The organism is Kitasatospora sp. NPDC001132 (genome assembly GCF_053598415.1).
Window position 1 is genome coordinate 112,314 of the sequence record NZ_JBSFKF010000006.1, and the last position, 46,907, is coordinate 159,220.

Genomic DNA, 46,907 nt, shown 5'->3' on the forward strand with positions numbered 1-46,907 from the left:
CGAAGTCGGCGGCGCCCTGCGGAGTCGCGAAGCCGGCCGCGGCGATCAGCGAGCCGAACATGAACAGCCAGTACGACAGCATGTTCAGTCGCGGGAAGGCGACGTCCGGGGCGCCGATCTGGAGCGGCATGATCCAGTTGGCGAAGCCGGTGAACAGCGGCATGGCGAACAGCAGCAGCATCACCGAGCCGTGCATGGTGAACGCCTGGTTGAACTGCTCGTTGGAGAGGATCTGCGTTCCGGGCCGTGCGAGTTCGGCGCGCATGACCAGGGCGAGGATGCCGCCGATCAGGAAGAACGCGAACGATGACACCAGGTACATGGTGCCGATCGTCTTGTGGTCGGTGGTGGTCAGCAGCCTGACCAGGGCCGAACCGGGCCTCCTGGCCCTGACCGTCCCCGCGGGGATGGCCGTTGGCGGTGAGGTGGGGTCGCCCTGTGCCTGGGTGGCGCTCAAGGACGCACTCCTTCGGAACGTCGTGCGAATGGGTGGCGATCCATGATCCGAACTCGCCGCCTCCGCACCCCAGGGCCCTTCGGCCTGCCCGCCCGGGGCCGCTGGGCCCGAGTTCCCGGGCGCCGACCGGGACCTCCCGACCGCACGGCCGGGACCTCCTGACCGTCCGTCGGGCGCTGCTACGGCGTCAGCCGGGCGATCTGCCCACGCTCCAGGGCCGCGTACACCGTGCCGTCCGGGGCGACGGCGATGCCGTGCGGCTCGGCGCGCTCGCCCGGGATCGGGTACCCGTCCGGTCGGCCGTCCGGTGTGAGCACCCCGATCCGCCCGGCACCCCACTCGGTGAACCAGAGCCGGCCGTCCGGCCCGGCCGCGATCGCGTGCGGCCTGGCCGAGCGGTCGGCCAGCGGATACTCCGCCACCTCCCCGTCGACGGCGATCCGCCCGACCAGCCCGCCGCCGATCCCGACGTACCAGAGCGCCCCGTCCGCCCCGGCGGCGATCCCGACCGGCGCGGTGCCCCCGGTGGGCAGCCGGTGGACGGTCACCTCGCCGTCCGTGGCGACCCTCGCCACCGCGTCCGCCTGGTGGAGCGTGCACCACAGGGCGCCGTCCGGCCCGGCCGTGACCAGCGAGGGGAAGGCCCCGTCGACCGGCAGCGGGTACTCCGTCACCTCGCCGTCGACGGTGATCCGCCCGACCCGGTTCGCGTTCGACTCGGTGAACCAGAGCGCCCCGTCGGGCCCCGCGGCGATCCCGTACGGCCCGGCGTCCGCCGTCGGCAGCGCGAAGGACGCCGTCGCCCCGCCCGCCTCGATCCGCCCGATCCGGTGGTCCCGCAACCGGCTGAACCACATCGCCCCGTCCGGCCCCGCCGCGATCACCGCCGGCCCGCACCCGGTCGCCCCGAGCCCGAACCGCTCCACCGCCCCGTCGGGAGCCAGCCGTCCGATCTCCCCGCCGTGCACCAGGGTGAACCAGACACCCCCGTCGGCCCCCATCGCCACCCCGTACGGCCCGGCACCCGTCCCGGCAACCTCGATCAGCTCCATGAACGCCCCCCTCAGACACTATTGCGACTCATTTCGCATTAGTGATGATCACACGGCGACTCACGGCCCGGCAAGCGACTTCCCCGTCCGGGCCCGGTCGCCCCGCAGCACGGTGACGACACCCATGCCGGCGGCGCAGACCGGGACGGCGAGCAGGGCGCCGATGATGCCGGCGATGCCGGCGCCGGCCACCACGGCGACCATGATGGTGGCCGGGTGCAGCTCGACCGTGCGGCTCTGGATGACGGGCTGGAGGATGTTGCCCTCGATCAACTGCACCGCGAGCACCACGCCGAGCGCCCACAGGGCCGTGCCGAGGCCGCCGTTGGCGAGGGCCACGAGCACCGCCGCCGTGCCGGACAGGAACGCTCCGACGAAGGGGATGTAGGCACCCATGAAGACCAGCGCGCCGAGCCCCGGCGCGCCCGGCACGCCGAGGGCGACCAGGCCCACGGTGATGAAACTCGCGTCGATCAGGGCGATCAGGGTGGTGCCGCGCATGAACCCGGCCATCGCCTCGAAGGCCCGCTCCGCGCAGGCGATCACGGTGGTGGCACTGCGTTCCGGCAGGTACGAGCGGATGACGTCGCCGGTGCGGTGCCCGTCCCGGAGGAAGAAGAACACCAGGGCGAGCGCCAGCACCCCGCCGGTGATCACCTGGGTGAGCAGGCCGAGCCCGGAGAGCACCCCGTTGGTGAGGGCGGAGATCAGCGAGTTGGTCTCGCCCCTGGCGTTGCTCAGCGCGTGCTCGATCTTCACCCCGAAGGGTCCGAGCCAGCCGGACAGCCGCCGCCCGGCCGCCGGGAGCGAGGCGGCGATCTGCGGGGCGCTGTGCACCAGGGAGTTGACCAGCAGCGCGATCACCCCGCCGACCGCGGCCACCAGTACCGCGCAGGTCAGCCCGGCGGCCAGGCTCCGTCCGACGCCCCGGCGCACCAGCCAGGGCACCACCGGGTAGAGCAGCGAGGCCCCGAGCAGGGCCAGGATGAACGGCACGGTGGCCGCCCGCAGTTCGACCAGCGCGAAGACCACCAGCGAGGCGACGGCGATCAGCAGGATCACCGCCAGCGACCAGGCCGCCGCCCGGCGCAGCGCGGGCGGCAGCATCAGGTACGGCCTGCGGTGGTCCGGCCGCGGCTCCTCGCCGGGCGCACGCTCCACGGACACGGCCACCTCCGCCGGGGGGGTCGTCGACGTTTCCGAACCGCCCCAGCTCAGCAGAGGTTCCGACGGCCCGCGCGGCGGATCCGCCGGGAGCACCCGAACGGGCTACCCGGATTCCCCGAACCGCACGGACCCGCCGCCGCCCGCCCCCGCGAAGGCCGGCACCCGCTCCGCCTCGGCCTCCGCCGCCCGCCGATCGGCCCGGCGCGGCGGCGCGAACGGGAGGACGGAGGGCGGTCGGGGTACGGCTTGGGCCCGGAGGCCACCGAGGTGGTGGACCAGCGCGGCGGGCGCCGGGTCGGTGCGGGCGAGCAGGTGCCGGCGGGCCGGCAGGCCCCGGCCGAGCGCCCGCCGCCCGAGGACCGGTTCGGTCACCGGCGGCCGTCCAGCACCGAGCGCAGCACGCCGATCCGGTTGGAGGTGATGGAGGCGACGCCGGTGTCGCGCAGTCGGCGCATGGTGCGGCGCAGGTCGGCGGTCCACGTGGCCACGGCGAGCCCCTCGTCCGCCGCGGCGGCGGTGAAGTCGGGGGTGACCAGGCCGAACGGCGGGTTGAGGTAGCGCGGGCGCAGGTCGTCCAGCAGGGCGCGCACGGGCATCCGGAGCTGCTTCCAGGTGAGCGCGATCTCGGCGTCGGGGCTGAGTTCGCGCACCGCGAGCATGGCGGTGGTGGGGCCGCAGAAGGCGACGGCCCGTTCGGCGCCGAGGCCGGTGACCACCTCCCAGGTGGCCGCGGCCGGCCGGGCGTCGTCCAGGTCGATCAGCAGCCGGCGGCCCTCGACGGCGGCCACCGCCTTGACCGCCTCGGCGAGGGTGGGGACGGCGAGCGGGCCTTGGCGCAGCTCTTCCAGCTGTTCGGCGGTGACCCGGTCGATCGGCCGCGGGTCGCCCCAGAGCCGGTCCAGGGTGCGGTCGTGCAGCAGCACGGGCACCCGGTCGCGGGTGAGCTGGACGTCCACCTCGACGGCGTCGGCCCCGGCGGCGAACGCGGACTCGACGGAGGGCAGGGTGTTCTCGCGGAAGCGGAACGGGTCGCCGCGGTGGGCGACGGCGAGCGGCTTGGCGGCGGCGTTCATCGGATCCTTCCGGCGAGCCACGGGGTGAGGTCGCGGACGCCGACGTCCTCGCGGTGGCTCGGCTCCCCGGGGACGGTGACGATCAGCGTGGTGGACGGCGGGAAGGTGCGCGCCTTGACGTGCGCCAGGTCGGACCAGACGGCGTTCAGGAAGCCGGGGACGCGGTCGCGGTCGACGTCGAAGGCTATGCCCTCGACGGTGACGGTGACCTCGTCGTGGGTGAACAGCCGGACGGTGACGGCGGGGCTGCCGTCGAACTCCAGCAGCGCCTCGTGCGGGATGGTGCCGCAGGCCCCGTCGAGTTCGTCGCCCGGGCCGTCCGGGCCGACCAGCCCGGCGAAGGTCCGGTCGCGGCCGATGTCGTGCTGGGCGCGGACGGTGCGGCCGTGCCTGGCGGCCACGGCCTCGATCGCGAGCACGGCGCTCTGGGTGGTCGGCAGGTGCTGGGGTGGCATCCGGGGCCTCTCGTTCGGTTCCAGGACTCGTGACGGGGGTCCTGCGGCGAGTCCTGCGGGGACTCGTGCGGGACTCCTGCGGCGACTCGGTGCGACGGCTCCTGCGGGGAGCGTCAGCGCCGTTCGATCATCACATTGGTGGACTTGATGACCGCCGTGGCGGGCGCGCCGGGCACCAGGTTCAGCTCCTCCGCCGACTCCCGGCTGATCAGCGACACCACCCGGAACGGCCCGGCCTGGATCTCCACCTGCGCGGCCACGTCACCGAGCACCACGTCGGTGACGATCCCAGGGAAGCGGTTGCGGGCCGAGGACGGCCGGCCCTCCGTCTCGGCGTTCTCCGGCCGCGCCAGCTCCCGGGCGAAGGCGGCGAGCTCGGCCCCCGGGATGATCCGGTGCCCGTTCTCGTCCCGCGCGGCGGCGACCCGCCCGGCGTCCACCCAGCGCCGCATGGTGTCGGCGCTGACGCCGAGCAGCGCCGCGGCCTCGCCGATGCGGTACGGGTTGGCCGGCGCCTCGGGCTGGCCCATGTGCGTCTCCTGACGGTGGTTCGGGATCGGGAGGCGTGCGCCCCCGCGCCATCCTGCCGTACCGACGGCACGGACGGTCACGCGAGGGCCGTCACGGCTCGCCGAAGAGATCGCGCCGCACCGCGTCGCCGGCGGTGAGCACCGCGCCCGCGAGCACCGCGCCGCCGCCCGCCGTACCGGCCCGCACCTCGGTGCTCAGCGGGGAGAGCAGGGCCAGCCGCCGTTCGACCCGGCCGGCCAGCTCCGGCCCGCCGGCCCGGCCGACCTCGCCGCCGAGCACCACGCAGCCGGGGTCCAGCACCACGCAGACGCTCGCCGCGCCGAGTGCGATCCGCTCGGCCAGCGCGTCCAGGAAGCCCTCGCCTTCCGGGCCGGCCACCAGGGCGGCCCGTACGGCGGCCTCGGCGGCGGAGGCGTCCCCGGCCCGGTCGGCGGGCAGTCCGTGGGCACGGGCCAGCGCGCAGATCGCGGCGCTGCCGACCAGGCCGTGGAAGCCGCCCTCGCAGCTGTCGGCGCTGGGCAGGCCGACGGTGCCGGGGACGGGCAGGAAGCAGATCTCGCCAGTGCCGCCGGAGAAGCCCCGGCGCAGCCGGCCGTCCAGGATCACGGCGGCGCCGACGCTGTGGCCGAGCCACATCAGCACGAAGGTGTCGCGATCGCGCGCGGCGCCGACCCGGTACTCGGCGCGCCCGGCCAGGTTGACCTCGTTCTCCAGGATCACCTCGGTGCCGGGCAGCTCCTGCAGCGCGGCGAGGAGCTCGGCGTGCCAGCCGGGGAGCTTGCCGGTGCTCTGCAGCCGCCCGGTGGCCGGGTCGACCAGTCCGGGGGCGCCGACCGCGACGGTGTGCAGCCGCTCGACGCCGACGCCGCGGGCGGTCTCCAACAGGGTGGCGACGATCGCCCCGGTGGTGTCCGGCCCGCCGTCCCCGTCGACCGGGACCTCCGCGGTGGCCAGGCTGCGCCCGGCCAGGTCGGCGACGACCAGGCTGACGCCGCCGGAGCGGACGTCGACGGCGGCGAGGTGCGCCCGGGAGGCGACCAGCGCGTAGAGCCGGGCGTTGGGGCCGCGCCGCTGTTCTCCGCGCTCACCGACGACGGCCACCAGGCCGGTGCGCTGGAGGCGTTCGAGCAGGTCGGCGACGGTCGGCCGGGACAGGCCGGTGAGGTCGCGCAGCTCGGTCGCGGTGAGGGGCCCCTGTTCGAGCAGGAGGTTGAGCGCCAGCCGGTCGTTGATCGCCCGGGCGGTGCTCGGCGTGGCCGTACGCGCGGTGGTCATGGCAGATCATCCTTCCAGAGCCTTTCTATCAGGATCCCTCCCTGATAATTTATCGACCGTCAAGGGCACTGTCGCGCCCGCGCCGCGCGACCGGGAGGGACACCGCATGACCGGGACCACCACACCACCACCGGAGCCGCTGACCGCACCGCGCCGGGCCCGGGCGAGCATCGCCCTGGTCTTCTGCGTGCACGGGGCCGTCACCGGCAGCTTCGTCACTCGCATCCCCTGGATCCAGAACCACCTCCACCTCTCGGCCGGCCAGCTCGGACTGGCCCTGGTCATGCCCGCCATCGGCTCCTCCCTCGCCATGCCGCTGGCCGGCCGCTTCGTCCACCGCTACGGCGGCCGGGCCGCGGTGCGCGGACTGCTCTCGCTCTGGTGCCTCGCCCTCGCCCTGCCCGCGCTCGCCCCCTCGCTGCCGGCGCTGTGCGTGGCGCTGCTGGCGTACGGCGCCACCTCGGGGATGGCGGACGTGGCGATGAACGCCCAGGGCGTGGAGATCGAGGAGCGACTCGGCCGCTCGATCATGTCCGGGCTGCACGGGATGTGGAGCGCGGGCGGCCTGCTGGCCTCCCCCTTCGGCATCCTCGCCGCCCACCTGGACCTCGACGCCCGGCTCCAACTGGCCGTCACCGCGGCGGTCCTGCTCGTCCTCGCCCAGGCCGTCTGCCGCGGCCTGCCGGACATCCGGGCGCACGAGGGCGCGGAGGAGCCGCCGCGGTTCGCCCTGCCACCGCGCAGCTCGCTGGTGATCGGGCTGGTCGGCTTCTGCGCGGTCTTCGCCGAGGGAGCCTCGATGGACTGGAGCGGCGTCTACCTGCGGGACGTCACCGGCGCCTCGGCCACCGTCGCCGCCGCCTCGTACACCGCCTTCTCGCTCACCATGGCGGTCAGCCGGCTCGCCGGGGACGCGGTGATCCGCCGCCTCGGCGCCGTCCGCACCACCCGCGTCGGCGGCGCCGTCGCCACCGCCGGCGGCCTGCTGGTGGTCGCCGCCGACAGCCCGGCCCTGGCCATCCCCGGCTTCGGCCTGATCGGCATCGGCATCGCGGTGATCGTCCCGCTCGCCTTCGCCGCGGCCGGCCGGATCGGCACCAATCCCAGCCAGGCCATCGCCGGCGTCGCCACCGTCACCTACACCTCCGGCCTGATCGCCCCCGCGGTCATCGGCGCCCTCGCCCAGGCCACCTCGCTGACCGTCTCCTTCGGGCTGGTCACCGCGCTCGCCTGCGCCCTGCTGCTGAGCGCCGGGGCGCTGCGGCTGGCCGAGCGGAATCCCGACCGCGAAAGCACCGCCGGAAAAACGCCTCCGGCAAAAGCGGGACCGGTGAAAACGTGACCACACCGTCACCGGAAAGGACTTCCGGAAAAGATCTCCCCGCGATACGATGGTGAATTCTCGAGGGAATTCCCGACTAAGGTCTCGAACCGCCGGGCGCAACCGCGCCCGGCGGTTCTTCGTGTTCCACGAGAGGGATTCCCCGTGTGCTACGACCCGGACGCCGCCCCGCCCGCCTTCACCCCCGCCCCGTGGCCGCTGGCCGAGGCCGCTCCACTGGTCCTCACCTCGGCCGACGGCACCCGCTTCGGCGCCTTCCTGGCCCGCCCTGAGATCGCCACCGGGCCGGGCGTGCTCGTCCTGCCGGACAACAAGGGCCTTTCCGCGTTCTACCGGCAGACCGCCGCCCGCCTCGCCGAACAGGGCCACCCGGCGCTCGTCCTCGACTACTACGGCCGCACCGCCGGCGCATTCCCGGAAAAGCGCCCGGCGGAATTCGGCGAACTGCCGAACCTGCTCCCCCACCTGCTCGCGCTCACCCCCGACGGATTGGACGCCGACATCACCGCCGCCCTGGCCCGGCTGCGCGCCGTCGGGCCCGCCGAGGTGGTCGCGCTCGGCTTCTGCTTCGGCGGTCGGCAGGCCTTCCGCACCGCCGCACCGCGCTTCGGCCTGGCCGGCGCCGTCGGCTACTACGGCTACCCGGACGCCATCAACGGCGCCCCGGGGCCCACCCAGCTGGCCGGGGAGCTGACCGCCCCGATCCTCGCCTTCTGGGGCGGCGCCGACGAGCACATCCCGGCGGACACGGTCGCGGCCTTCGACGCGGCCCTCACCACCGCCGGCTGCCCGCACGACTTCGTCAAATATCCTCGCGCCCCGCACAACTTCTTCGAACTCTCCGCTGTCGAACACGCCGACGCGGCCCGGGACTCCTGGCAACGACTGCTGGGATTCCTCGCCCGGCCGCGCCAGGTGCACTGACCACGGAGGTCGAACAGATGCCCCTCAGAGCCCGTCTCTCCGCCGCCGCCGCCGTCCTCGCCACCGCGGCGGTGGCCCTCACCGCCCCGCCCGCCACCGCCACCACCACCTCCCCCACCGCCGACTTCGGACCCGCCGAGATCCGCACCGGGATGTACGCCGGGACGAACGACCTCTGCCTGGAGGTCGCCGACTGGCGCACCGACAACGGCGCCCCGGTCCGGATCTGGACCTGCACCGGCGGCGACAACCAGAAGTGGACCCAGACCGCCCAGGGCTGGATCAACCTGCACAGCGGCAAGTGCCTGGAGATCGCCGCCTTCAGCACCGCCCCGGGCGTCCAGGCCAGCCAGTGGAGCTGCAACGGCGGCCGCAACCAGCAGTGGAGCGACCCGCCGGCCAGCCACCCCGGCACCCCGCGCCGGATCGTGAACGCCAACAGCGACCTGGTCCTCGACGTCTCCGGCGGCGTCATCGACAACGGCACCCCGGTGATCCAGTGGAAGTACCTCGCGGGCGCCTACAACCAGTACTGGCACTACAACCCGGAGAAGAGCCCGTACAGCTGAGCCGGGACCCGGCGCGGGCGGAGCCCGAGCACCGGTTAGGCTCGGGCGGTGTTCGAGCCCGATGCCGTTCCCGCGCCGCCCGTCGTGGCCCTGCCCGCGCCGCCGGTCGCGCCGCCGGTGCCCGCCGCCGTCCCGTCGCGTTCGCCCTGGTGGCGGTTCGCCCTGCTGGTGGTGGTGCTCGCGGCGGCCGCCGGGTCGCTGCTGCTGTGGAGCCCGACGGAGCTGCTGTCCGGCGGGCTGGCGGAGCGGATGCCGGGGTACTGGTTCGGCCCCCTGTTCGCCCTGGTCTACGCGGTGGGGACACTCGCCTTCGTGCCCCGGCCGGCGCTCAACGCGGCGGCCGGGCTGCTGCTCGGCATCCAGCTGGGCGTGCTGCTGGCGGTGCTCGGCACCACGGTGGGCGCCGCCCTGGCCTTCGTGCTCGGGCGGGGCCTCGGCCGCGAGGCGCTGCGCCCGTACCTGCGCGGCAAGGTGCTCGGGACACTGGACCGGCGGTTCACCGAGCAGGGCTTCCGCAGCGTGCTGGTGCTGCGGCTGCTGCCGGGCATGCCGTTCCAGGCCGCCAACTACGGCGCGGCCTTCTCCGGCGTCCGTTTCCTGCCCTTCGTGCTGGCCACCGCGATCGGCGTGGTGCCGACCACCGCGGTGTACGTCACGGCGGCGGCCAGCGCGGGCCGGCCGGGCTCGGCGGCCTTCCTGCTGTCGGCGGGGGTGATCGCGCTGCTGGTGTTGGGCAGCGTGGTCGGCCTGTGGCGGACGGCCCGCGCCCGCCGCCGGGCGACGGCGGGCTGAACCCGGCGCGAGCAGGCCATCACGGCGCGGCGACTCGCGGCTCCGCGGCTCCGCGGCTCCGCGGCGAAAATCGTTCGCCCCGGGCGCGGCCGGACGCCAGGATGGCACGCATGATCGAACCGGACCCGCGGGTGGACCCGCCGACGACGGCCGACGAGGCCGCCACCCTGACCGCCTTCCTCGACTACCACCGCGACACCCTCGCGCTGAAGTGCGAGGGCCTGACCGACGACCAGCTGCGGCTGCGCTCCGTCCCGCCGTCCAACCTCTCGCTGCTGGGCCTGGTCCGGCACATGGCCGAGGTGGAGCAGTACTGGTTCCAGTCCGTCCTGCTCGGCCGGGAGACCACCAACGGCCACTTCTGGACGAAGGAGAACGAGGACGGCGACTTCGACGACGTCGACACCGCCGACGTCGCGGCCGACTTCGCCACCTGGCGCGCCGAGGTCGAGGCCGCCCGCGGCGCCGCCGCCGGCCTGCCGCTGGACACCGTCGGCAAGAAGCCGCGCCGGGGCGAGCCGGTGACGCTCCGCTGGATCCTCACCCACATGATCGAGGAGTACGCGCGACACAACGGCCACGCGGATCTTCTGCGCGAATTGATCGACGGTGCGACCGGCGAGTGACGCCGCGGGTGAAATCGTTTCCGCATTGTTGACAGAAGGTCAAATACGCCGTGACGGTGACCGATAAGGTCAACGCGCGCAACCGTACGACGCTGCGCCGCGTCAGTGGGAGTGCCCGGGTTCGCCCGGGTTTCCGGCGCGGCACGACTCGTACGGGGGTTGCGAGCGGGCACGGGACCGGTGAACAGTGCGATACTCGGACAGTTCCGACGAGTGGATGACGTGTCAAGAACGGCACGCGCCCCCGGGGGACCAGGACGGGACGAGGCAGGGAGGCGCGGCATGGGAGCACTTCGCGACGAGCACCACAACGGGTGGCTGATGCCCTCGGGGAACTACCCGGCCGCGGTGTACGACGACGAGTGGATCGATCAGGAGACGGCTCCGGCCGTCCCCGCGCCCGCGAAGATCGTCTCTCTGCGGCCGACGGGCTTCGAGGCGGCCCGGACGGTCGGTGAGCACATCCGGGCGAGCACCCCGGTGGTCATGGACCTCACCGAAATGGAGGAGGCCGAGGCCAAGCGCATGGTCGACTTCGCCTCCGGGCTGATCTTCGGCACCAGGGGCGGCATCGAGCGGATCGCCAAGCGGGTGTTCCTGCTCACCCCGGCCGACGTCGAGGTCATGGTGATCGACCGCCCGATGGACGACACCGGCTTCTACAACCAGAGCTGAGCCGCCGCGACAGGGCCGAGCAGAGCCGCGACCGCGACACCCCGGAACCGGGGACGGTACACCCGCCGTCCCCGGTTTTTTGCTGCCCGGACTCTGATCTCCCACGCCTCATCTGAGAGCCGGAAATCAATAATGAGACATCCATGTCTCACATGAACTAGACTCGACTCATGGCCACCGATCGCGACACCGTCCTGGAAGCCGCCGTCGGCGTGCTCTCCCGCCGCCCGACCGCCCACCTGGACGAGATCGCGCGCGCCGCCGGGATCAGCCGCGCCACGCTGCACCGGCTCTTCCCGGGGCGCGACGCGCTGATCCGCGAGATCGGCCTGCTCGGACTGCGCCGGTTCGCCACCGCGCTGGACACCGCCGAGGTCGAGCAGGGTGACGCCGAGGCCGCGCTGCGCCGCCTGGTGGACGCCTCCGTCCCGGACGCCGCGCTCTGCGCCTTCCTGGCCGGCGAGAACCAGCTCTACGAGCACGACGACATCAACGACCTCTGGGAGGTCCAGATCGCCCGGCTGCACGCGCTCTTCCTGCGCGGCCAGCAGCACGGCGTGTTCCGCATCGAGCTGAGCGCCGCCTGGCTGAGCGAGGCCTTCTTCGACCTGGTGGCCGGCGTCGGCTGGGCCATCCAGGACGGCCGGCTCGCCCCGCGCGACGCCGCCTTCTCGCTCGCCGAGCTGTTCCTCGGCGGCGCGCTGCGCAGACCGGACGCCCGCACCGCTCCCGTCGCCGACAGCACCCCCACCCCACCCACAGCACCGCCGACCACAGGCCGGACACCGATAAACCATGAGTGAGCGAAGCGAGCGAACCATCACGAGGCGCGCAGCGTGCGAAGCGCCTGCCGAGCGAAGCGGGGTGGGAGCGTGAGCACCCTGACCGCCCGCCAGCGCTGGACCGGCCTCGCCGTCCTCGTCCTGGCCGTGACCGTGGTCGCCCTGGACGCGACCGTCCTCTCCCTCGCCATCCCGTCGATCAGCGAGACCCTGCGCCCCAGCGGCACCCAGCTGCTCTGGATCGGCGACTCCTACTCCTTCGTCCTGGCCGGCCTGCTGGTCAGCATGGGCGCCCTGAGCGACCGGATCGGCCGCAAGAAGCTGCTGCTGGCCGGGTCCGCCGCGTTCGGCGCCGCCTCGCTGCTGGCCGCGTACGCGCCGAGCGCCGGTTGGCTGATCCTGGCCCGCGCGCTGCTCGGCGTGGCCGGGGCGACGATCATGCCCTCCACCCTCTCGCTGATCCGCGGGCTCTTCCCGGACGACCGGGAGCGGGCCACCGCGATCGGCATCTGGGGTGCGGCGGCCACCGCCGGCGCCGCCCTCGGGCCGGTGGTCGGCGGGGTGCTGCTGGAGCACTTCTGGTGGGGCTCGGTGTTCCTGATGAACATCCCGGTGCTGATCCTGCTGCTGGTGTCCGGCGCCTGGCTGCTGCCGGAGTCCAAGGACCCGAAGCCGGGCCGCTGGGACGTGCTGAGCGTGTTCCTGTCGATGGCCGGTGTGATCGGCGTGGTGTACGCGGTCAAGGAGGCCGCCGCGCACGGCGTGGACCGCTGGGACGTGCCGGTCGCGTTCGTGCTGGGCGCCGCCGCGCTGTTCGCCTTCGTCCGCCGCCAGCTGCGGCTGGAGACCCCGCTGCTCGACGTCCGGCTGTTCCGCGACCGGCGGTTCACCGCGGCCGTCTCGGCCTCGCTGATCTCCCTGGTCGGACTCTCCGGCGTGATCTTCGTGGTCTCGCAGTACCTCCAGCTGGTCCGCGGCTACCAGCCGCTCCAGGCGGGCCTGGCCGAGCTGCCGGCCTTCGCCGGATCGGTGGCCGGCGGACTGCTGACCGCCGCGATCGCCCGGCGCTTCGGCGCCCGCAAGGCGCTGACGGCCTGTCTGCTGGCGATGGGTCTGGGCGTGGGCGCGCTCGGCTGGCTGTCGCAGGACACCGCCTATCTGCTGCTGGCCGCCTCCTTCCTGCTGGTCGGGACGGCCGAGGGCGTGGTCTACACGCTCGGCGCCGACCTGGTGCTGAGCGCCGCGCCCGCCGACAAGGCCGGCGCCGCCTCGGCGGTCTCGGAGACGGCGTACGAGCTGGGCACCGCGCTCGGCATCGCGGTGGTGGGCTCGGTGGTCGGCTCGATGTACGCGAGCGGTCTGGCCGTCCCGGCCGGGACGGACCCGACGACCGCCGCCCGGGCCGGCGAGTCGCTGGGCTCGGCCGTCGAGACGGCCCGGGGCCTGTCGCCGGAGCTCGCCCAGCCGCTGCTGGCGAGCGCCCGGGAGTCCTTCGTCCACGGCATGAACAGCGCCGGACTACTGGCCGCCGCGCTGCTGGTCGGTGCGGCCGTGATGGCCTGGCGGATGCTGCGCGGGCTCTCCGGGCGGAGCGCCGGGGCGCAGACCGGCGCGGGGGGCACGGTCGACGCACCGGCCGTCCAGCCGAAGGTCGACGCGTAGGGGCCCGCAAGGGCGCCCGAGAACGGATGAGAACGGCCGTTTCCCCCTGGGGAACGGCCGTTCCCGTCCGCGGAACGGTCGTTCCTACGAGGTTCCCAAGGGCAGTTCCAGCTCCGCCCAGACCACCTTGCCGTCCCGGGTGAGCCGACTGCCCCAGCGCTGGGCCAGCTCGCTGACCAGGAACATCCCGCGCCCGCCCTCGTCCTGCTCGGCGAACGGGCGCAGCTGCGGGGTCTGGCCGCCGGCATCGGAGACCTCCACGGTGAGCACCCGGTCGCGGAACAGTCTCAGCCGGCGTGGGGCGTCCGCGTGCAGCAGGGCGTTCGTGACCAGCTCGCTGACCAGCAGTTCGGCGTAGTCGGTGAGCGCGGACAGGCCCCAGGCCGCGAGGGTGGCGCGGGTGAAGCGGCGGGCTCTGCCGGGCAGCCGGCCGCCGCCGGACAGCGGCAGGCTGGCGATCCGGTCGGCGGGCAGCGGCAGCACCCGGGCCATGATCATCGCGATGTCGTCCTCGGTGCCGTCGGTGACCAGCGCGGCGAGGACGGCGTCGCAGCTCTCCTCCAGGGTCCGGCCGGGGCCGGCCAGGGTGCGGGCGAGCTGGTCGATCCCGGCGTCCAGGTCCTGGCCGCGCCGCTCGACCAGGCCGTCGGTGTAGAGCGTGACCATGCCGCCCTCGGGGATGGTGAACTCGATCGACTCGAAGGCCACCCCGCCGACGCCCAGCGGCACCCCGGGCGGCACGTCCACCCGGGTGGCGGTGCCGTCGGGGGCGACCCGGACCGGCGGCAGGTGTCCGGCCGAGGCGACCTGGACGGTGCGCTCCAGCGGGTCGTACACCGCGCAGATGCAGGTGGCGAACTGGCCCTCGCCGATTCCCGAGGCGGTCTCGTCCAGTCGGGTGAGGACCTGCTCGGGCGGCATGTCGAGGGTGGCGAGGGTCCGGGCGACGGTGCGCAGCTGGCCCATGGTGGCGGCGGCCCGGATGCCGTGGCCCATCACGTCGCCGACCACCAGGGCGACCCGCCCGCAGGACAGCGGCACCACGTCGAACCAGTCGCCGCCGACCTCGCTGACCACGCTGCTGGGCAGGTAGCGGTAGGCGATCTCCAGGCCGAGGGTGCGGTGCACCTCCTGCGGCAGCAGGCTGCGCTGGAGGGTCAGGGCGGTCTCCCGCTCGCGGCGGTAGAGCCGGGCGTTGTCGAGCGCCAGCGCGGTGCGGGCGACCAGTTCCTCGGCGAGGGCGACGTCGGCGGCGGTGAACGGCTGGGGGTTGCGCATCCGGATGAACTCGGAGCCGCCGAGCACCATGCCCCGGGCGGTGATCGGCACCATCAGGTACGAGTGGATGCCGGCCGCCATGCCGGGGGCCACCCGGTCCTCGCTGGCCACCAGTCCGCGCAGCGCCTCCTCGTCCACCTGGGCGCGCAGCAGCGGCTTCCCGCTGCGCAGGCACTGGACGTAGCTGCGGTCGGGGGCGTACTCGGAGGTCTCGCCTATCACGTCCACGGCGTGCGCGAGGCCGGTCTCGTAGGACTCCCCGACGGCGACGGCGCGCAGCGTGATGTTGCGGTCGGAGGGGATCGCGGTGGGCTCGGCGCCGCGCAGCACCGGCTCCAGCAGGTCGACGGTGGCGAAGTCGGCGAACCGGGGGACGACGGCCTCGATCAGCTCCTCGGCGGTGCGCTGGAGGTCGAGGGTGGTGCCGATCCGGGCGGTCGCCTCGGCGATGGTGGAGAGCCGTTCCTGGGCGCGGGCGGCGCGGGCCTCGGCCTGGAAGCGCTCCGTGACGTCGATGATCGAGGAGCAGACGCCGAAGATGCGGCCGGTGGAGTCCTCCAGCCGGAAGTAGGAGGCGGACCAGGCGCGGTCCCGCTGGGGGTCGCCGGGGACCCTGCCGTGCGAGCGGGCATCCACCACGGGCTTGCCGGTCTTGAGCACCTGGCGCATGATCTGCTCGATCTCGGCGCTGTTGATGCCGGGCAGCACGACGGGTATCCGGCGGCCGAGGTGGGCGGCGACCGGCACCCCGTTCATCCGGGCGAGTGCCTCGTTGATCCGGACGTAGCGCAGCTCGGTGTCGTAGACGGCCATGCCGATCGGCGAGCGGTCGAAGATGCCGTCGAGCACCGCGAGGTCGGCCTCGACGGCGTGCAGGGCGCGGGTGTCGGAGGCGGTGGCGAGCAGCAGCAGGGTGCCGACCGGGCCGGCGATCGGGTAGGTGCGGAACTCCAGGTCGACCTTGTGGCCGTCGCGGTGGCGGACCGGGAAGACACCGGACCAGCCGGTGCCGCTCATGATCCGCTGGAAGAGGTCGAGCACCTCGGTGCGGTCGGACTCGTCGGTGAGCAGTTGGGCGGCGTAGCTGCCGACGGCCTCCTCGGCGGTGTAGCCGAGGAGGGCCTCGGCGTCCTCGTTCCAGTGCAGGATCAGTCCGTCGCCCTGGAGCAGCGCCGTCGCGAACGGGACGAGCCGGTGGCCTTCGGGGCGCGCGCCCTCGGGGCGGCCCGGGGTACCGCCCGGTGCCGGGTCGGCGGCGTCGGTAGCGTCCCACTCGTGTCCGTGCATGATCAGGCAGCACCCCGGTTCGGCTCGTGCCCGGCCGGTTGGGCCACGCGGTCCGTGCCGGCCGGGTTCTTCTCCAGACTGCACGGACATCGGCCGCCCGGCGACCCCTTGGTCAGGGCCTCCGGCCGCTCCGGGTGTACGGGCGTCATGGGCGTACCGGCCGCAGCGTACTCTCCAGAACGCCCGCCCACTGCCGGATCACTCCGGAACGTCGGTGGCTGTCGTCGGTGAGCAGGTTGGCGAGGCCCAGTCCGCGGGCGAGGTCCAGCGTGGCCTGCACCGATTCGCGGACGCCGGGGCGGCTCTCGTCGGCGTCCAGGAACTCCACGGCGGCCCGGTGGGCCTCGCGGCCGACGTGTCCCTCCAGGGCGATGATCCGCTCACGCAGCGACTCCTCGGTGGCGGCGGCGGTCCACAGGTGCAGGGCGGCGCGGAACTGCGGGCCGGTGTAGAGGCGCACGATCATGTCGACGACGGCGCGGGTGCGGTCCGGTCCGGCGGCCGGCAGCTCGTCCGCGTGGGCGCGGACGGCGGCCAGCCGCTCGGCGGTGACGTGCTCGACGGCCGCGGTGACGAGGTCCTCGCGGGTCGGGAAGTGGTGCTGGGCCGCGCCCCGGGAGACCCCGGCCCGCTCGGCGACGACGGCGACGGTGGAGCCGTGCCAGCCGAGCTCGGCCAGGCAGTCCACGGCCGCCGCCAGCAGCCGGGCCCTGGTCGCTCGGCTGCGGTCCTGCTGCGGGGTGCGGGCGGCGGGGTGGCTGGTCATGGCGGCGGGCGGTTCCTGTTCCGGTCGGGGCGCGGCGGCTCCCGGTCGGGGCGCGGCAGGAAGATCCTCACAGACGGGTGCGGGTCCGCGGCCGCCGGGGCGCCTGGGGCCGGTCAGCGGACGGCGGTGCGGGCGGCCTCGCGGGCGCGCAGTTCGCGCCGGAGGATCTTGCCGGCCGCGGATTTGGGAACGGTGTCCACGAACTCCACGACGCGGACCTTCTTGTACGGGGCGACCTGCCCGGCGACGTACCCGGTGACCTCGTCCTCGGTGAGGGTGCTGCCGGGGGCGCGGACCACGAAGGCCTTGGGGCACTCGGTGCCCTCGGCGTCCCGGACGCCGATCACGGCGGCGTCGGTGATCTGCGGGTGGCCGAGCAGGACGGCCTCCAGCTCGGCGGGGGCGACCTGGTAGCCCTTGTACTTGATCAGTTCCTTGACCCGGTCGACGATGTGCAGGTAGCCGCGTCCGTCCACGAAGCCGACGTCGCCGGTGTGCAGCCAGCCCTCGGCGTCGACCACGGCGGCGGTCTCGGAGGGGCGGCCGAGGTAGCCCTTCATCACCTGTGGGCCGCGGATCAGCAGCTCGCCGCGCTCGTCGGGTCCGAGGTCGCCGTCGGAGCCGTCCAGGGCGGCGATCCGCAGCTCGGTGGAGGGGAGCATCCGGCCCACGGAGCCGGGCGAGGGGTCGCCCTCGCGCGGGGAGACGACGTGGCTGACCGGGGAGAGTTCGGTCATGCCGTAGCCCTGGAGCAGGTGCGGCAGGCCCAGGCGCCGGGCGCAGGCGTCGGCGAGTTCGCGGTCGAGCGGGGCGGCGGCGCACAGCAGGTACTCGACCGAGGAGAGGTCGTACTGGTCGACGATCGGGTGCCGGGCGAGCGCGATGGCGATCGGCGGGGCCACCACCAGGGCCTGCACCCGCTGCTCCTGGACGGTGCGGCAGAACTGCTCCAGCTCGAAGCGGGGCAGCACGACGACGGTGGCGCCGCAGCGCAGCGGCTGGTTGAGCAGCGCGGCCTGGCCGTAGATGTGGAAGAACGGCAGGACGGCGAGCACCCGTTCGCCCTCGGCGGGGCGGTAGAGGGCGTCGCACTGGGCGAGGTTGGTGGCGATCGAGCGGTGGGTGAGCATGACGCCCTTGGGCAGGCCGGTGGTGCCGCTGGAGTACGGCAGCACGGCGATGTCCTCGGCCGGGTCGACGGCGACCTCGGGGACGGGGGCGGTGGTGGTCACCAGGTCGGTGAGCGAGCGGTGGCCCTCGGCGCCGTCCAGGACGAAGATCTCGGCCAGCGGGCGGCCCTGCTCGGCGAGGAGTTCGGCGGCCGCACGGGCGGTCGGCAGGAAGGCGGAGACGGTGACCAGCCAGCGGGCGCCGCTGTCGCTCAGCTGGCCGGCCAGGTCGGTGGGCGTGGCGAAGGAGGAGACCGTGGTGATGGTGGCGCCGGCCCTGCTCGCGCCGTAGTAGGCGATCGGGTAGGCGGTCGAGTTGGGGCTGAAGAGGGCGACGACGTCACCGCTGCGGACGCCTGTGTCGGCCAGGCCGGCGGCCATCCGCTCGACGGTGACGGCGAGTTGGGCGTACGTGACGATGTCGCCGGTGACGCCGTCGATCAGGGCCGGGCGGTCGCCGTGCCTCGCCGCGGCGCCGAGCACCGCTTCGTGGATCGGCAGGTCGACCACCGGAACGTCGGGGAACTCGCTGCGGAACACCAAGGTGAGCCTCCAGTAAGGAAGTTGACGTAGCAACAAAACCGGCGAACAGTTCCGTGCGGGGCGCGTTCAGGAGCATACGGACAGTCGGGGGCCTGGCTCGGCCATTGTGGGGAACCCGTGCGGGACCTCGTGTGGCGCGGGTTGCTCCCGGGGGGCGCCCGACGCGGCGGTGCGCACCGTACCCGCGCGCCCCTGGGCCTCCCCCCGACCGCGGACCGTCGCACCGGCCACCGGGACCGGTGCGAGGGTGTCCGCACGTCCGTTCGCGACGTCGAGACTCAGTACGACTTGGGCAACCCGAGGGTGTGCTGGGCCACGTAGTTGAGCACCATCTCCCGGCTGACCGGGGCGACCCTGCCGACCCTGGTGGCGGCCAGCAGCGCGCCCAGCCCGTACTCCTGCGTCAGGCCGTTGCCGCCGAGGGTCTGCACGGCCTGGTCGACGGTCCGGGCGGCGGCCTCGCCGGCGGCGTACTTGGCCATGTTGGCGGCCTCCCCGGCGGCGAGGTCCTCGCCGGCGTCGTAGAGCAGTCCGGCCTTCTGGGTCATCAGCCGGGCCAGCTCGATCTCCACCGCGCACTGGGCCAGCGGGTGGGCCAGGCCCTGGTGGGCGCCGATCGGGGTGGACCAGACGGTGCGGGTCTTCGCGTACTCGACCGCCTTGCCGAGGGCCTGGCGGGCGAGGCCGAGCGAGAACGCGGCGGTGAGGACGCGCTCGGGGTTGAGGCCGGCGAACAGCTGGAGCAGGCCCGCGTTCTCGTCGCCGACCAGGGCGTCGGCGGGCAGTCGCACGTCGTCCAGGAAGACCTGGAACTGCTTCTCCGGGGCGACGAGCTCCATCGGGATCGCCCGGTACTCGAAGCCGGGGGTCTCGCGCGGGACGACGAACAGGCAGGGCTTCAGCTTGCCCGTCCGCGCGTCCTCGGTGCGGGCCACGAACAGCACCGCGTCGCAGTGGTCGATGCCGGAGACGAAGACCTTGCGGCCGGTCAGTACCCAGTCCTCGCCGTCCCGGCGGGCGACGGTGGAGATCCGGTGCGCGTTGGAGCCGGCGTCGGGTTCGGTGATGCCGAACGCCATCCGGCGGCTGCCGTCGGACAGGCCGGGCAGCCAGCGGCGCTTCTGCTCCTCGGTGCCGTAGCGGGCGATCACGGTGCCGCAGATCGCCGGGGAGACGATGAGCAGCAGCAGCGGGCAGCCCGCGGTGCCGAGCTCCTCCAGGACGATGGCGAGGTCGGTGATGCCGCCGCCCCCGCCGCCGTACTCGGCGGGCAGGTTGACGCCGAGGTAGCCGGCCTTGCCGGCCTCCGCCCACAGTTCGTCGGCGGGCTCGCCGGCCCGGGCCTTGGCGAGGTAGTAGGCGGAGCCGTAGCGGCGGCCGAGGTCGCCGACGGCCCGGCGCAGGGCCTGGCGTTCGGGGGTCTCCAGGAGCTGACTGCCGATGGTGGACATGCGGGGTCCTTCCTCAGGCTTCGGTGGGCTGGACGACGGCCAGCAGGGTGCCGGTTTCGACCTGGCGGCCGGGGGCGGCGCGCAGTTCGACGAGGGTGCCGTCGGTCGGGGCGGCGATGCGGTGCTCCATCTTCATCGCCTCCAGCACCAGCAGCGGCTGGCCGGCGGTGACGGTGTCCCCGACGGCGGCGACGACCCGGGCGACGGTGCCGGGCATCGGGGCGAGCAGGGCGCCGGGATCGGTGCGGACGGTGGGGTCGGGGAAGCGCGGCAGGGCGGTGAGCGCGGCGGAGCCGGCCGGGGTGTCGACCTGCACCCGGTCGCCGTACCGGGTGACGTGGTAGGTGCGGCGGAGCCCGTCCTCGGACAGCACGACCCGGTCCGGCGCGGCCTCGACCAGCTCGACGCCCGGGTGGTCCTCGGCCAGCAGGCCGGCCCGGGTGAGCCGGTAGCGGACGGCCGACTCGGTGCCGTCCTCGGCCCGGTAGCGCTTGAGCTGCGGCTGGGAGGGCAGGTTGCGCCAGCCGGAGGGCAGGGCGCCGCGGCGGCCGGCCGCGTCGGCGAGGGCGGCGGCCAGGGCGGCGCGGTCGGCGCCCTTGGTGTCCGGGGCGGTGAGCTCGGCGGAGTGCTCGGTCAGGAAGCCGGTGTGCAGGTCCGCGGCCAGGAACGCCGGGTGGCGCAGGGCGCGGACCAGCAGTTCCCGGTTGGTGGCCGGGCCGTGGAGGCGGGCGCGGGCGAGCGCGTCGGCGAGCCGGCGGGCGGCGGCGGCGCGGGTGGGCGCCCAGGCGATCACCTTGGCGAGCATCGCGTCGTAGTGCGGGGTGATCTCGCTGCCGGCGGCCACGCCGGAGTCCAGCCGCAGTCCGGTGCCCGCTCCGGCTCCGGCTCCGGCTTCTGCTCCGGCTCCGGCTCCGGCTCCGACACTGGCACTGGCACTGGCACTGGCACTGGCACCGGTACTGGTGAACTCCTGGTACGGGAGCGTCAGTTCGAGCCGGTGCAGGGTGCCGGTGGCGGGCTGCCAGTCCCTGGCCGGGTCCTCGGCGTAGAGCCGGGCCTCGATCGCGTGCCCGCGGGAGGCCGGGGGCTCGGGCGGCAGCGCGGCGCCCTCGGCGACGGCGAGCTGCAGCGCCACCAGGTCCAGTCCGGTGACGGCCTCGGTGACCGGGTGTTCGACCTGGAGCCGGGTGTTCATCTCCAGGAAGAAGAACCGGCCGTCCTCGGCGAGCAGGAACTCGGCGGTGCCGGCGCCGGTGTAGTCGATCGCCCGGGCCGCGCTGCGGGCCGCCGCGTGCAGGTCGGCGCGGACCTCGGCCGGCAGGCCGGGGGCCGGGGCCTCCTCGATCACCTTCTGGTGGCGCCGCTGGAGCGAGCAGTCACGGTCGCCCACCGCCCAGACGGTTCCGTGGGCGTCGGCCAGCAACTGGACCTCGACGTGGCGTCCGGCGGGCAGGTAGCGCTCACAGAAGACCTCGTCCGAGCCGAAGGCCCTGGCCGCCTCGGCCCTGGCGGCCGCCAGCGCGCCGGGGAGTTCGGCCAGGCTCCGCACCACGCGCATGCCGCGCCCGCCGCCGCCCGCCGCGGCCTTGACCAGCAGCGGCAGGTCGGCCTCGGTGGGCTCGGTGAGCGCGCCCAGCACCGGCACCCCGGCCTCGGCCATCAGCCGCTTGGCGGCGGTCTTGGAGCCCATCGCGGCGATCGCGGCCGGCGGCGGGCCGACCCAGACCAGGCCGGCGTCGAGCACCGCCCGGGCGAACTCGGCGCTCTCGGAGAGGAATCCGTACCCGGGGTGGACGGCGTCGGCCCCGGCGGCGAGCGCGGCCCCGACGATCAGGTCGGCGCGCAGGTAGGTGTCGGCGGGCGCGGCGCCGGGCAGCCGGACGGCGGCGTCGGCCTCCCGCACGTGCGGGGCCCCGGCGTCCGGGTCGGAGTGGACGGCGGTGGTCGCGATGCCGAGCTCCCGGCAGGTGCGGAAGACCCGGCGGGCGATCTCACCCCGGTTGGCGACCAGCAGGTTGGTGATCATTGTCTCGGGGGTCCTTTACAGGCGGAAGACGCCGTAGCCGTTCGCGCCCTCGACCGGCGCGTTGTGGATCGCGGACAGGCACAGGCCGAGCACCGTACGGGTGTCTCGCGGGTCGATCACGCCGTCGTCGTAGAGCCGGCCGGAGAGGAACACCGGCAGCGACTCGGCCTCGATCTGCTGCTCGACCATCGCCCGGATCGCCGCGTCCGCGTCCTCGTCGTACGGCTGCCCCTTCGCCGCGGCGGACTGCCGGGCGACGATCGACAGCACTCCGGCGAGCTGCTGCGGGCCCATCACCGCGGACTTGGCGCTCGGCCAGGCGAACAGGAAGCGCGGCTCGAAGGCGCGGCCGCACATGCCGTAGTGGCCGGCCCCGTAGGAGGCGCCCATCAGCACGGACAGGTGCGGGACCTTGGAGTTGGCGACGGCGTTGATCATCATCGCGCCGTGCTTGATGATGCCGCCCTGCTCGTAGTCCTTGCCGACCATGTAGCCGGTGGTGTTGTGCAGGAACAGCAGCGGGGTGTTCCGCTGGTTGGCCAGCTGGATGAACTGGGCGGCCTTCTGGGACTCCTGGCTGAACAGCACGCCCTGGGCGTTGGCCAGGACGCCGACCGGGTAGCCGTGGAGGCGGGCCCAGCCGGTGGCGAGGCTGCCGCCGTAGAGCGGCTTGAACTCGTCGAAGTCGGAGCCGTCGACGATCCGGGCGATCACCTCGCGCGGGTCGAAGGGCACCTTGAGGTCGCCCGGGACGATGCCGAGCAGCTCCTCCTCGGCGTACTTCGGCGGCTCGGCGGACGGATCCGGGGCGGGGCCGGGCTTGCGGTGGTCCAACCGGGCGACGATCCGGCGGGCGATCCGCAGGGCGTCCGCCTCGTCCACCGCGAAGTGGTCGGCCAGGCCGGAGACCCGGGCGTGCATCTCGGCACCGCCGAGCGACTCGTCGTCGGCCTCCTCGCCGGTGGCCATCTTCACCAGCGGCGGGCCGCCGAGGAACACCTTGGCGCGCTCCTTGACCAGCACGGTGTGGTCGGACATGCCGGGCACGTAGGCGCCGCCGGCCGTCGAGTTGCCGAACACCACGGCCACGGTGGGGATCCCGGCGGCGGACAGCCGGGTGAGGTCGCGGAAGAGGGCACCGCCGGGGATGAAGATCTCCTTCTGGCTGGGCAGGTCGGCGCCGCCGGACTCGACCAGGTTGACCAGCGGGAGGCGGTTGTTCAGCGCGATCTCGTTGGCCCGCAGGGCCTTGCGCAGGGTCCACGGGTTGCTGGCGCCGCCGCGCACCGTCGGATCGTTGGCCGTGACCACGCACTCGACGCCCTCGATCACGCCGATGCCGGTGACCAGCGCCGCGCCCACCGGGTGGTCACTCCCCCAGGCGGCCAGCGGGGACAGCTCCAGGAAGGGCGAGTCCGGGTCGAGCAGCAGCTCGATCCGCTCACGGGCCAGCAGCTTGCCTCGCTTGCGGTGGCGTTCCACGTACTTGGGGCCGCCGCCGGCCAGCGCCTTGGCGTGCTCGGCGTCGAGCTCGGCGAGCCGGCCGAGCATCGTGGCGCGGTGCTCGGCGTACTCGGGCCCGGCCGGGTCGACGCGGGTGGTCAGGACGGTCACAGCGGGGCCTCCGGGCTGTCCAGGAGCGTGGTCGGGATGTCGAGGTGACGGGAGCGCAGCCACTCCCCCAGGGCCTTGGCCTGCGGATCGAAGCGGTGCCGGGCGGCGACGCCCTCGCCGAGCAGTCCCGTGAGGGTGAAGTTGACCGCGCGCAGGTTCGGCAGCACGTGCCGGGTGACGGTCGACTCCGCCGTCTCGGGGAGGAGTTCGCGCAGCTTCTCGACGGTGAGGGCGTGCGCCAGCCAGCGCCAGCCGTCCGCGGAACGGGCCCAGACGCCGAGGTTGGCGTCCCCGCCCTTGTCGCCGCTGCGGGCGCCGGCCACCAGGCCGAGCGGGGCCCGCCGGGTCGGGCCGACCGGCAGCGGCTCGGGCAGCTCGCCCTCCACCGGGCGGGCCTGCCCGGTGACGGGCGGCGGCGGTACGGCGATCCGGCGGCCGTCCGGCAGGACGGCGGTGTGCTCGACGGCCTTGGCGTCGACGTACGCGGCGCTGAACACCCCGTACGGCGAACCCGGCCCCGGCGGGGCGGTGAGGTGGAAGCCCGGATAGCCGGACAGCCCCAACTCCACGGCCGCCTTGCCGAGTTCACGCCCCACCTTGGCCTGGTCCGGGTCCCGGGCGGCCAGCCGGAGCAGCGCGGAGGCGGCCTCCTCGGTCGGGGCGTCCGGGTGGTCGGTGCGGGCCAGGGTCCAGCGCAGTTCGGCGGGGCGGGCACCGGCCGGCAGGGCGTCGTCGAACTGCCGCCGGACGAGTGCGGCCTTGGCCTCGATGTCCAGGCCGGTGAGGACGAACACCACCTCGTTGAGGTGGCCTCCGAGCCGGTTGAGGCCCACCTTCAGGGTCGGCGGCGGGGCCTCGCCGCGCACGCCGTCGATCCGGACCCGGTCCGGGCCCTGCCCGGTGAGCCGCACGGTGTCCAGCCGGGCCGTGACGTCGGGGCCGAGGTAGTGCGGTCCGCCGGTCTCGTACAGGAGTTGGGCGGTGACGGTGCCGGTGGTGACGGCGCCGCCGGTGCCCGGATGCTTGGTGATCACGCTGGAGCCGTCGGCGTGCAGCTCGGCGATCGGGAAGCCGGGGCGGGTGACGTCGTGCTCGTGGAAGAAGGCGTAGTTGCCGCCGGTCGCCTGGGCGCCGCACTCCAGGACGTGCCCGGCCACCACGGCGCCCGCCAGGGCGTCCAGGTCCTGCGGGGTCCAGCCGAAGTGGGCGATCCCGGGGCCGACGACCAGCGCCGCGTCCGTCACCCGGCCGGTCACCACCACGTCGGCACCGCCGGCCAGACAGGCCGCGACGCCGAACCCGCCGAGGTAGGCGTTGGCGGCCAACAGGCCTTCGGGCAGGCCCAGTTCGGCGCGGCGCGGAAGCAGGTCGTCGCCCTCGACATGGGCGACGGCCGCCTCGACGCCGAGCCGCCGGGCCAGCGCGCGCAACTCCTCGGCCAGCCGGGCCGGGTTGAGGCCGCCCGCGTTGACCACGATCCTCACGCCGCGATCCCGGGCCAGGCCGAGGCACTCCTCCATCTGGCGCAGGAAGGTCCTGGCGTAGCCGAGCGACGGGTCCTTCAAGCGGTCCCGGGCGAGGATGAGCATGGTCAGCTCGGCCAGGTAGTCCCCGGTGAGCACGTCCAGCGGCCCGCCGGTGAGCATCTCCCGCACCGCCGCGAAGCGGTCCCCGTAGAACCCGGAGGCGTTGCCGATCCGCAGTACCGTGCCGTCGCGCGCCAATGCGCCTCCCCTGCCGGTGAGTTGGGCGCACCCTCGGGCGGGCGGCGCCGACCAGCAGCGTGGCACCGCCCCGAGAAAAAAGCAATCATGCTTGCTTGTTTTTCCGACATCAGTTCGCCCCGCTCGACGGGCGCGCTGGGACCGTCAGCGATAGATGGCGATGGTGAGCGATAGTTGGCGGCTACCCGGTCTCGTTACGTTCAGTGATTGAAACTGACGGTGCCGTGCCGCGCGTCGAGCGCACCGCCCATGCCCGCCGACCTGCTGGACCCGCAGTGGCCCGAGCGGCTGGTCGCGGCCGGGTTCGACCCCGCGCGGCGCTCGGTCTGGCTGGCCGAGGGCCTGTTGGTCTACCTCACCCCGAGGAGGCGGCCGGACTGCTGACGGCAGTGACCGGGCTGGCCGCCGCGGGCAGTCGGCTGCTGGAGCAGGGCCGCGACGTGAGCCTCACCGCGTACGACCCGGCGCTCGCCGAGATGGTCGCGCTCTGGCGCGGCGGACTCGGCCCGGGCACCGACGAATGGCTCGACGGGAACGGCTGGGCGTCGGAGGTCACCACCCTCGTCCGGCTCGGTGAGGTCCACAGACGCCCGTTCCCGAACCCCTCCGCCACGACGGCCTTCATCGAGGCGGAACGGTTTGACTCGACCGGGGGGACTTCTCAGTCCTGGTCGGCATTGTGATCGAAGACTGGCTCCGGCTGGGTTTCGGCGGGAGGGGGCAGCGGGTGGGCCGGGGGGCGCGGAGGCGGACCGGGGATGGCCAGTCCGGGTGTCGTCCGGCTGGTGTCCGGGCCGCCGCGGTCGAGACCGAAGACGTCTTGCCCATCGTCCTGCCAGTCCAATCTTTCATCCATGAGCTTGTTCTGAGCGATCGTCACCATGATGGCGAGGTCGCGGTCGAAGCTCTCCTGGTTCACATTGGTCCGGAACATGTGTTCTGCGTCGGTTCGGCGTGGCCAGTTGCGGCGAAAGACGCCGTGAACGCCTGCCCAGAGCGCGTCGTGCTCGGGCCCGTCGGCTGGGTCGTCGCTGCAGGTTGGGACGATGACGCCGGTGACAGGGTGGTTGTGCTCGTCGAAGGCGCGCAGCGCGGATTGGTAGCGGGCGTGCCCGACCACCCACGGGTCCACCAGCAGGATGCTGACCTGGCTGTCCTCGCGGGCCTGGTCGAGCTTCTCGTTGAGGTTGTCGTCGATCTCCTCCAGTGTGGTGGTGTGCCCGGCCGCGGTGATCACCTGTTGGGCGCGGGCGGCCAGGGAGGGCTGGGTGGGTGGATGGTAGGGGGCCCAGTGCCAGGGCTTGGTGCCGTACCATCCGCCGCGTCCGGAAGATGCCTCCGAAGCACGCCCGGCCGCGATGAACAGCCGCACCCTGCCCTCGGAGGGATGGGCGGACACGAGTGCTGCCGATGCAGGGAAGTAGCCCCGCACGGCGCCGAGGTCGAACTCGGGCAGCTCGCCGAGCCGGCGCGCGGCCGCGTCCCGGACCCGCTTCGCGACCACCCGGACGACCTGCTCGTACGCCCCGGACTGCGCGGTGCGCATCAGGGCCCGCAGGCCATGCCGGGCGTAGGCCTCGCCCATGTCGGGCTGGGCCCACTGGACCTTGGTCACCTCACCCGGCAGGTCGCCCGGCGAGATGGGCTCCCAGAGCACCGGAATCAGCGCCGGAACCTGTTCCCCGGTGTCCTCGTGGTGGCGCCGTACCCGGCCGCGGAAGGCGGTCCACTCCTTGCCGCAGTAGAGGCTGGCGAAGTAGGCCGGGGAGTAGAGCGCGATCATGGTCCGGCTGCGGCCCAGCACTCTCGCCAGTGTCTCGTCCCAGTCGTCGGTCAAGCGCAGCTGCTCGGTGTCACGGTAGGCCAGGTCCTCCACGTTCCCGCCGGCTCCGACCAGCCAGCCTAGTTCGTTCCGCAGATCGTTGAAGAACTGGTCGACGAAGGCGTCTTCGGCCTCGAAGTCCCGACGCGCGTAGCTGAAGAAGAAGTACGGGCGAAGTGCCTCCCCGAAGGCGCGGTCTCGTTCAGGGGAGATGGGCCTGCCACGCAGGGGGGAGCTCCTGCTCCTGTTCGGCGGGGGTATCGCGGTGGACGGCTGCGACGACGTGTCCGGGCTCGGGTGTCCGCCGCGCAACAGGGCGAGAGCGGCCGGGCTGACCAGGGCGAACGCGGGACCGTCCGGGGCTGGTCGAGAGCCGGAGCCGGAGCCCGGGCTCAAGGCGGGGAACGTCTCCCGGGCCGAAGCGGTGTGCTCCTCGATGTACCCGCCCACGCGGTGCAGCAGTTCGACGGTCTGCCAGGCCGCCGACCGTGTCAGTGTCCGCAGCAGGACATCCCGCACCCCCGACCGGAAAGCGTAGTGGCCGCCGGCTCCGGGCAACGCGGTGAGCATCCCGCTGAGGACGATCTCGGCGAGCTGCTGCGGGTGAGGGCGCGGCTCGACGACGGCCTGGACCAGCCGCATGACCGGCAGGCTCGGGACGCCGACCGCCAGATGCCCCGCGAGCCGGAAAGCCTCCGGCGAGGCCACCGCCCGGAACCGTAGGACGAGGTCCTGCGCGGACAGGCCGTCGCGGTCCTCGCTCGCAGACGCCGCTGTGCCAGTCGGCGGGAGGCGGGCGGCCGCACCGGGCACCCGGCCGGTGCGGCCGGCCACCAGCTCTGCCCAGTGCGCCAGCCAGCCGGTGGTGAGTTCCAGGACCGGAATCGGCGTTCCCTGCCCCCCTCCGTCGTCCCGGTAGGGCGTGAACGCCAGGCTCGCGCTGGGGGCGGCCTCTCCGGGTGTGGAGAACAGTCCGGCAGAGGCGGGCAGGGCCGTCCGTCGCCACATCCGTTCGGGCAGTGGCTGGACGACGGCCGTGGCCATGGTGGCGGCCCGGTCGCGCAACGCCCGTTGCCAGGGACCGGCCGTGCCCGCGGGAGCCCACCACTGCGGCCCGGCGCAGTCACTGACGACCAGCAGGGCGGTCCGGTCCGGGCGGGCGGTGGGGATCCGTAGGCGCGGGACGGTTCCGGCGAGTGACACGCGCAAGAGTCGGACTGTCCGAAAGAAGCCGCTCTGGGCGGCGAGGTGACGCAGTTCCCGCGCCAGTGGCCGCCATACGGTCATGGTCGGGCCGTCGTCGAAGGCGATCACCAGGTCGAGCCAGGGTTCGGTGGTGCGGCGCAGCACCGGGAGCCAGAACCTCGGCTCGGCGTCGTGCGCTGCGATCCGGTGCGCGGTGCGGATCTCGTCGAGCTCCCAGCCGCGGGCGGTCGGCACCCGGCGAGCCAGTGGTCTCAGGGCACGTTGGAGGGGGAGGGGGCGGCTGAGCAGGGGCGGGGCCGGCGTGCGGAGCGACAGATGTGGAGCGGCTTCGGTGGCGGACCCTGGGCCTGTGGCCGCCGGCCCGGGAGTGTGCAGTGGCGAGTGGCCGCGGCCGTCGCCGGGGGCCGGAGGACGGTCGGTCTCGCCGTCCGCGCGTTGCCCGGGCGCCGGTTCGGGAGGCCGCCGGCCGGCGCCGAGCGAGCTGTGCTCTGCCAGCCAGAGCAGTTCGGCCAGTTCGGTCGGAGTGGGGTGGTGCCCCGACGCCCGGGTGAGGAGCGCCGCCAACCTCGCCAGTCCGCCCGGGCCGCGGGGACCGGGTTGTTCGCTCGGCTCGTCCGCTCCGGCCTCAGAGGAAGTCATCGCCGACGCTCTCCGGTTCGATGTAGGCCATCAGGTGCTCGGCGAGTTCGTCGCGTGAGTCGGCGTCCAGCCCGCAGGCGCCGGTGAGGTAGATGGCGTTGAGGAGCTGGTCGGTAGCCAGTTCCCCGGCCTCGGCGCGGATGAGGAAACGGTCGACCAGCCGGCGGGCGTTGTCGTCGAGTGCGCCGAGGTGGGCGCGGACGATTTCCTCCAATTCCTGCGGCCCCGGTCGGGCAAACCTGAGGGTGATGCAGCGCCGCAGGAAAGCCGGCGGGAACTCCCGCTCTCCGTTGCTGGTCAGTACGACGAAGGGAAAGGCACGGCAGCGGACTTGGCCGCGATTGATGGACACCCTCTGGTCGGTGCCGTCGATCATCACCTCGGCCTCGGGCGTGCCGCGCGCGGCACGCACCAGCTCGGGGATCTCGTACTGGCCGCCCTCCAGGACGTTCAGCAGGTCGTTGGGCAAGTTGAGGTCGCACTTGTCGATCTCGTCGATCAGCAGCACCCGTGGTTGTTCGTACGGTAGGAGCGCGGTGCCGAGCGGGCCCAGCCGCAGGTGGTCCTCGATCGCCTCGCCCGCAGCGCGATCTCGCGGCCCCCCACCAACCGGCCCGCCGTCGGCCGCCCGGCTGGCCGCGTAGAGCCGTGACAGCGGGTCGTAGCTGTACAGTCCGTCCTCCAGGGTGGTGCGGCTGGTGATGTTCCAGCGCAGCACCGGGCCGAGCGACAGCTCGCGCGCGACGGCGTACGGCAGGCTGGACTTGCCGCTGCCGGGCGGGCCGGTGACCAGCAGCGGGCGGCGCAGGTACAGAGCGGCGTTGACCAGCTGGACGGCCTCCCCGGTGGGCCGATAGGTACGCGCCCGGTGACGCTGCTCGGGGGAGGACTCCTCCATTCGTGGCGGCTCGAGGACCGGCCCGCCGTTGAAGGCGCGCCAGGGCGGCGGGGCGGGCAGGTGGCGGATGGCGTCATGCGGTTCCGAGACGCCGGTGAAGACGGGCCAGGGGGTCATACGGGTCCTCTCCAGTGTTCCTGGTCCACTGGCGAGTGCCGGGAGCCTCCGGGCTCGGGAAACCAGCGGGGATCCTCCCACAGCAGGGTCAGCCCCCTGGCCCAGTGGGCCGTTTCGCCGTCGTGGACGAAGGCGGTGCGGCGCAGCGCGTGCACGTGCTCGGGCAACTCGGCCGGAGCCACAGTGGCCAGTTGCTCGACGAGCAGGTCGAGGAAACGTCGCCCGGTGCAGCTGTCGGCCGCGTCGGGCGCGTGCGTGCCGCCGCACCCGGTGCGCGACCAGACCACGATGGGAACGGCGGCGTTCAGGCTGGCGGCGAGTAGCCGCTTTGCGTCGGCCAGTTTGGGTGGGCGGCCGAACCCCACCGGATCGTGGGTCGAACCGAGCCGGACGGCCAGGCGCTCCGCGGTGTGGGTGGTTCCGCAGTCGATCCGCTGGACGACGGAGGTCTTGAGCCGGTCCAGGCTCTCCCACTTCTGGTGCAGTTTGAACTGCAGCGCGCCGCTGCGCCGTCGGTCTATGTCCATCAGGACGACGGGGGAGAAGCAGCCCAGGGGCGTGGTGTCGTCCTTGGCCCGGTGCCATTCGTCGAGCGGCTGGTTGAGCCATTCACGCGGGACGGCGAAGGCGATAAGGGCGCTGCCCCGGGGGTCGAGTTCGTGGAACGCGGCGTCGATGTGCTCCAGTACGAAGGAGCGGATCCGGGCCTTCGGTAGCGTCCGGGTGCCGACCACGTGGCGGTGCCCGGCGCGGAACGCGGAGACCTCGACCACGAAGGAACCGGGCCCCGAGCCGCTGCGGTCGACCTCGACCAGTATCGGGGACCACCGAGGTCGGGGCGGGGGGTCGGGTGGTACCGCGTCGGACTGTCGCCGGTAGCGGTGCAGCCAGTGGCGCAGCGCGCGCTGCGCCACGATGTCCTCGGTCCGCGCGGCGAGCGCCTCGACCAGGGAGGTGACCGGGCACTCACCGGGCGCGGCCACGACCTCGGACAGCAGGTACCAGGCGAGGTCCCAGTAGGATTCGAACTTTCGGGCGGGATGTGCCGGTCCGAGCGGGCCGACCGCGTCGGCGTACAGGGTGTCGAGCTCTCCCGGCCGGGCCGGTTTGCCCAGGCCGACCAGGGCGGTGCGCAGCAGGCGTTTGGCGTCCGAGGTGAAGTCGCGGGTGGGGACGAGGTCGGCGGCGGGCCGCCAGTGACGGGCGATGACGTGGGCGGGAATCATTCGACCGCTCCGGACGTCGGAGGACCTGGCGGCAGCGGAGATCATGCCGACGACCCGCCCGGTGCCCTGGACGACGGCCGCGGCGCCGCTGAATCCGCGGGCCAGTGGCTGACCGTTCGGTGTCCAGGCCTCCAGCTGGATCCACTCGCCCGCGATCAGCTGGTCGGCCGTCACGCGGAACTCGGCGAGCGTTCCGCTCTCGTAGCCGCGCGGGAAGCCGTAGCCGATCAGCTTCGGTGCTGGGTGGGCGTAGGCCTCGTCGAGCGCGGCGAACCGGGCCGGTTCGACCGGGACCACGGTGTCCAGAATCAGGACCGCGACATCGCCCGGGTCCTCGAGCTTCCCGCTCCAGCCGCCGCGTTCCACCACGGTGGCGCCGATCGGCTCGAGGTCCGGCCGTCCGACGAACACCACCTGCGCCCGGCGGTCGCGGCCGACCACATGGGCGCAGGTCAGTACCTCGCGCTCGCCGACGAGGAACCCTGACCCGGTCTCGCCGCCGCAAGTGATCCTCACCTGCCAGGCTGCGGTGGGCACCTCGGGTCAGCTGTTCTCGTCACCGGTCCCGTGGTCGTCCGGTTCCGAACGCTGCTCGACCTGCCGGTGCCGCTCAGGTTGCCAGGAGAGCCTCACCACCAGGTGTCCCTCCAGGCTGCTCTTGGCGATCACCGCACCGGCCTCGGTGGTGAGCTTGACCCCGAACTCGATCTCGACCGAGTCGGGCTTCAGCCGCCCGTCACGGAAGACGCTCAGAGCTGACTCGGCCGCACTGTGGATGCCCTGCAACGCGTGCTCGAAGGTGTGGCCCGCCTGGACGACGGCGCCGTCCCCGCGGGCGACCAGTTCGAGACCGGGCCCCTCGTCGTCGACCTCGATGACCACGTTCGCGCCGCCGTCGGTCCGAAATTCGACCAGCGAATCCACCGGATCCCCCCTGTTCAGACCTGAACCCCGCACGTATGTCGGACAGTATGCCCTTTACAGGTGCCTACGGGCAGCCGATTGAAATCATGAATGCATTTTCGTGTCCGCGGACTTGACGGGCAATCACACTCGCTCGGCCGGCCGCGGCGGCCAGGTGTTCGGGGCCAGGACGCCGGTGGCGTAGGCCCGGGCGACCAGGGCGGTGCGGTTGGGGACGCGCCAGCGGCGGGAGAGCCGCGCCAGGTGGTAGTTGACCCCGCCCGGGGTGATGCCGATCTCCCGGGCGATCTGCGCGGTGGTGTCGCCCCGGGCCGCCGCGGCCAGGATCCGGGCTTCGACCGGGCTGGTCTCGGCCTTGGGGGCCCGGGGGCGGGGCGCGCCCGTGCACTCCGCCGTCCGCAGTGGCAGCAGCAGGCTCGGGGTCTGAAGACCGCCAACTATCGGTTCCAGTCACAGCGCCGACGGCGAACCGGCGGACAGCCGGACTCCGGACCGGCGACCCCTGGCCGGGCGGGAGGCCCCACAGCCCCCGACAGCCCTCCCGGCAACTTGCCGCACAGTTGCCGCCGGCGGGGCCCGCGAGCCGTAAACCGGCAGGTCGGACGGCCACACGGGGTGTGTGGGCCACAACCATTGACCCGGAGTCAGCGATTCCGGAAGGATGCGCCACCATGACTACGCGCGTAAACCTTCTGTCAAGACGGCTGATCGCCCCGCTCCGGCTGGCGGCCCTGCTGTCGCTGCTGGTGTCGGTCGGGGTGTTCTTCGCCGGCGCCGGCGAGGCCCAGGCGGCGCCCTCCTGCGCGGTGCTCTCCACCGGCGCGGCCTCGCAGGCCGACGCCGCCGTCCGCTCCGCCTGCGGCCTGATAGGCACCCCGTACTCGTGGGGTGGCGGCCACGGCTCCCAGCCCGGCCCGACGTACGGCCTCTGCGACTCGGCCAACGGCGCGCCCAACGACTGCAACGTGCGCGGCCTGGACTGCTCCGGCATGGTCCGCTACGCGTACTACCTGGCCGTCGGCACGGACGTCATCAACGGCACCACGCGGACCCAGTGGCCGACCTCGCGGGCCGTCGCCCGCTACTACAAGTCGGACGGGACCGCACCGCTGCTCCCCGGCGACCTGGTGTACTTCGGCAACACCGCCTCCACCATCCACCACGTCGCGATGTACCTCGGACAGGGCTGGATCGTCGAGGCCCCGTACTCCGGCGGCTACGTCCGGGTGGTGGCGCTCTCCTCGCACAGCGACTACTACGGCGCCATCCGCCTGTACGGCCCCGGCAACTCCACCCCGACCACCCCGCCCACCACGCCGCCCCCGTCGAACAGCGGCCAGTACTGGGTGGACACCAACGCCAACGCGCCGGTGTACGGCTCCCCGACCTCCACCACCAGCACGGGCACCCTCTACCAGGGCACCAACTACGTCTACTGCAAGGCCTGGGGCCGCGAGGTCTCCAACGGCAGCGCCTACAACCACTGGTGGCTGAAGACCGACCCGGACGTGGGCCCCGGCGGCCAGTGGGTGTCCGCGTACTACCTCTCCCGGTGGGGCAACGACGTCGCCAAGGACAACAACGGCACCACCATCCCCACCTGCGCCGGTGGCGGCGCCCCGCCCGCCACCGGGAAGTACTGGGTGGACACCTTCACCAGCGCGAGCGTCTACGCCTCGCCGACCTCCACCAACGCCACCGGGACGCTGAACCAGGGGACGAACTACGTCTACTGCAAGGCCTGGGGCCGCGAGGTGTCGAACGGCAGCAGCTACAACCACTGGTGGCTGAAGACGGACTCGGACGGCGGCCCGGCCGGCCAGTGGGTCTCCGCGTACTACCTGTCGCGCTGGGGCAACGACACGGCCAAGGACAACAACGGCACGACCATCCCCGACTGCTAGCAGCGGGCCGACCGTGCCGGCCGCGGCCACCGACGAGGTGGTGCGGCCGGCACGGTCGCGTTTCCCGGGGCGCCCGCGCGTGACCGGTCGGCGCCAGCGCGTGACCGATCAGGGCCCGCCCCGCCGCACAGGACCCGCCCAGACCGGCCAGGACCCGCCGCGACCGATCAGGATTCGAGAAGCGCCCGACCGGGGTGCGCGCCTAGCGTTGCCGTCATGAGCGACATCACCATTCACTGGACCTTCCTCCCGCACACCGACCCCGAGGCCTCCCTCGCCTTCTACCGCGACCTGCTCGGCTTCGAGGTGCGCAGCGACATCGGCGGCGGCCCGATGCGCTGGATCACCCTCGGCCCCGCCGGCCAGCCCGACGTCTCCCTGGTACTGGAGCCGGCGTCCGCCGACCCGGGCCGCACCGAGGAGGAGCAGCGGACCGTCACCGAGATGATGGCCAAGGGCACCTTCGCCCGGATCGTCCTGGGCACCCGCGACCTGGACGGCGTCTACGACCGGCTGAAGTCCGGCGGCGCCGAGCTGGTCCAGGAGCCGACCCGGCAGCCGTACGGCGTCCGCGACTGCGCGTTCCGCGACCCGGCGGGCAACATGGTCCGCCTCAACGAGCTGGGCTGACCCCCGCCGGTACCCGTACCCTTCAGGACACCCCACGGACCACCGAGAGCCAGGGAGCGAAGACAACGATGCCCAACCGGACGGACGCGCGGCCGCACGTCGCCGACAGCCACGACCTGATCCGCGTGCACGGCGCACGCGAGAACAACCTCAAGGACGTCAGCGTCGACATCCCCAAGCGCCGGCTGACGGTGTTCACCGGGGTGTCCGGCTCGGGCAAGAGCTCCCTGGTCTTCGACACCGTCGCCGCCGAGTCCCAGCGGCTGATCAACGAGACCTACAGCGCGTTCGTCCAGGGCTTCATGCCCACCCTGGCCCGGCCCGAGGTGGACGTCCTCGAAGGCCTGACCACCGCGATCATCGTCGACCAGCAGCGGATGGGCGCCGACCCGCGCTCCACCGTCGGCACCGCCACCGACGCCAACGCGATGCTGCGCATCCTGTTCAGCCGCCTCGGCACCCCGCACATCGGCTCCCCCAAGGCCTTCTCCTTCAACGTCCCCTCGATCAGCGGCGCCGGCGCCGTCACCGTCGAACGCGCGGGCAAGGCGGTCAAGGAGCGGCGCAGCTTCAGCATCACCGGCGGCATGTGCCCGCGCTGCGAGGGCCGAGGCACCGTCTCGGACATCGACCTCACCCAGCTGTACGACGACGGCAAGTCGATCTCCGAGGGCGCGTTCACCATCCCCGGGTGGAAGACGGACAGCTGGTGGACGGTCGGCGTCTACGCCAACTCGGGGTTCCTCGACCCGGACAAGCCCATCCGCGAGTTCACCGAGCAGGAGCTGCAGGACTTCCTGTACCGGGAGCCGACCAAGGTCAAGGTCAACGGCGTCAACCTCACCTACGAGGGCCTTATCCCCAAGATCCAGAAATCCATGCTGTCCAAGGACAAGGACGCGCTGCAGCCTCACATCCGGGCCTTCGTGGAGCGGGCCGTGACCTTCACCGCCTGCCCCGACTGCGAGGGCACCCGGCTCAGCGCGGCGGCCCGCTCCTCGAAGATCGCGGGCATCAGCATCGCCGACGCCTGCGCGATGCAGATCAGCGACCTCGCCGCCTGGGTCCGCGACCTCCGGGAGCCCTCGGTGGGGCCGCTGCTCGGCACGCTCCGGCAGACCCTCGACTCCTTCGTGGAGATCGGCCTCGGCTACCTCTCCCTCGACCGCCCCTCCGGCACCCTGTCCGGCGGCGAGGCGCAGCGGGTCAAGATGATCCGCCACCTCGGCTCCTCGCTCACCGACACCACGTACGTCTTCGACGAGCCCACCACCGGCCTGCACCCGCACGACATCGACCGGATGAACCGGCTGCTGCTGCGCCTGCGGGACAAGGGCAACACGGTGCTGGTGGTGGAGCACAAGCCTCAGACCATCGCGATCGCCGACCACGTGGTCGACCTCGGCCCGGGGGCCGGCGCGGCCGGCGGCACGGTCTGCTACGAGGGCGACGTGGCGGGGCTGCGCACCAGCGGCACGGCGACCGGCCGCCACCTGGCCGACCGTACGGCGCTGCGGGAGACCGTGCGCAAGCCCACCGGCACGCTGGAGATCCGCGGCGCGAACACCCACAACCTGCGGGACGTGGACGTGGACGTCCCGCTCGGGGTGCTCACGGTGGTGACCGGGGTGGCGGGGTCGGGCAAGAGCTCGCTGATCCACGGCTCGATCCGGGCGGAGGAGGGCGTGGTCTCCGTCGACCAGGGCGCGATCAAGGGTTCCCGGCGCAGCAACCCGGCCACGTACACCGGGCTGCTGGAGCCGATCCGCAAGGCCTTCGCCAAGGCCAACGGCGTGAAGCCGGCCCTGTTCAGCGCCAACTCCGAGGGCGCCTGCCCGACCTGCAACGGCGCCGGGGTGGTCTACACCGACCTGGCGATGATGGCCGGGGTGGCCACCACCTGCGAGGACTGCGAGGGCAAGCGGTACCAGCCCGCGGTGCTGGAGTACCACCTGGGCGGGCGGGACATCGCCGAGGTGCTGGCGATGTCGGTGACGGAGGCGGAGGAGTTCTTCGGCTCGGGCGAGACGAAACTCCCGGCCGCGCACCGCGTCCTGGAGCGGCTCGCCGACGTCGGGCTCGGCTACCTGAGCCTCGGCCAGCCGCTCACCACGCTCTCCGGCGGCGAGCGGCAGCGGCTCAGGCTGGCCACCCACATGGCGGACAAGGGCGGTGTCTACGTCCTCGACGAACCGACCACCGGGCTGCACCTGGCCGACGTCGAGCAGCTGCTCGGCCTGCTGGACCGGCTGGTCGAGTCCGGCAAGTCGGTCATCGTGATCGAGCACCACCCGGCGGTGATGGCGCACGCCGACTGGATCATCGACCTCGGCCCGGGCGCCGGCCACGACGGCGGGCTGGTGGTCTTCGAGGGCACTCCGGCCGAGCTGGTCGCGGCCCGCTCCACTCTGACCGGCGAGGCGCTGGCCGACTACCTGGGCTGAGTCGTCCTGCCTCGGCCGGGTCGAGCGGGAGGGCCACTCCAGGATCCGCGCCGAGGCGTCCAGGACGTACCGCCTCCGCCGCCGGTGATCACCGGCGGCGGAGGCAGGATGGCCGCGGGAGGAACCGCGGGAGGAACCGCGGGTGGAACTACGGCTTGATGCGGACCACCTGCGGGTCGTGGTCGCTGGCCTGCTGGGCGAACTCGGCGTTGATGTGCACCACGTCGTACTTGGCGTAGCCGACCTCGGGGCTGACCAGGATGTGGTCCAGCACCTGCGAGTTGCCCTGGTAGACGTACGAGTACTGCTCGGTCTCCGGCAGCTCGTTCACCAGGTCGCGCAGCACGCCGCCCTTGGTGAGCGCGGCGAGCGCGGGCGAGAACTGGTAGTCGTTGAAGTCACCGAGGGAGACGACCTTGGCCTCCTTGTCGGCGGCCAGCAGCTGGGCGACGAAGGCCTGCTCGACGGTGGCCTGCTTGATCCGCTGCACCTCGGAGCTGCGGGTCGGCTGCTGGAAGCGGCTGTCGATGCCCTGGTCGCCGCCCTTGCTGTTGAAGTGGTTGGCGATGACGAAGACCTTCTTGCCGCGGAAGGAGAACTGGCCGACCAGCGGCTTGCGGCTGTTGGTCCAGGCCTCGTCGTTCGGCTCGATCCGGCCGGGCGAGGCGGTCAGCGCGGTGCTCGCGCCGGTGCCGGTCACGCCGACGGCGGTGGTGGCGGTGCCGCCGGGAATGTCCGTGAAGGACACCCGCTGCGGGTTGAACAGGAAGACCTGGCGGATGTTGCCGCCGGGCTCGCCGCCGTCCTTGCCGTCCTGCGGGTCGACCGAGCGCCAGTCGTAGGCCGGGCCGCCGGCCGCCTTGATGGCGGCGACGAACTTGGCGACGGTCTGGCTCGCGTCCACCGTGCCGTCGTTCTTGGCGCCGTTGTTGTCCTGGATCTCCTCCAGGGCGACGATGTCGGGCGAGCGCAGGTTGGTGACGACGCCCCGGGCCAGCTCGGCGAACTTGGCGTCCGGGTTGCCCGGGGCCAGGTTCTCCACGTTGTAGGTGGCCAGGGTGAGTTCGCGGTCGGTCGCCTGGGCGGTGACCTCGCGCTGGAGGTGGTTGTCCTTCAGCGTGCCCATGGTGCCGGCGACCAGGGTGTAGCCGCCGAAGTTGTTGTAGTCCAGCGGGCCGGTGGTGGCGCCGGTCAGCTCGTCGCCGACGTTGGCCACCGGGAAGGGCTGCTGGGAGACGGCGGCCTGCTGCTGGATCATCAGGCGGCCGACGTTGGGCTCGCGGTAGGACTCGTACAGCACGCCGCCGCGCTTGCTGCGCTGGTCCTGCTTGTCGGCGGCGACCCACAGCTCGTTGTACTTGTCGGTCGCCTGGATCACCCGGACGTCCCTGACCTGGACGAGCATGCCCTCCAGGGACTCGTAGAAGTCCAGGGTGTACTTCTCCGGGTCGAGCTTCACGCCGTCGATGGAGCCGTCCGCACCGGCCGGCGGGGCGTAGGTGCCGGGGATGTTGCGGGTGTCGACGACGACCGGGGCGGGCAGCGGGTTGCCGGCCGACAGGACGGTGGTGCCCGGGGCGGAGATCTCGGTGAGGGACTGCGAGCCCCCGCCGAAGTTCGGGTAGTACTCGGTGACCTTGCCGCTCACCAGCACCGAGTCGCCGACCTTCACGGTCGGGTTGCCGCCGGTGAAGACGAAGACGCCCTCGCTGGTGGCCGGGTCGGCGTCCGGGTTCGGGTCCTGGATCCAGAAGCCCTTGGAGCTGCCGTACGCGCGCACACCGGTGACGATGCCGGGCACGCCGGTGACCGGCTTGCCGGCCTGCGGGGATATCCGGGTGTTGCCCTGGATGTCGTGGATCCGCAGCGGGCCGACCTCGGTCGGGGCGGGAGTCGCGGTGGAGGCGGCGGTGGCCACCGGCAGCGGGACGAGCACCAGCGAGGCGGCCAGCGACGCCGGGATCAGGGCGGCGCGCAGCAGGGCTCTGCGGGGACGGGGTGCGGGGGCGGTGGTCACCGGGGCAGGACTCCTAGCTCCGTCGTGCCGCACTGGTGCAGCACGACGGTCCGGGCGGAGGCGCGCTTCGAGCGCGCGCTACTCGCGTGGGGAAGAAGCGGAGGACGGACTCCCGCCCCCCGCGGCGCCCCTCAAGATACGCGCGTAGAAAATGCCCCGACAAGACCCTGCCGGTGAACTGTCGGTTCCACCGGGGTGACGTGACACACGGTCAGTCCGAGCTCCTCACAGGCCGCTCCCAGCGGACTCCCAGGAAGCCTCGATCCGCTCGACGACCAGCTCGCACAGCTCGTGGGTGCGCAGCGCGTCGTGGGCGTCCAGGGTCTGCCCGGAGCGGACGGCCGCCAGGAAGGCCAGTACGCACTGCTCGATGCCTCGCTGACGGGCCACCGGCACCCAGTCGCCGCGGCGGCGGACGGTCGGCTGGCCGCGGTGGTCGATCACCTCGGCCAGGTTGCGCACCTCGCGCTTGGAGTCGCCGCCGGAGACCTCCAGCACCTCCTCGGTGGAGCCGGAGACCCGGTTCATGATGCCCAGCGCGGTGAACCCCGCTCCGCCGAGGGTGAGCACCACGTGCTCGACCAGCCCGTCCCGGGTGCGGGCCCGGACGTCCACGTGCTCGATCTCGCCGGGGGCCAGGAAGCGCAGCAGGTCCACGACGTGGATGAAGTCGTCGTACACCAGGGTGCGGGCGGCCTCGGCCAGGCCCTCGCGGTTCTTCTGGAGGACGATCAGGTCACGCGGACGCTCCCTGGCCTGGACGTAGCCGGGCGCGTGGCGGCGGTTGAAGCCGACCATCAGCGAGCGGCCGGTGCGGTCGGCGAGGTCGACCAGCCGGCGGGCGCCGTCCAGGGTGTAGTCGAGCGGCTTGTCGACGTAGACGTCCACCCCGGCGGTGAGCAGCTGCTCGACGATCGGGACGTGCTGGTCGGTGGCGGCGTGCACGAAGGCGGCGCGGATGCCGCCGTCGATCAGCGCGCCGAGGTCGGTGAAGCGGTGCTCGGGGGCGATCCGGTGGGCCTCGCCGAGCCGGTCCAGCTTGGCCGCGTCCCGGGTCATCAGCCGCAGGTCGAGGCCGGGCAGCGCGGTGAGCACCGGCAGGTAGGCCTTCTGCGCGATGTCGCCGAGGCCGATCACCCCGACCGGGAGCCGGGTCTCGGGTGCGGCGGTCGAACTCATGAGGGCTCCTGTGGTGCGCGGTCGTCGGCCGCCCCCACCCTATGGGGCGGGTCGGGCGGAGGCTCGCCCGGCCTCCGGCAGTGGGTCAGGCCGCCAGCAGGGCCTCGGCGATGCCCCGGGCGCGCCAGGCGGCGTCCGGGGTGCCCTCGCGCAGGGCGGTGACGATGGCGCCGTCCATCAGGAGCGCGAACTGCCGTGCCCGCTCCCCGGGTTCGGGGACGTCCGCGCCCCGCATCAGCTGCTCGACCAGCTCGATGACGCGGGTCTTGTGCAGGGCCGCCATCCGGCGGGCCGGGCTGGCCGGGTCGGCGATCTCGGTCATCGTGTTGATCGCGACGCAGCCGCGGTAGTCCTGTGCCGCGAAGCGTTCGGCCAGCGCGTCGAAGACGTACAGCGGGTGGCCGCCGTGGGCCGCGACCCGCTCGGTGAGCCACGCCCGCCACCGGGCGTCGCGGCCTTCCAGGACCGCCGTCACCAGCGCCTCCTTGCCGGCGAAGTGCCGGTAGAAGGAGGCCCGGCCCACGCCGGACTCGGAGAGGATGCGCTCCACGCCGACCGCGCGGATCCCGTGGGCGTAGAAGAGGGACTCCGCCGTGCTCAGCAGGCGCGCCCTCGCGTTGACTGCCATGCGGCAGATCCTAGCCACCCCCGACGCCGAACGGCACCGATCGGTACCGTCCTGCATCGGTACGCGCCCGGCGGGCTCACGCGCCCGAGGCGGCCGCCTCGGCGAGGGAGTCCAGCACCGGCCGCACCAGCGGATGCCCGTCCGCGCCGGCCCGGACGGCGGCGAAGACCCTGCGGGTGGCGAGCTCGCTGTCCACCGGGCGCACCGCCACCTCGCGGAGGTCCACACCGCGCAGCGCCGAGCGCGGCACCAGCGCCACCCCGAGGCCCGCCGAGGCGAGCGCGACCACGGCCCGGAAGTCGTCGGAGGAGTGCAGCAGCCGGGGCTGGAACCCGGCGTGCTCGCAGGCCAGCAGCACCACGTCGTGGCAGGGGTTGCCCGGGTACGGCCCGATCCACGGCTCGTCGGCGAGCGCGGCGACGGCCAGCGGTCCCGACTCGGCGGCCAGCCGGTGGCCGACCGGCAGGACGGCCTCGAAGGGCTCGGCGTACAGCGGCACCCTGGTCAGCCGGGCGTCGTCGGCGCGCGGCGCGCCCCGGTACTCGACGGCCACCGCGAGGTCGGCCCGGCCGTCCAGCACCATCGGCAGGCTGGCGTCGCCCTCGGCGTCCAGCACCTTGAGCCGCACCCCGGGCGCGCGTTCGGCGAGCAGGCCGACGGCCGGGGAGAGCACGGAGGCGATGGCGGTCGCGAAGGAGGCCACGGTGACCTCCCCGGAGACGCCCGCGCTGTACGCGGCGAGGTCGGCCTCGGCGCGCTCCAGCTGGGCGAGCACCACGTCGGCGTGGCCGAGCAGGATCTCCCCGGCGGCGGTCAGCCGCACGCCCCGGCCCTCCCGGGCGAGCAGGTGGTGGCCGGTCTCCTGCTCCAGGGCGGCCAGCTGCTGGGAGACCGCGGAGGGGGTCAGGTAGAGGGCGGCCGCCGCGGCGGTCACGGTGCGGTGGTCCGCCACGGCCCGCAGGGTCCGCAGCCGTCGTGCGTCGATCACGCACCAATTCTGCCAGCGCGGCGCGGCACGCCGGACCGGCCGGAGCGGCGGCGGCAGTGCCCGGAGCAGCGGTTTCGGCCGGAGGCGGCACGGGAGGCGCATTTCCGGACGAGATCCCTCCAGGTCGTTGACCGACCGTCCGTACGGCGCTTGGCTCTTACCGACCGGGCCACGGGGGGCCGAGGGCCCGGGGCCGTCATCTGGGGAGGATGATCGATGACCACCGCACGCACCCGCCGCCGACTGGCCCGCACCGCCGCCGTCCTGGTGGCCGCCGCCGTGGCCGGGGCCGCGATGCCCGCCGCCGAGGCCCGGCCGCCCAAGGGAGACACCGCCAGGGTCAGCGAGGGCGCCAAGGGCGAGGCGCTGAACGGGCCCTCGCTCGCCCTCGGTCTGAGCGGCGACGGCCGCTACGCGCTGTTCTCCTCCTCGGCGACCGACCTGCTGCCCGGCGGCGCCGGGGCGGTGGGCGACGTCTACGTCCGGGACCTGCGCAACGGCCACACCGAGCGGATCAGCGTCGCCCCCGACGGCTCCGCGCTGGACGCGGGCACCTACGACGCGGCGATCAGCGGCGACGGCCGGTACGTGGTGTTCAGCAGCTACGCCGGCAACGTGGTGGCCGGCCAGCCGAAGCACCCCACCGACGTCTTCGTCCGCGACCGCTGGACCGGACGCACCGAGCTGGTCACCACCGGCGACGGCAGCTCCGGCGCGGGCGACGACCAGAGCGGCCGCAACGCCTTCGACGCCGACATCAGTGCCGACGGCCGCTACGTGGTCTACTCCTCCGACCGCACCGACCTCGCCCCCGGCGTGCGCCGCGGCAAGTTCAACGTCTTCGTCACCGACCGCTGGACCCACACCACCCGGCTGATCTCCACCGGGGCGGACGGCACCCCGGCCGACAACAACTCCTCCCGCCCGACGATCAGCGCCGACGGGACCGTCATCGGCTTCAACTCGCGGGCCGGCAACCTGCTCCCGGCCGACCAGACCCCGCCCGCGGCCGCCGCGGAAGCCGCCTCGGGCGGCGCCGACCGGGCCGAGGCGGCGCAGTCCCCGCGGACCGCCGGCGCCCAGGCCGCGCTGGCCGCCATCCGCGCCTACCCGTACTACGTCTGGGACGCCCGCACCGGGAAGATCACCGGCGCCAGCTACGACGCGGCCGGCGAGCTCATCGGCACCGGCAGCGACGGGCGGATCAGCCCCTCCGGCCGCTACGCGCTCTACACGGTCTACGAGGAGGGCGGCCGGCCCGGTTCGCACGGCCGCCACCAGGACGTCTACGTCCGCGAGCTGGCCACCGGCCGCACCACCAAGGTCGACCAGCCGCTGTCCGGCAGCACCCTCGAATCGTCCTACAACCCCGTGATGTCGCTGGGCGACCGCTGGGTGTACTTCACCTCCGAGGTCACCGACCTCGTCCCCGACGACACCAACGGGCAGGCCGACATCTTCCGCACCGACCTGCGCACCGGGCTCACCGAGCGGGTCCCCCTCACCCAGGACGGCTCGCAGAGCACCACCTCCGCCTTCTTCCCGCAGGTCGACGACGGCGACACGACGCTGCTGTTCAGCGCCGAGGACGGCAACCTGGCGCCCGTCGTCGACAGCGCCACCACCGACGTCTTCCGGCGCCGCCTGTGACGGCCTGACTCCCCTGCGGGATACGCCTGTTGACGTATTTCCCGACGGGATCACCCGTGGCCGTTGACCACCGGCCCTCCCGACGGTTGGCTCTGCGGAAGCCCGCCGCCGGGAGGGAGCGCGGCCGGGCGACCCCAGGGGAGGACGATCCATGACCACCGCACGCACCCGCCGATGGCTGGCCCGCACCGCCGCCGTCCTGGCGGCCACCGCCGTGGCCGGCGCCGCGATGCCCGCCGCCGAGGCCAAGCCGCCCAAGGGCGACACCGCCAAGGTCAGCGAGGGCCCGAAGGGCGAGCAGCTCAACGGACCCTCGTCCGCGCTCGGGCTGAGCGAGGACGGCCGCTCCGCGCTCTTCACGTCCGCCGCGACCAACCTGCTGCCCGTGGCCGGCACCCCGAACTCCGACGAGATCTACGTGCGGAACCTGCGCAACGGGCACATCGAGCGGGCCAGCGTCGCCGACGACGGCTCCCCGCTGAACGCCCCCACCACCGAGGCCTCGATCAGCGGCGACAGCCGCTACGTGGCGTTCAGCACCGTCGCCACCAACGTGGTGCCCGGCCAGGTGCCGCACGCCAGCGACGTCTTCGTCCGCGACCGCTGGACCGGCCACACCGAACTGGTCACCGCCGCCGCCCTGCCGAGCACCGACGACCAGAGCCGCTACGGCGCCCTCAGCCCCAGCATCAGCCGGGACGGCCGCTACGTCGCCTACGTCTCCAACCGCAGCGACCTCGCCCCGGGCGTCCTGCGGCGCGGCAAGAACAACGTCTACATCACCGACCGCTGGACCCACACCAGCCGGCTGGTCACCGTCGGCGCGGACGGAGAGGGCGCGAACAACAACTCCTTCGAGCCGACGATCAGCGCGGACGGCTCCACGGTCGGCTTCACCTCCCGGGCCGGCAACCTGCTCCCGGAACCGCCGGACCCGGCCACCGACCCGAGCACCGACCCGGGCACGGACCCGACCGCCGACCCGACCGCCGACGCCGAGTCCGCGCCCGACGGCGGGGCGCCCGGGCTGACCGGGCCCCACTACTACCGCTACTACGTCTGGAACGCCGCCACCGGCATCGTCGGCGGCAGTCTGGACGACACCGGGAAGCTGATCGGCTCCCGGGACGGCCGGATCAGCCCGGACGGCCGCTACGCGGTCTACAGCCTCCCGATCTTCATCGGCGGCTTCCCCGGCCCGGCCCACGGCATCCGGATGGACGTGTACGTCCACGAACTGGCCACCGGCAAGGTCACCAAGGTCAACACCGACCTGCCGGGCACCAGCACGAAGTGGTCGTCCTTCGGCGGCGTCATGACGTTCGACGACCGCTGGGTCTACTTCGCCTCCGACGCCGAGACCCTCGTCCCCGGCGACACCAACGACAGCACCGACGTGTTCCGCCGCGACCTGAGGACCGGCCTGATCGAACGCGTCAGCCTCACCCGGGACGGCGAGCAGACCACCGGCGCCGCCTCCTACAGCCCGGCCGTGGACGCCGCCGGCAACACGGTGATCTTCACCGCCGTGGGCGGCAACCTGGTCCCGGGGAACACCGGCGACCAGCAGGACGTCTTCCTGCGCCGCCTGTGACGCCCTGACTCCCGTTCCGCATACGTCCGTTGACGTATTTTCCGCCGACATCGACCGAGGACGTTGACCCTCCGACCCTCCCGACGATTGGCTCTGCGAAAGCCCGTCGCCGGGAGGGAGCCCGGCCGGGCGATCGCTGGGGAGGACAACCTCATGACACGTACCACCCGCAACCGGTGGTCGGCGGGCGGCGGCGTGCTGGCCGCCGCCGCCGTACTGGCCGTCACCGCCGCGCCCGCCCAGGCCGCCACGCCGCCGCGTGGCACCTCACAGGTCAGCACCGGGGTCAACGGCACCGTGCCCGACAACCCGTCCTCGGCCCAGGGCCTGAGCGCCGACGGCCGCTACGCGCTGTTCACGTCCCGGGCCACGAACCTGCTGCCCCAGCCCCCGGCGGGCTGGAGCAACGCCTACGTGAAGGACCTGCGCACCGGCCGCGTCGAGCAGGTCAACCTGTCCGACTCGGGTGCGGCGCCGAGCGGCTCGACCGACCAGGCCGGGATCAGCGCCGACGGCCGCTACGTCGTCTTCGAGAGCGACGGCGAGAACGTGGCGCCCGGAGCGCAGGTCAAGGACCGCACCGAGGTGTACATCAGGGACCGCAGGACCGGCCACACCGAGCTGGTCAGCAGCAGCCCCACCAACACCGACAAGGACCAGTACCACGCCTCGTACAACGCGCAGGTCAGCGGGAACGGCCGGTACGTGGTCTACGTGTCCTCGCGCAACGACCTGGACCCGACCGTCGTGGAGCCGGAGCCGGAGCCGGAGCCGGAGCCCGGAACGGAGCCCACCACCGGCCCCTCGCTCACCAGGCCGTACACCTGGAAGATCAACGTCTACCTCACCGACCGCTGGACCCACACCACCCGGCTGGTCACCCGCGACCACAACGGCCGGGCGGGTGAGAACACGTCCTTCCGTCCGACGATCAGCGCGGACGGCCGCACCATCGGCTTCGGCTCCAGCTCCGCGCTGCTGCCGCCCGAGGAGACGCCCGCCCCCGCCGCGTCCGCCGGGGCGTCGCCGCTCCTGGCCCGCCCGACGACCGCCACCTACTACACGTACGACGTGGTCTCCCGGACGATCTCGCCCGCGAGCTACGACACCGAGGGCAAGCTCACCAACGCGGCCTTCGACGCCACCATCAGCCCCGACGGACGGTACGCGGTCTACGCCCTGCCCGAGCCCGGCGGCTCGACCGGCGGCCACCGCTACCACACCGTGGTGCACGTCCGGGACCTGCGGACGGGCACCGTGACGCGGGTCAGCGGCGGCCTGCCCGGCACCGCTTCGGTCGCCTCCTCCGGCCACGGCTCGATCACCGCCGACCACCGCTGGGTCTACTTCTCGTCCGCCGCCGACAACCTGGTGCCGGGCCCGCAGCACCCGGGCTGGGACGTCTACCGCCAGGACCTCCGCACCGGCCGCACCGAACGGGTCACCACCGCTGCGGACGGCTCGCTCGGCAACGGCTCGTCGAACGACCCGTTCGTGTCGGCCGACGGCAGGACCGTGCTGTTCGGCTCGACCAGCGGCAACCTGGTCGCCGGCGGCAACGGCCCGGCGGGCGAGAACTCCCAGGTCTTCGCCAAGCCCACCGGGCTCCACGCGGGTGACGACGACCAGGGCGAGGACGGCGACGAGCAGTGACCCCCCGGAGGAACCGCGACGGGGGCGAGACGTCGGCCGGGCCGGCGTCCCGCCCCCGCAGCGGGAGGGTGGGGCAGGTGGTTCTGGGCCGTGGGGGGGGGGGGGGGGCGGGGGGGCGCCCCCCCCGGGGGGGGGGGGGGGGGCCGGC

General features: G+C 73.4%; 40 protein-coding genes (1 of these 40 only partly in view). 16 read left to right on the forward strand and 24 right to left on the reverse strand.

Annotated elements, in window-relative coordinates:
* From ctaD to ACWDBE_RS10675, 8 genes are all read right to left on the reverse strand, one after another.
* A protein-coding gene (ctaD, locus tag ACWDBE_RS10640; protein ID WP_449792518.1) for an aa3-type cytochrome oxidase subunit I crosses the window boundary here: on the reverse strand, positions 1-409 show its 5' portion. The gene continues 1,370 nt to the left of window position 1, outside the view; the window shows 409 of its 1,779 coding nt (coding positions 1-409); the start codon lies at positions 407-409; its stop codon lies off the left edge, out of view.
* 227 nt (positions 410-636) lie between these two features.
* Entirely contained in the window at positions 637-1,509 is an 873-nt protein-coding gene (locus ACWDBE_RS10645) for a Vgb family protein (protein ID WP_449792506.1), read from the reverse strand.
* Positions 1,510-1,569: 60 nt separating this feature from the next.
* Positions 1,570-2,676: an AI-2E family transporter gene (locus ACWDBE_RS10650; RefSeq protein WP_449792505.1), complete on the reverse strand. Its 1,107-nt coding sequence runs from the start codon at positions 2,674-2,676 to the stop codon at positions 1,570-1,572.
* A 102-nt stretch (positions 2,677-2,778) separates the two neighbouring features.
* Positions 2,779-3,048 (reverse strand): hypothetical protein, encoded by a 270-nt coding sequence (locus ACWDBE_RS10655; protein ID WP_449807734.1) that lies wholly within the window; start codon positions 3,046-3,048, stop codon positions 2,779-2,781.
* A complete protein-coding gene (locus ACWDBE_RS10660) occupies positions 3,045-3,749 on the reverse strand; it encodes a glycerophosphodiester phosphodiesterase (RefSeq protein ID WP_449792503.1) in 705 nt (234 codons plus the stop codon). Before ACWDBE_RS10660 ends, ACWDBE_RS10655 begins: the two co-directional genes overlap by 4 nt.
* The gene (locus ACWDBE_RS10665) at positions 3,746-4,204 is read right to left on the reverse strand and encodes a hypothetical protein (protein ID WP_449792502.1); all 459 of its coding nucleotides are present in this window, start codon (positions 4,202-4,204) and stop codon (positions 3,746-3,748) included. Before ACWDBE_RS10665 ends, ACWDBE_RS10660 begins: the two co-directional genes overlap by 4 nt.
* A gap of 113 nt (positions 4,205-4,317) precedes the next feature.
* Positions 4,318-4,734: a TOBE domain-containing protein gene (locus ACWDBE_RS10670; protein ID WP_392871285.1), complete on the reverse strand. Its 417-nt coding sequence runs from the start codon at positions 4,732-4,734 to the stop codon at positions 4,318-4,320.
* 91 nt (positions 4,735-4,825) lie between these two features.
* Positions 4,826-6,010: an ROK family transcriptional regulator gene (locus tag ACWDBE_RS10675; RefSeq protein ID WP_449792501.1), complete on the reverse strand. Its 1,185-nt coding sequence runs from the start codon at positions 6,008-6,010 to the stop codon at positions 4,826-4,828.
* A 106-nt stretch (positions 6,011-6,116) separates the two neighbouring features.
* On the opposite strand from ACWDBE_RS10675, the gene ACWDBE_RS10680 reads away from it, so the two are divergent.
* The 8 genes from ACWDBE_RS10680 to ACWDBE_RS10715 all read left to right on the forward strand — a co-directional run bounded on the left by ACWDBE_RS10680 (position 6,117) and on the right by ACWDBE_RS10715 (position 13,382).
* The gene (locus tag ACWDBE_RS10680; protein WP_449792500.1) at positions 6,117-7,352 is read left to right on the forward strand and encodes an MFS transporter; all 1,236 of its coding nucleotides are present in this window, start codon (positions 6,117-6,119) and stop codon (positions 7,350-7,352) included.
* A gap of 144 nt (positions 7,353-7,496) precedes the next feature.
* Complete coding sequence (locus tag ACWDBE_RS10685; protein WP_449807735.1) at positions 7,497-8,276, forward strand: dienelactone hydrolase family protein; 780 nt, start codon at positions 7,497-7,499, stop codon at positions 8,274-8,276.
* Between the two features lie 17 nt (positions 8,277-8,293).
* Complete coding sequence (locus ACWDBE_RS10690; protein WP_449807736.1) at positions 8,294-8,845, forward strand: RICIN domain-containing protein; 552 nt, start codon at positions 8,294-8,296, stop codon at positions 8,843-8,845.
* Positions 8,846-8,893: 48 nt separating this feature from the next.
* The gene (locus ACWDBE_RS10695) at positions 8,894-9,637 is read left to right on the forward strand and encodes a TVP38/TMEM64 family protein (RefSeq protein WP_449792497.1); all 744 of its coding nucleotides are present in this window, start codon (positions 8,894-8,896) and stop codon (positions 9,635-9,637) included.
* A 110-nt stretch (positions 9,638-9,747) separates the two neighbouring features.
* Complete coding sequence (locus tag ACWDBE_RS10700; protein WP_449792496.1) at positions 9,748-10,263, forward strand: DinB family protein; 516 nt, start codon at positions 9,748-9,750, stop codon at positions 10,261-10,263.
* Between the two features lie 282 nt (positions 10,264-10,545).
* On the forward strand, positions 10,546-10,938 hold the full coding sequence (locus ACWDBE_RS10705) for a cell division protein SepF (RefSeq protein WP_449792495.1): 393 nt from the start codon (positions 10,546-10,548) through the stop codon (positions 10,936-10,938).
* A gap of 170 nt (positions 10,939-11,108) precedes the next feature.
* Complete coding sequence (locus ACWDBE_RS10710) at positions 11,109-11,741, forward strand: TetR/AcrR family transcriptional regulator (RefSeq protein WP_449792494.1); 633 nt, start codon at positions 11,109-11,111, stop codon at positions 11,739-11,741.
* A gap of 69 nt (positions 11,742-11,810) precedes the next feature.
* Positions 11,811-13,382, forward strand: coding sequence for an MFS transporter (locus ACWDBE_RS10715; protein WP_449807737.1), 1,572 nt, complete (start codon positions 11,811-11,813; stop codon positions 13,380-13,382).
* Between the two features lie 84 nt (positions 13,383-13,466).
* Here ACWDBE_RS10715 and ACWDBE_RS10720 read toward each other — a convergent pair whose 3' ends face one another.
* The 7 genes from ACWDBE_RS10720 to ACWDBE_RS10750 all read right to left on the reverse strand — a co-directional run bounded on the left by ACWDBE_RS10720 (position 13,467) and on the right by ACWDBE_RS10750 (position 25,240).
* Entirely contained in the window at positions 13,467-15,947 is a 2,481-nt protein-coding gene (locus tag ACWDBE_RS10720; RefSeq protein ID WP_449792492.1) for a SpoIIE family protein phosphatase, read from the reverse strand.
* A gap of 145 nt (positions 15,948-16,092) precedes the next feature.
* The gene (locus ACWDBE_RS10725) at positions 16,093-16,713 is read right to left on the reverse strand and encodes a TetR/AcrR family transcriptional regulator (protein WP_392871252.1); all 621 of its coding nucleotides are present in this window, start codon (positions 16,711-16,713) and stop codon (positions 16,093-16,095) included.
* Between the two features lie 113 nt (positions 16,714-16,826).
* On the reverse strand, positions 16,827-18,425 hold the full coding sequence (locus tag ACWDBE_RS10730; protein ID WP_449807738.1) for a 4-coumarate--CoA ligase family protein: 1,599 nt from the start codon (positions 18,423-18,425) through the stop codon (positions 16,827-16,829).
* Positions 18,426-18,703: 278 nt separating this feature from the next.
* Positions 18,704-19,876, reverse strand: a complete 1,173-nt coding sequence (locus ACWDBE_RS10735; protein ID WP_449792490.1) for an acyl-CoA dehydrogenase family protein — start codon at positions 19,874-19,876, stop codon at positions 18,704-18,706.
* Between the two features lie 13 nt (positions 19,877-19,889).
* The gene (locus ACWDBE_RS10740) at positions 19,890-21,902 is read right to left on the reverse strand and encodes an acetyl/propionyl/methylcrotonyl-CoA carboxylase subunit alpha (RefSeq protein ID WP_449807739.1); all 2,013 of its coding nucleotides are present in this window, start codon (positions 21,900-21,902) and stop codon (positions 19,890-19,892) included.
* A 15-nt stretch (positions 21,903-21,917) separates the two neighbouring features.
* On the reverse strand, positions 21,918-23,516 hold the full coding sequence (locus ACWDBE_RS10745) for an acyl-CoA carboxylase subunit beta (RefSeq protein ID WP_449792488.1): 1,599 nt from the start codon (positions 23,514-23,516) through the stop codon (positions 21,918-21,920).
* Positions 23,513-25,240 carry an acyclic terpene utilization AtuA family protein gene (locus ACWDBE_RS10750; protein WP_449792487.1) on the reverse strand — a complete coding sequence of 576 codons (1,728 nt, stop codon included), beginning with the start codon at positions 25,238-25,240 and terminating at the stop codon, positions 23,513-23,515. The genes ACWDBE_RS10745 and ACWDBE_RS10750 overlap by 4 nt, the downstream gene beginning before the upstream one ends.
* A gap of 249 nt (positions 25,241-25,489) precedes the next feature.
* On the opposite strand from ACWDBE_RS10750, the gene ACWDBE_RS10755 reads away from it, so the two are divergent.
* Complete coding sequence (locus ACWDBE_RS10755) at positions 25,490-25,624, forward strand: class I SAM-dependent methyltransferase (RefSeq protein WP_449792486.1); 135 nt, start codon at positions 25,490-25,492, stop codon at positions 25,622-25,624.
* A 5-nt stretch (positions 25,625-25,629) separates the two neighbouring features.
* Complete coding sequence (locus ACWDBE_RS10760; protein WP_449807740.1) at positions 25,630-25,923, forward strand: hypothetical protein; 294 nt, start codon at positions 25,630-25,632, stop codon at positions 25,921-25,923.
* Here the strand turns inward: ACWDBE_RS10760 and ACWDBE_RS10765 are convergent.
* From ACWDBE_RS10765 to ACWDBE_RS10785, 5 genes are all read right to left on the reverse strand, one after another.
* On the reverse strand, positions 25,902-28,907 hold the full coding sequence (locus ACWDBE_RS10765) for a TIR-like protein FxsC (protein ID WP_449792485.1): 3,006 nt from the start codon (positions 28,905-28,907) through the stop codon (positions 25,902-25,904). The genes ACWDBE_RS10760 and ACWDBE_RS10765 overlap by 22 nt on opposite strands.
* Complete coding sequence (locus ACWDBE_RS10770; protein ID WP_449792484.1) at positions 28,894-29,922, reverse strand: AAA family ATPase; 1,029 nt, start codon at positions 29,920-29,922, stop codon at positions 28,894-28,896. The genes ACWDBE_RS10765 and ACWDBE_RS10770 overlap by 14 nt, the downstream gene beginning before the upstream one ends.
* Positions 29,919-31,685 (reverse strand): VMAP-C domain-containing protein, encoded by a 1,767-nt coding sequence (locus tag ACWDBE_RS10775; RefSeq protein ID WP_449792483.1) that lies wholly within the window; start codon positions 31,683-31,685, stop codon positions 29,919-29,921. Before ACWDBE_RS10775 ends, ACWDBE_RS10770 begins: the two co-directional genes overlap by 4 nt.
* Positions 31,686-31,691: 6 nt before the next feature.
* On the reverse strand, positions 31,692-32,072 hold the full coding sequence (locus ACWDBE_RS10780) for a CU044_2847 family protein (RefSeq protein ID WP_449792482.1): 381 nt from the start codon (positions 32,070-32,072) through the stop codon (positions 31,692-31,694).
* 123 nt (positions 32,073-32,195) lie between these two features.
* On the reverse strand, positions 32,196-32,522 hold the full coding sequence (locus ACWDBE_RS10785) for a response regulator transcription factor (RefSeq protein ID WP_449807840.1): 327 nt from the start codon (positions 32,520-32,522) through the stop codon (positions 32,196-32,198).
* Positions 32,523-32,743: 221 nt separating this feature from the next.
* On the opposite strand from ACWDBE_RS10785, the gene ACWDBE_RS10790 reads away from it, so the two are divergent.
* The 3 genes from ACWDBE_RS10790 (at position 32,744) to ACWDBE_RS10800 (ending at position 37,050) form a co-directional block, all read left to right on the forward strand.
* A complete protein-coding gene (locus tag ACWDBE_RS10790; protein WP_449807741.1) occupies positions 32,744-33,976 on the forward strand; it encodes a C40 family peptidase in 1,233 nt (410 codons plus the stop codon).
* A gap of 216 nt (positions 33,977-34,192) precedes the next feature.
* A complete protein-coding gene (locus tag ACWDBE_RS10795) occupies positions 34,193-34,606 on the forward strand; it encodes a VOC family protein (protein ID WP_449792479.1) in 414 nt (137 codons plus the stop codon).
* 68 nt (positions 34,607-34,674) lie between these two features.
* Complete coding sequence (locus ACWDBE_RS10800; RefSeq protein WP_449807742.1) at positions 34,675-37,050, forward strand: ATP-binding cassette domain-containing protein; 2,376 nt, start codon at positions 34,675-34,677, stop codon at positions 37,048-37,050.
* A 148-nt stretch (positions 37,051-37,198) separates the two neighbouring features.
* Here ACWDBE_RS10800 and ACWDBE_RS10805 read toward each other — a convergent pair whose 3' ends face one another.
* The 4 genes from ACWDBE_RS10805 to ACWDBE_RS10820 all read right to left on the reverse strand — a co-directional run bounded on the left by ACWDBE_RS10805 (position 37,199) and on the right by ACWDBE_RS10820 (position 41,862).
* The gene (locus ACWDBE_RS10805) at positions 37,199-39,067 is read right to left on the reverse strand and encodes an endonuclease/exonuclease/phosphatase family protein (protein WP_449792477.1); all 1,869 of its coding nucleotides are present in this window, start codon (positions 39,065-39,067) and stop codon (positions 37,199-37,201) included.
* Between the two features lie 225 nt (positions 39,068-39,292).
* Positions 39,293-40,246, reverse strand: coding sequence for a Gfo/Idh/MocA family protein (locus ACWDBE_RS10810; RefSeq protein WP_449792476.1), 954 nt, complete (start codon positions 40,244-40,246; stop codon positions 39,293-39,295).
* 85 nt (positions 40,247-40,331) lie between these two features.
* Positions 40,332-40,874, reverse strand: coding sequence for a TetR/AcrR family transcriptional regulator (locus tag ACWDBE_RS10815; RefSeq protein WP_449792475.1), 543 nt, complete (start codon positions 40,872-40,874; stop codon positions 40,332-40,334).
* Between the two features lie 76 nt (positions 40,875-40,950).
* Entirely contained in the window at positions 40,951-41,862 is a 912-nt protein-coding gene (locus tag ACWDBE_RS10820) for a LysR family transcriptional regulator (protein ID WP_449792474.1), read from the reverse strand.
* A gap of 216 nt (positions 41,863-42,078) precedes the next feature.
* On the opposite strand from ACWDBE_RS10820, the gene ACWDBE_RS10825 reads away from it, so the two are divergent.
* From ACWDBE_RS10825 to ACWDBE_RS10835, 3 genes are all read left to right on the forward strand, one after another.
* Positions 42,079-43,512, forward strand: coding sequence for a hypothetical protein (locus ACWDBE_RS10825; protein WP_449792473.1), 1,434 nt, complete (start codon positions 42,079-42,081; stop codon positions 43,510-43,512).
* A gap of 151 nt (positions 43,513-43,663) precedes the next feature.
* The gene (locus ACWDBE_RS10830) at positions 43,664-45,106 is read left to right on the forward strand and encodes a hypothetical protein (protein WP_449807743.1); all 1,443 of its coding nucleotides are present in this window, start codon (positions 43,664-43,666) and stop codon (positions 45,104-45,106) included.
* Positions 45,107-45,259: 153 nt separating this feature from the next.
* The gene (locus ACWDBE_RS10835) at positions 45,260-46,759 is read left to right on the forward strand and encodes a TolB family protein (RefSeq protein ID WP_449807744.1); all 1,500 of its coding nucleotides are present in this window, start codon (positions 45,260-45,262) and stop codon (positions 46,757-46,759) included.
* Positions 46,760-46,907: the final 148 nt, after the last annotated feature.

Bases quoted from the DNA above. Each gene is read 5' to 3' on its own strand.
- ACWDBE_RS10835 (WP_449807744.1), top strand. From the start codon at position 45,260: ATGACACGTACCACCCGCAACCGGTGGTCGGCGGGCGGCGGCGTGCTG.
- ACWDBE_RS10700 (WP_449792496.1), top strand. From the start codon at position 9,748: ATGATCGAACCGGACCCGCGGGTGGACCCGCCGACGACGGCCGACGAG.
- ACWDBE_RS10740 (WP_449807739.1), bottom strand. From the start codon at position 21,902: ATGATCACCAACCTGCTGGTCGCCAACCGGGGTGAGATCGCCCGCCGG.
- ACWDBE_RS10790 (WP_449807741.1), top strand. From the start codon at position 32,744: ATGACTACGCGCGTAAACCTTCTGTCAAGACGGCTGATCGCCCCGCTC.
- ACWDBE_RS10825 (WP_449792473.1), top strand. From the start codon at position 42,079: ATGACCACCGCACGCACCCGCCGCCGACTGGCCCGCACCGCCGCCGTC.
- ACWDBE_RS10665 (WP_449792502.1), bottom strand. From the start codon at position 4,204: ATGCCACCCCAGCACCTGCCGACCACCCAGAGCGCCGTGCTCGCGATC.
- ACWDBE_RS10660 (WP_449792503.1), bottom strand. From the start codon at position 3,749: ATGAACGCCGCCGCCAAGCCGCTCGCCGTCGCCCACCGCGGCGACCCG.
- ACWDBE_RS10705 (WP_449792495.1), top strand. From the start codon at position 10,546: ATGGGAGCACTTCGCGACGAGCACCACAACGGGTGGCTGATGCCCTCG.
- ACWDBE_RS10680 (WP_449792500.1), top strand. From the start codon at position 6,117: ATGACCGGGACCACCACACCACCACCGGAGCCGCTGACCGCACCGCGC.
- ACWDBE_RS10735 (WP_449792490.1), bottom strand. From the start codon at position 19,876: ATGTCCACCATCGGCAGTCAGCTCCTGGAGACCCCCGAACGCCAGGCC.
- ACWDBE_RS10725 (WP_392871252.1), bottom strand. From the start codon at position 16,713: ATGACCAGCCACCCCGCCGCCCGCACCCCGCAGCAGGACCGCAGCCGA.
- ACWDBE_RS10690 (WP_449807736.1), top strand. From the start codon at position 8,294: ATGCCCCTCAGAGCCCGTCTCTCCGCCGCCGCCGCCGTCCTCGCCACC.
- ACWDBE_RS10770 (WP_449792484.1), bottom strand. From the start codon at position 29,922: ATGACCCCCTGGCCCGTCTTCACCGGCGTCTCGGAACCGCATGACGCC.
- ACWDBE_RS10675 (WP_449792501.1), bottom strand. From the start codon at position 6,010: ATGACCACCGCGCGTACGGCCACGCCGAGCACCGCCCGGGCGATCAAC.
- ACWDBE_RS10765 (WP_449792485.1), bottom strand. From the start codon at position 28,907: ATGACTTCCTCTGAGGCCGGAGCGGACGAGCCGAGCGAACAACCCGGT.
- ACWDBE_RS10810 (WP_449792476.1), bottom strand. From the start codon at position 40,246: ATGAGTTCGACCGCCGCACCCGAGACCCGGCTCCCGGTCGGGGTGATC.
- ACWDBE_RS10815 (WP_449792475.1), bottom strand. From the start codon at position 40,874: ATGGCAGTCAACGCGAGGGCGCGCCTGCTGAGCACGGCGGAGTCCCTC.
- ACWDBE_RS10755 (WP_449792486.1), top strand. From the start codon at position 25,490: ATGCCCGCCGACCTGCTGGACCCGCAGTGGCCCGAGCGGCTGGTCGCG.
- ACWDBE_RS10670 (WP_392871285.1), bottom strand. From the start codon at position 4,734: ATGGGCCAGCCCGAGGCGCCGGCCAACCCGTACCGCATCGGCGAGGCC.
- ACWDBE_RS10800 (WP_449807742.1), top strand. From the start codon at position 34,675: ATGCCCAACCGGACGGACGCGCGGCCGCACGTCGCCGACAGCCACGAC.
- ACWDBE_RS10795 (WP_449792479.1), top strand. From the start codon at position 34,193: ATGAGCGACATCACCATTCACTGGACCTTCCTCCCGCACACCGACCCC.
- ACWDBE_RS10645 (WP_449792506.1), bottom strand. From the start codon at position 1,509: ATGGAGCTGATCGAGGTTGCCGGGACGGGTGCCGGGCCGTACGGGGTG.
- ACWDBE_RS10720 (WP_449792492.1), bottom strand. From the start codon at position 15,947: ATGCACGGACACGAGTGGGACGCTACCGACGCCGCCGACCCGGCACCG.
- ACWDBE_RS10830 (WP_449807743.1), top strand. From the start codon at position 43,664: ATGACCACCGCACGCACCCGCCGATGGCTGGCCCGCACCGCCGCCGTC.
- ACWDBE_RS10710 (WP_449792494.1), top strand. From the start codon at position 11,109: ATGGCCACCGATCGCGACACCGTCCTGGAAGCCGCCGTCGGCGTGCTC.